This is a genomic window from Mesonia sp. HuA40 (genome assembly GCF_008017835.1).
GTDB lineage: Bacteria > Bacteroidota > Bacteroidia > Flavobacteriales > Flavobacteriaceae > Mesonia.
Genome location: NZ_VRLT01000029.1, coordinates 1 through 57,671, shown reverse-complemented (window position 1 = coordinate 57,671; position 57,671 = coordinate 1). Strand labels below are relative to the sequence as shown.

The following is a 57,671-nucleotide window of genomic DNA, read 5'->3' as shown; positions in this document are numbered from 1 at the left end:
GTTTTTTGGTAATGAAAGTATTGTCAGTTGTTGTAAAAAAATCATTATTTATTTTAAAATCGTTTTGAAACAGTTGATTTGTGCTTATTCTATCTTGCAAATAATACAAATTTGTTTTAACACTTAATTTTGGATTTAGTTTAAAAATAGCATTGTAGTTGCCAAAAAACTGATTGTTTATATTGGCCCTTCTATCTTCTAACAAATTTGAAAAACGAGTTTCGGGTACTATTTTTTCCGCAAAATAGTTTTGTTCTTTTTGCTGTTCAACATTAAAACTAAAACCAAAATAATCAAATGGTGTCTGGTTTACCCCAACATTATTATAAGATAAAGTTGCAAAAGATTTATAGGTTTTGGTTATACCTAAAATATTTGAACTCAAATTAAAAGCTTGGTCGCCATCATCAAACCACCCACTACCAAAGTCTAAATTACCCGAAACATCTACTTTACCTTTTTTGAGTTTTAAATTTAAAGAAACTTTACCACCTTGCTCTATTCCTTTTAAAAGTGGGTTTTCTGCATAATTATCTATGGCTTCTATTTGTTCCACCATATCTACATTTATGTTTTTTGTTCCTAAAGTGTAGTTAAAACCGAATAAATTATCACCGTCTAAAGTAACGGTCTCAATAGATTTTCCTTTATATTTTATCTCGCCAGTTTGCTCATTAAGTTCAACACCTGGTAATTTACTTATGACCTCTTCTATTTTTCTTTCGCTACCATCAACATATCGTGAAACATTAAAAGAAATGGTATCTTCCTTAACTTCAAAACGTCTTTTTTTTCCTACCACTACAACCTCTTCAAGTTCATATTCTTGCATTTTGATTAAAACAAAATCAAATGAATAGCTTTTTTCTTTCTTTGGTTTATCAATAGTTAAGGTTTGTTTATAATAGCCTTCGGCTTTTACCTCAATAAATAGCTTCTCGTAATCTTGTTTTAACTTTTTTTGAAAAATACCATTTCTTACAATAGCAAAATCTTTAACACTTTGTAAGTTAGAGTATTCCTTGAAAAGAATTGAAGCAGTTAAAGGTTTATTATCTTCTGAATATACTGTTCCTTTTATGGTTTGAGAATAGGACTTAAAACAGATTATGAAAATGAATAAACAAATAATACATTTTAATCTAATCATTAAATTCTAATACTTCAATTGTTGGTGGATAATTATTTTTACTTGGAAACGAAACATTTATTTCTGCGTCATTATTTTCAGATATTTTACTATTAACAAATTTACCAAATCTGTCAAATGCTTTCTGATATTCGGTTTTATATTCTTTCCAACTTATTAATTTTTCTTTGTTTATAGGGTTTTCAATAACATTCAAAGTTTTTGACCTCTCGATGTATACAGCTTCAAATGATACTTTATTATTTTCTTCGGATACTGAAAGAATTAGTCCAGGCAATCCACTAAACTTAAAAGGTCCATCATAAAAAGGTATTTCAGTTGTGTAATAGGCAATATAGTTTCTACCTCTATAGTTTGTAGTTGCTTTTTTGCAATTATAACCTAAAATCTCTTTAGTTTCTGTTTCTAGTTTCCAATCAATTTCTGGAATTTTTTCTCCTACTTTTTTATATTTTCTAATTACAGGATAAATTGACATTATGGTGTCATTTATAAAATCTTTTAATGTTATTATTTTTTCAGAACCATCCACACCAAAATTAGCCGTAACATCGTAGCTATCCGCATTGGCTTGATTCTTTAAATATTCACTTTCTGTCTCTTTTTGGTAAATTGACAAAACTGAATTATAATTTTTTAGAGAATGTATTTCATTTATCGGCAAACTTCTTTCAGTTAATTTTCTAAAAAATTTATATTCTACTTTCAAGAAATCTGTTGAGTCTTTTTCTTCTTGAGCTACTAATGGTAACTGAAAAAGTAGTATAATAAATAATAATGTAAGTCTCATAATTTTTAATATTAAACCCTAAAGCTTTGAACAAGCTTTAGGGTTAGTTAGTAAATTGCTTTAGAATCCTAATTGGTCAAGTATATCTGCTGCACTTCTTAATGCGGCACCGCATCCATCAGCGTGCCAAGTAGAAAAGCTACCCCAATATTCACCGTTCACATAAATTGTAACTTCCACCAAGCATCCTAACTCACCAAAATCAACAACTGATTTTTCGGAAGTAAAATTTTCAGTAAAAATCAAAGAATTATTAAATTCGGTACTTAATAATTCAGTAACGTTTTCTGAATTCACATCTAGATTGCTCTCAACATTGGTAGATGCAAAACTTAAAGAACCAATTAGCATAAAAGCTAAAGCAAAAAATACATTTTTCATTTTGTTTTTATTTAGTGTTAAAAATCTAAACGCTATAAGTTTAAGGTCATTATAGTTTAGTTCGTGGACTATCCACTTTAGACCTGTCGGCTTTCATTCATCACTTTCAGAGAGTCAATTTACGTTTTTTCTTTCAAATTCCGTAAGTCGGATGCTCTTTAAATTGCGCTGTTCGGTGTTCAAATGGCTACCAATTTCATTTAAATCTAGTTGAAAAATCCTTTTTGTTTTTCTGCCGAAGGTCTATCCCAAGAATCATCCTCTAGGTAAACATCATTATCTTTAAAATACCCGGTAACTTTTTTACCATCTGTAGTGGTCACGTCAAAAGTGAACTCATATTCAGTTGGTCCGTTTTTTAAAACTTCAATAGTTCCTGAGGCTAAAGAACCTATATATTCAGCATCATCTTCATTGGCCCAATTAGTATTGATTAATAACATTGAATCAGCAGAGAAAGTACCCGCCGTTTCGTTATCATTGTAGGTGTACGTGCCCAAAGGCAGCTGGTCTGCAACTTCGGTGTACAGCTCAAAATAAAGCCCAGATACTTTTTCTTGTTCAGGGAAGTATTCACCAGCAATTTTAATTAGATCTGAAGACACAAGTGTGAGGTCTAATTTATTAACTCCACCAAAGCTACCATAATTTGAAATAACGGCACTTTCTAATTCGTAAGAGGTGCCGTCAACAATCATACGGTCGCTAGTAGAAGCCCCGTCATCATCGTTACTACACGAAATTAAACCAAAGCTAACACAGAAAATTAACAGTAAAAAATTAATTTTTTTCATAATTCTATTAAGTTATTATTAATGGCGTAAATATATAACTTATTCGCATAAATATATACTTTTTAAAACATTCTTCATAGTTTTTTTATTTTATAAACAATGTAATTTAGAATACAATTCGCTTTATGTACCTTTGCAGCTAAATTTAAGTAGACTATGAGCACACCCAAAAGATATACCATTACCGCAGCTTTGCCCTATACCAACGGTCCTATTCATATAGGTCATTTGGCTGGCGTTTATGTTCCCGCAGATATTTATGCGCGTTACCTTAAAATGCAGGGTGAAGACGTGGTGTTTGTTTGTGGTAGCGATGAACACGGTGTGCCCATTACCATAAAAGCCAAAAAAGAAGGCGTAAGTCCGCAAGACGTGGTCGATAAATACGATGGCATCATAAGAAAATCTTTTCAAGATTTTGGAATTGCATTTGATAATTATTCCCGTACCTCGTCCAAAATACATCACGAAACCGCCGCTGCTTTTTTTGAAAAACTTTATAAAGAAGGAAAGTTTATCGAGGAAGTTACCCAACAGTTGTATGATGATGAAGCGCAACAATTTTTAGCCGATCGTTTTGTCATAGGAACCTGCCCTAAATGTGGAAACGAAGAAAGTTATGGCGACCAGTGTGAGAAATGCGGAACTTCACACAACGCAACCGATTTAATCAACCCTAAATCGGCCATTACCGGTAACGTTCCTGTGCTTAAAGAAACCAAACATTGGTTTTTACCATTAGATCAATACGAGCCTTGGCTAAAAGAATGGATTCTAGATAGTCATAAAAAAGACTGGAAACCCAATGTTTATGGGCAGTGTAAGTCTTGGATAGACGATGGTCTTCGACCAAGAGCGGTTACCCGAGATTTAGATTGGGGAATTCCTGTTCCCGTTGCCGGAGGAGAAGGAAAAGTGCTATATGTATGGTTTGATGCTCCTATTGGTTACATTTCGGCTACAAAAGAATGGGCGGCCAGAGAAAACAAAGACTGGGAGCCTTACTGGAAAGATCAAGATACCAAGCTGGTTCATTTTATAGGAAAAGACAATATTGTTTTTCACTGTATCATTTTTCCAAGCATGCTTAAAGCCGAAGGAAGTTATATACTTCCCGATAACGTTCCTGCCAATGAATTTTTAAACCTAGAAGGCAACAAGCTTTCTACCTCTAAAAATTGGGCAGTGTGGTTGCATGAATACCTAGAAGATTTTCCGGGTAAAGAAGATGTTTTGCGCTATGTGCTCACAGCTAATGCGCCAGAAACCAAGGATAACGATTTTACTTGGAAAGATTTTCAGCAGCGCAATAACAGTGAATTGGTAGCTATTTTAGGTAATTTCATCAACCGGGTAGTGGTGTTAACTCATAAGTACTATGATGCAGAGGTGCCTGAGCCTGGGCAGTTAAATGAAATCGATGAAAATATATTGGCCGAGTTACGCGCTTATCCTGCGGTTATTGCGAGCTCTATAGAAAAATATAGATTTAGAGAAGCTCAAGCCGAAATGATGAATGTGGCTCGTTTAGGAAATAAATATTTGGCCGATGAAGAACCTTGGAAAACCATTAAAACCGATGAGGCTAGAACAAAAACGGTAATGTATGTAGCATTGCAGGTCGCTGCAGCCCTTTCTAGTATTTGTCAGCCATTTTTACCATTTACCGCCAAAAAGCTATCGAACATTTTAAATTTAAAAAAGGATATTTCTTGGCCGCAAATCGCTTCCGCGGAAGCGTTACTAGCGCCCCAACATGTTATTGGTAAAGCTAGTCTTTTATTTGAGAAAATTGAAGATGACGCCATAGCTAAACAACTAGAGAAATTAGAGAATACCAAAAAAATGAATGAAGCCGAGCAAAAAAGTGTAGAGGAGCAAAAAGAAACGGCTACCTTTGAAGATTTCACAAAAATAGATCTACGAGTGGGAACCATTGTGAGCGCAGAGAAGATGCCAAAAACTAAAAAGCTGTTGGTATTAAAGGTAGACACTGGGCTTGATACCCGCACCATTGTTTCTGGTATTGCAGAACATTTCTCTCCAGAAGAGGTGGTAGGAAAACAAGTAACGGTTTTGGTAAATCTAGCGCCTAGAAAATTACGCGGTACGCTGAGCGAGGGAATGATTTTAATGACCGAAAATGCACAGGGCGAACTGGTTTTTGTAAATCCAGATGAAGCTCAAGTTAACAACGGTAGCACTATTGCGTAGCATAACTTAAAATTTTAAACAAGCCCCGTTTGTTGTAATCTTGGGGCTTGTTATAATTCGCTACAAAAACTGCTAAATATACAACGTAGTTGCAGGCAATTTTCTATTTTAGCAGTATGCGCCTATTTTCAAGTATAATAGCATTTTTATTTGGTTTTACCCTTTGGTCTCAATCTTACCAATTGGGCGAAAACTATTTTGATCAAGGTGAATTTGAAAAAGCCCAAGCGGTTTTTGAAAAGCTTGTGGCCCAAAACAGCAGAGACCTGCGCAGCGTTCAAAAATTAGTAGCTACTTATCAAGAACTAGAAAAGTATAAGCTAGCAGAAGACTTGTTGTTGCAGCAAAACAAACCAAAGGTAATTTACCCTAATTTATTGGTTAGTCTTGGGCACAATTATCAATTGCAAGATAAAAATGAAGCGGCGCAAGAAGCCTTTCAATCGGCAATTGAAAGCGTTTCAAAAAATCAGGGTTATGCCTATAGCGTTGGCAGAATGTTTCAACAATATGCTTTACTAGATTGGGCTATAAAAACCTATGAAGAGGCTCTTAAACAACGTGCAAACAGCTCGTTTACTATAGAGTTGGCAAGAATTTATGGAGAGAAGGGAAATTTAGATAAAATGTTTGGCAGCTACCTAGATTTGCTCGTAGATCAACCCAACTATTTGTTTGCCGTAAAACGCAATTTTTCAGATTTTATTAATGAAGATGCCAACAACCCCGCCAACAAAAAACTACAACAGGCTATACTAGCAAAAAACCAAGAAAAACCTATGCTGGTTTTTAACGAGCTGTTAAGCTGGCTTTATGTGCAACAAAATGATTTTCAAAAAGCCTTTGCGCAAGAAAAAGCGCTCTATTTGCGTAGTCAAAAAGATAATATTCAAGGCTTTTTAAACCTGGCGCAGCAAGCCAAAGATTCAGCCTACGCCACCTCGCAAGAAATATTAAATTATGTTATAGCGCAAGAAGATCAGATTTACCGCATCTTACAAGCAGAATATTTAAAACTAGAGCTTAATATGAATCGCGCAGAGCCTGAGGTCACAGCGCAGCTCTTTAACCAAGTGTTTGAAAAGTACCAAAGCCTTCCGTTACAAGACTGGTTTGATATTCATTTGCTTTACGCTGATTTCTTATTGAAAACAAAATCCTATGCAGAAGCTAAGGCGAAATTAGACAAATTGAACCAATTAAATTTAGACAAATTTGCAGCAGGGCAAGTGAAAATGCGTTTAGGTGATGTAGCTGTAAAAACCGATAAATACAACCAAGCCTTGATTTATTATTCACAAGTACAGCTTGACTTACCCAATAGTGCTTTGGCAGAAGAAGCTACCTTTAAAATTGCAAAAACCAGTTTTTATCAAGGTGATTTTGAATGGGCACTTAGGCAACTAAACGTTTTAAAAACAGCTACTTCAAAGTTTATTGCCAACGATGCATTGCAATTAAGTGTTTTGATTAACACCAATAGCAATGCAGTATTAGACACCACATTTACAGCTTTAAAGCGTTTCGCTAAAGCCGATTTATTAGCTTTTCAAGAAAAACCAAATGAAGCCTTAGCGCTTTTAGCAAAGATTTTGCAAGAACACGTGGGTGAAGAAATAGAAGATGATGCGTTATTTAAAAAAGCCAGCTTGCTAGAGAATTTGTCAAAATTTGAAAAGGCAATAGCAACATATAAAAGTATCCTAAACCTAACGGAGAAAAGTATTTATATAGACGAAAGTCTTTATGCGCTAGCAAGAATTTATGAGCTGGAGTTAAAAGATAAAAATAAGGCCAAAGCCTATTATGAAAAGCTGTTGTTTGAGCATGAAGATAGTATTTACTTTAACGAGGCCAGACAGAAATACAGAAAACTAAGAGGCGATTTGATTAAATAAATTTACAACCATGTTTATATTCAATATTACCGTTAATATACAAGAAGATATTCAAGAAGCCTGGGTAGACTGGGTTAAGCATACTTATATGCCGCGAATGCTGAGCTTAGACACGTTCTCTAAAGCGGTAATGACTAGAGTTTTAGTAGAAGAAGAGATGGGAGGTTATACCTACTCTATTCAATACACCGTACCAAACAAAACAAAACTAGAATCATTTCGTGCTAAAAACAAAAATCCGCTTGGCGAAACCCCAATGCTATTTAAAGATAAATTTGTGTACTTTACTACTGAGCTTCATATAATCGATGAACAATGAAAAAAAAGCAGCCAAATAGAAAAAAAGGGCAATCACGTGCGCAACACGCGGGGGTAAAAGCCAAAAAACATTTGGGACAACACTTTCTCAAAAGTGAAGAAACAGCCCTAAAGATTGCTCAAACGCTTGAAGCTGCAAATTATGACTTGGTTGTAGAGATTGGCCCAGGAACAGGGGTCTTAACCAAACATTTGTTAGCGCGCAATTTGAAGGTATTGGCATTAGAAATTGACCGGGAGTCTATTGCTTATTTAGAAGCAGGTTTTGGCTTAAATCACCCCAATTTACCTCTTCAAAATTTTAGCGTTAGTGAGCAAGACTTTTTAAAAGCCGATTTAGCCACCTTGAACCAGGGTAAGGAAATGGGCATAACAGGCAATTTTCCTTATAACATATCTACTCAAATCGTTTTTAAGGTATTAGAGCAACGCCAATTTGTACCCGAATTTTCAGGTATGTTTCAGAAAGAAGTTGCACAACGCATTTGTGCAAAACCCGGTAGCAAGGTGTATGGTATTTTATCGGTTTTAACACAAGTGTTTTATGAGACGCAATACCTGTTTACCGTGCCTCCAGGTGTATTTAATCCGCCACCCAAAGTAGATAGCGGCGTCATGCATATGCGTCGAAAAGAAAATCAAGAATTACCCGTTAGCGAAAGTTTATTGTTTAAAGTGGTAAAGCAAGCCTTCCAGCAGAGAAGAAAAACTTTGCGCAACAGCTTAAAAAACTTTCAGTTATCAGATACTTTACGAGAAGAAGCTATCTTTAATAAAAGACCAGAGCAGTTACATTATACAGAGTTTATAGAATTAACGCAAAAAATAGCTATCGATGCAGTTTCAAATCAGTAAAGAATTAATCGCAAAAATAGAAGAGTGGGTGCAGGCGCAAAACAGTGCCGAGTTGCGCTTGTATCTAGAAGAACTTCATCACGCAGATATCGCGGAGATATTAGAAGAGTTAGATCTAGATGACGCTACTTATGTAATTAAAATTCTTAATACCGATAAAACAGCCGAAGTTTTAATGGAACTCGATGAAGACGATCGAGAAAAAATTCTAAATAATCTTACGGCAGAAGAAATTGCTGGCGAGCTGGAAGAAATGGATACCGATGACGCTGCAGATATTGTAGCCGAACTAGACCAAAACCTAAAAGAAGAGGTTATTGGTCATATCCAAGACGAAGAACACGCCGATAATATTGTAGAGCTTTTACGCTATGATGAAGACTCTGCCGGAGGACTCATGGCCAAAGAGTTAGTAAAAGTAAACGAAAACTGGAGTGTTACGGGCTGTATGAGCGAAATGCGAGAACAGGCCGAGTATGTAACCCGAGTACACTCCATTTATGTGGTTGATAACAAAGATCGTTTAAAAGGTAGGCTTTCTTTAAAAGATCTTTTAACCGCACCTAGTGACGCTCAAATAAGTGATGTTTATATTGATAAAGTAGATTTTGTTACTGTGCATACCCCTGGTGATGAAGTGGCTAGAATTATGCAAAAATATGACTTAGAGGCTATACCTGTGGTAAATGAAATGGGTAAACTAGTGGGTCGTATCACCATTGATGATATAGTTGATTTTATAAAAGAAGAAGCTGAGCGAGATTACCAAATGGCGGCTGGTATCTCTGAAGATGTAGAGTCTAGCAGTAGTATCTGGCAGCTCACCCGCGCCCGACTGCCCTGGCTTATTTTAGCTTTGGCAGGCGGATTTATAAGTGTAGAAGTGTTAGGAACCTTTGATAGCGCCATGGAAAAACATGGAGAGTTGTTCTTTTTTGTACCTTTAATTGCCGCTATGGCAGGTAATGTAGGCGTACAATCATCTGCCATTGTTTTGCAAGGCTTGGCTAATAATAGTCTAAGAGGTTCGTTGTTGAAAAGGTTTTTAAAAGAAATTGGTTTAAGTTTATTAAACGGCGCAGTATTAGCCATTTTGCTAATTGGTGGAGGAATGCTACTACTTGGTTTAAATTTTGAGTTCGGACTCACAGTGGGTGTCTCTTTGGTTTCGGTTATTATTACAGCTTCTTTAATAGGAACCTTTGTGCCTATTATCTTAGAAAAACAAGGTATAGATCCAGCTATGGCAACCGGTCCTTTTATAACCACGAGCAATGACATCTGTGGTATTTTAATTTACTTTAGTATTGCTAAACTTATATTAGGCTTTTAAATCTTTCCTTTACGGATTTAATACTGCTCTAAAAAACTATTTAAGCGAATCGATATTATGAAACCTATTCCATTTTTTGATACTTTACTTGTAAAAAGTGATGTGATAGACAGTTTGAACCATGTAAATAATGTGGCCTATCTCCAATGGGTGCAAGATGTTGGTGAAAAACATTGGAAGGCTACGGCACCCAAGCATATTCAAGAACATTACGGTTGGGTAGTGCTTAATCATTATATAGAATATAAAAAACCTGCCTTCTTAGGAGAGGAGATTTACCTGAAAACTTGGATCGCCAATTATGAGGGTGTAAAAAGTGAAAGGCGCACAGAAATTTATGCTAAAAAAGATATGGTTTTATTGGCCCAAGCCAAAACCCTCTGGTGCCTTATAGATTTAAAGAAACAAAAACCACAACGCATAATAGACAGTATAACGCAACCTTTTTTTGATTAATTATGTATAAAGTTTTACACCTAGACCGCAACCATCCTCTGTTGATTGATGAATTAAAAGCCCATGGTTTTACAAATCATGAAGATTATGATTCGCCAAAGCAGAGTGTTCAAGAAAATATTGCACAATATGATGGAATTATTATTCGTAGCAGATTTAGTCTAGATAAAGCATTTTTAGAAAAAGCTAAAAATTTAAAATTTATTGGCAGATTAGGAGCAGGCCTAGAAAATATAGATGTAGCTTACGCTGAAAAGAAAGGAATTAAATTGTTTTCGGCACCTGAAGGAAATCGAAACGCGGTGGGAGAGCACGCGTTAGGTATGTTGTTGAGCTTATTTAATCATTTAAATAGAGTAGACGCTCAAGTGCGGCAAGGAATATGGCAACGAGAAGCTAATAGAGGAATCGAGTTAGAAGGGAAAACAGTGGGAATAATTGGTTACGGAAATATGGGAAAGGCTTTCGCTAAAAAGCTAAGCGGTTTTGATTGTGAGGTGATTTTTCACGATATCCAATCTGGTTTATCAGATGAATTTGCTGTTGAGGTTAGTTTAGAAGAATTGCAAAGTAAAGCTCAAGTGCTAAGTTTGCATACTCCGTTAACCGCCAGTACAAAAAATATGGTCGATGCTGCATTTATTCAGAAATTTCAAAATCCGTTTTGGTTGATAAACACCGCAAGGGGTAAATCTGTAGTTACAGAAGATTTAGTCGAGGCCTTAAAATCGGGAAAAATTCTAGGAGCAGGCTTAGATGTATTGGAATATGAAAAATCTTCTTTCGAAAATTTTTTCAATGAAGAGCAACAGCTGCCCGAAGCTTTTCAATACCTTATCCAAGCAGATCAGGTATTATTGAGTCCGCATATCGCAGGCTGGACATTAGAAAGTAAACTTAAACTAGCACAAGTTATAGCGAATAAAATAAAAGCCAATTTTTAACTAAAGAATTGCGATAAAAATTTTTAATAGATAATTATGGGCACAAAGGCAGAAACACCAGAGGCTTATATAAAAAAAGCCCCGGAAGAGAGGCAGGAAGCCTTAAAAAAACTTAGGCAGGTAATTAATGATAATTTACCAGAAAGCTTTGAAGAAGGTATGCAGTATGGTATGATAGGATATTACGTGCCCCACAGCATTTATCCAGATGGTTACCATTGTAACTCAAAAGAGCCGCTTCCTTTTCTAAGTTTCGCTTCACAAAAAAATTCCATAAACCTTTATCATTCTGGGATCTATGCAAAAGAATCTTTAAAAAATTGGTTTGTTGATGAGTATGGCAAGTATGTAAAAACTAAACTAGATATGGCTAAAAGTTGTATACGATTTAAAAATATAAACCGGATTCCATTTGAGTTAATCGCAGCGTTGGCACAAAAAATGACAGTGAACGAGTGGATAGCGCTATATGAACAAAATATAAAAAAATAAAAGCAGTCTAGTTTAAGACTGCTTTTACCATAATACTAAATTCAATGCTTTTTTTAAGCGTAATCAAATTGTTCTAAGGCTAACGGAGTCGCTAATTCTCCGTTTATAATTTCAAAGGTTTTATTTTTAAGCATATTAGGAGGCAAGCTGTCTACTAAAACTTGTGCGACGTCTTTTCTTGAAATTTCGCCGTATTGGTTTAATTTCTTTTCCGCCTTAATTTTATTGGTTTTCTCAGCATCGGTAAGTGCTCCTGGTCTTACAATGGTATATTCTAAAAAGCTAGCTTGTAGGTGCTCATCAGCTTTTTGCTTTGCATTAAGATAATGCTCTAGCTCTTTGTTTTGTTTTGGATCATCGGCACCCATAGAGCTTAACATCACAAATTTTCTTACTCCTGCAGCTTTAGCTCTATCGATAAGATTTATGGCACCATTTTGATCTACCGCCGTGGTCTTATCTTTTCCTGTTTTGCTTCCAGAACCGGCTGCAAAAATAACCCGATCTATTTCTTGCACGGCTGGTTCTAGATCGCCTTCTAAATCTCCTAAACGGGTTTCTACCTGCATACCGTCAAAAAAGGCTTGTTGTTCTTGTTTTCTTATTAGGGCAATGGGCGAATAATCCTCATGATTTTTTAATAAAGCAACTATCTCTCTACCTGTTTTTCCGTTAGCTCCTGCTACTAAAACTTTTTCTTGTTTCATTTTCTTCTTTTTTATTTAAATGTAGCAAGAAAAGCGTGTAATTGTATTAATATTTATTTAAATAACAAGGCTTTAACAAAGAAACTAAAGCTTGTTAAAAAACTTTGCTCGCCAAAAACTGTTGTACCTTATAAATATCTATTTTCTTATTGAATTGTTTACTAATAGAAGCCTGTTGCTCGCTAGAAATCCAAATTTTGAGTTCTGCATCCAAATCGAAGGTACCCGCGGTTTCAACCGAAAACCGAGAAATGCTTTTGTAGGGGATACTTATATATTCTCTTTTGCTACCGGTTAAACCTTGAATATCTATTAAAATTAAGCGCTTGTCTGTAAAAATAAAAGTATCACGTACAAGTTTGAAGCCCAGTTCAACCACTTCATTGTTAACTAATAATTGTTGGTATTTTGCTGTTAGGGTGTCGGTATCTATCTCACTGGCATTGCCAAGCAATTTATTAAATAGGCTCATTTTGATCTTTATTTATTTTTTGTTCAAGTTCTAGTTGCAATTCTTCCATCACTGGTTTTACGGTGCTCTCTGGTAAATCGGCAATACGAATGTACATCAGCCCATCTACCGAATTATTGAATAAAGGATCAACGTTAAAAGCGGCAACACGTGCATTCTGTTTGATGTATTTTTTTATGAGTACCGGCATACGTAAACTATCGGGTTCGAGTTCGTCAATTAGCTTGTCAAACTTGTTTAAATCAGCTTGACTGGCATCAAAAACAAAGTCTTTGTCGGCGTCTTTTAATTTCACTTTATACTCCTTCTTAGGTCGAATATATTGAGCCACATAGGGATCATAATAGTGTGATTTCATAAACTCAATCATCATCGATTTTGAGAAGTCCGAAAATTTATTGCTTATACTTACACCACCAATTAAGTATTTATGTTCTGGAAACCTTAATGTACAGTGCACTATTCCTTTCCAAAGTAAAAAGAGTGGCATAGGTTTTTGTTGGTACTCTTTAACAATAAAAGCTCGTCCCATCTCTATAGATTCGCTCATCATTTTATGTAGTTCTGGCTCAAAACGAAAAAGTTGCTGCAGATAAAAGCCATTTATTCCGTGTTTAGGGAAAATTTGAGCGCCAAAACCCATTCTATAAGCCCCGACAATTTTATGGGTTTCGTTGTCATACAAGAAAAGATGCTGGTAATAGTTGTCAAACTCATCTAAATCTGTAGATTTATTTGTGCCTTCCCCAATGGCTCTAAATGTGATTTCGCGTAAGCGTCCTATTTCTTTTACGATATTGGGAATGTCTTTTCTCTCGGCAAGAAATACTTCATAATTTTTACTAACTAACAAACGCTTTTCGTTTTCTTGGCAAAAGCTAATTTCTTTTTGCATTAAAACTTCTGAGGTTTCTTTAGCGATTGCTTTGGGAGCTCGTGCAGGAAATTTTATTTGTTTGGGAATGTTTTTTAATAAACTCTTTTTGTCATCAAACGCACTGGAAAGCATATAGGTTTTCTTGCGCAGAAAGATGGTGAAATCTTCTAAGTTAGGGTAGGCTTGTTGTTGTTCTATACTTATAGGGTTGCCAATACGAACTTTTATTTTTCGGTGTTTTTGACTCAGCATTTCACCTGGTAATTTTGCTGTTCTAAGGCTATCGTTTAACTTAGATAGGCGGTAAAAACTTGCACTGTTTTTGGCGTGAAAATAAACAGGAACTATAGGTACGCCAGATTTCTGTATTAATTTCATTGCCTCTGGTAGCCATTCTCTGTCTACTATAGAGTTTTCTTCTTTTTGGGTGCTTACCTCACCAGCGGGAAAAATACCTAGGCAATGACCGTCTTTTAAATGCTGTATGGCTTCTTTTAAACCGCTAAGACTTGATTTGATGTCTTTGCGCGTTTCAAAAGGGTTTACAGGCATAATGTAAGGTTTTAAAGGCTTTAATCGATGCAGTAAAAAATTAGCAATAACCTTATAATCGTCCCGCTTTTGTATAAAGGTGTGTAGCAAAATCATACCATCTATACCGCCTAGTGGATGATTGGAAATACTTATAAACGGACCTGTTTTTGGGATTCGTTTTAAATCCTTTTCAGGAATTTCAAAATCGATTTCTAAATGTTTTAGGCTAGAATCTAAAAATTCGAACCCGGCGAGATGCGAACGATCGTCGTAAATTTTATTTAGCTTATTAATTTTGGTAATTTTCATTACCCCAGCCCCTATAGCTGTACCTAAAATACCAAATTTTTTTAGATTAAGGCCATTGGCAACTTCTTTTGCGGTAACAAATCCCATATGCTATAAGTTTAAAGCAAATATAAATGAATAATCACTTGCTAAGTTATAAATTTTCGTGAACAACCAATTGTGCCGTTTCTCGTGTCACTTGTTTTAGAAGAACCACCTTATCTTTTTCGGTTGCTTTTATTACCTCTGGTGTAGCGTGGCGCAAGGTATATAATTTAACACCTTTATTAAAACTTACCCTGAATCGCTTTTGCAAATTTTCGATTAATAAATCAAACTTTTTAAATTTGTTATCTACCACTACAGAAAAGCTTATGGCTGAATTTTGAATAAGATCTACCTTGGTTTGAAAAGCATGAAACAAAGCAAAGACCTCACTCATATTTTGCTCTACAAAGAATGAAAAGTCTTTGGTGGCAATAGATAGTAATATGAGATCATCTTTTACAATATAACATGGTACTTGAGGTACAATTTTAGGACCATTACTGACCTTTGTTCCTGGTAAAGTTAAATCAAAAAATGAGCGCACTATTAAGGGAATCTCTTTCTTTTGAAGCGGCTGAATAGTTTTAGGGTGTATCACAGAGGCCCCGTAAAAAGCTAACTCTATGGCTTCATTGTAATTGATTTGGTTCAATTGTATAGTCTCTTTAAAAATACTAGGATCTGCATTGTAAACCCCACTTACATCTTTCCAAATACTTACCTCTTTAGCATTTAGGCAATAAGCAAAAATGGCAGCAGAATAATCACTTCCTTCTCGGCCCAAAGTGGTAGTACAATTATTGGTAGCCGATGCGATAAACCCTTGAGTTATAAATAACTCGTTGGGTTTGATGTGATGGTTGATATTTTTTTGTGTGATTTCCCAATTCACTTGAGCGTCGCGGTAAGTTGTATCGGTTTTAATAAGTTTTCGTGCGTCTATCCAAGTATTTTTTATTTTTTCTGAATTAAGGTAAGCGCTTATTATGGCTGTACTTATTAACTCACCAAAACCAATAACTTGATCATAAACAAAATCGTAACCTTGAGATGAATTTTGCTCGAGAAACCTGGTTAACTCTTTCCAATATTGGTTTAAAGTAACAAAAATTGGATGATTGGTATCGGTAAACAAACTCTGAGCAATCTGAGCATGAAAATTTTTAACCTCAGTTAAATCGATTTTATTGAACTCAAAATAGTTTTGAATTACCAATTCTAAAGCATTAGTAGTTTTACCCATTGCCGAAACCACAATCATTTTATCCTTTGTGCCGGTTTTTTTGAGTATTTCAACCATATTCTTGACGCCAGCCGCCTCTTTTACAGAGGCGCCGCCAAACTTAAATATGATCATTTTGCCAAGAAGTTTTTAATAGATTTTTCGTCAAACTGCACGGTATTCCATTCGGTCATTATGCTAGCTCCTGTACTTTTGTAAAATTCAAGCGCATTGGTGTTGTAATCGCCCACAACCCATTCTACTCGTTTTACACCTTGGTCTAGTGCAAAACGCATCACTTGTTTATACAAGAGCATACCAATACCTTTACCACGATAATTTTCATTTACTATAAGATCTTCTAGGTGTACGGTTTTTCCTTTCCAGGTAGAGTATCTATAGTACACTAAAGCCATACCAACCACTTGGTCATCCGCCTCAGCTAAAAAACAGGTAAACATTTTTTGGTCGCCAAAACCATCCTTCTTTAATTGCTCTTCGGTCAAAATTACTGCATTTGGTTTCTTTTCGTGAGCCGCTAATTCATTGATTAATCGCAGTACACTTCCCATATCTTCTTTGGTTGCTCTTCTTATCTTTGTTTCCATAGTTTTTATTTTGATTTACACAAAAATAGCGATTACAAAGTCTTTTTTCTATTTTTGCGACATAAAGTCGACAAAATGGTAAGAAAAAACCAAACCCTGGGGGAGTTCATAATTGAAAACCAGGCTGAGTTCAAGTACTCATCGGGAGAATTATCTCGATTAATAAATGCAATTCGTCTAGCTGCAAAAGTGGTTAATCACGAGGTGAATAAAGCGGGTCTGGTAGACATTACTGGGGCAGCGGGTGAAACCAATATTCAGGGTGAGCAACAGCAAAAACTAGATGTCTATGCCAACGAAAAATTTATACAAACCATTACCAATAGGGAGATAGTTTGTGGTATTGCATCTGAAGAAAACGATGATTTTATTACCATTCAAGGTCAGAATAAAGACAACAATAATAAATATGTGTTGTTAATGGATCCGCTTGACGGAAGTTCAAATATTGATGTGAACGTATCTGTAGGAACCATATTTTCTGTGTACCGTAGGGTAACCCCAATGGGGCAACCGGTAACCAAAGAAGATTTTTTACAACCAGGTAATCAACAAGTAGCTGCAGGATATATTGTTTATGGCACCTCTACAATGCTTGTGTACACCACGGGGCACGGGGTAAATGGCTTTACTTTAAATCCGGCTATAGGTACTTATTATTTGTCGCATCCTAATATGCGTTTTCCTAAAACAGGAAATATTTACTCGGTGAATGAGGGGAATTATGCACAGTTTCCTCAAGGGGTAAAAGATTATATAAAATACTGTCAAGCAGAAGAAGGAGATAGGCCTTATACTGCTCGTTACATAGGCTCTTTGGTCTCAGATTTTCATCGGAATATGATTAAGGGTGGTATTTATATTTACCCTAAAAGCAAAAAGGCAACAAAGGGTAAATTAAGATTGCTATATGAGTGTAACCCCATGGCTTTTATAGCCGAACAAGCAGGAGGTAAGGCAAGTAATGGCTTTACGCGAATCTTAGATATACAGCCAGAGAGTTTGCACGAAAGAGTACCTTTCTTTTGTGGAAGCGAAGAAATGGTGAATAAAGCAGAAGAATTTATGCAAAAAGCAGAATAAAGTAGGTTAACCTACTTTATTCTTTTTCTAATAGGTATAGGTAATCATCAAAAGATAACTTGCCCCCTAAAATAGCGATAGATCGCTTGATGATAGCTTTGGAGTCCTCTGAAGAAAAACCTAAGGCAATACCATAGCGTTTCATCATAAAAGCTTCTTGTTCATCCATTTCATGATCAGCAAAAACCAAGGTGAGTAAATCGTACAAACGTTCTAAACGTTTAATCTTGGTATTAGGTGCTGTAAATGGGATGTTTTCAGGGTTTTTTAAGATAAGTTTATATTCTTCTTCGTTTATATCAAGTTTTCTAGCCAAACGCTCTAAAACCGCTTTTTCTTCATCGTTTATTTCACCGTCTACAGCGGCTAAACGTACAATAGAAGCAAAATGGCTAATGTTTCTGCTATGTGAACCTGAATCGAATAAATCTGAAAATGACATAGTTTGTTACAATTTAGACTACAAATATAGTATAATATCGCCATAACTTTAATGCTCAATTCAAGCTTATTTTAGTTGGTTTAGGCATTTTCTCCTTGACGGAACAAATTATTTCAATAAAGTAAAAGCCATACAATCTTATAATCAAGCTACTTTATATTTTTAGCTTGTTCATTATCAGGTTAAACAAAAATCCTTAATTTCGCAATTTATTTTGAAAGACAGCGCCATGAGTAAAAATTTTACCGAATACAAGCAACTGGATTTACCAGTAGTAGCACAAGAGATACTGAGCTATTGGAAAGAAAATCAAATTTTTGAAAAGAGTGTAAGTACCAGAGAAGGTAATCGGCCTTTTGTTTTTTTTGAAGGTCCGCCCTCTGCCAATGGTTTACCAGGTATTCATCATGTTATGGCGCGAAGTATTAAAGATATATTTTGCCGATATAAAACACAAAAAGGTTTTCAGGTAAACCGTAAAGCCGGCTGGGATACCCACGGTTTGCCCGTAGAGTTAGGGGTAGAAAAAGAGTTGGGTATTACTAAGGAGGATATCGGTTCTAAAATTTCTGTAGAAGAATATAACCAAGCTTGTAAAAATGCCGTAATGCGCTATACCGATGTTTGGTCAAAACTTACCGAAGAAATGGGCTATTGGGTAAATATGGATGATCCTTATATTACTTATAAGCCTAAATACATGGAAACCGTTTGGTGGTTACTGTCTGAAATTTACAAAAAAGGACTTATATATAAAGGCTATACCATTCAACCTTACTCACCAAAAGCAGGAACAGGCTTAAGCTCACACGAGCTAAATCAGCCAGGTACTTATCAAGATGTTACCGACACTACCGTAACGGCACAGTTTAAAGCTGTAGCGAGCAGTCTTCCTGCAGATTTAGCCAACTTTGAAAACCTGCACTTTATAGCTTGGACCACTACTCCTTGGACACTCCCAAGTAACACCGCACTTACAGTAGGTCCAAAAATTGAGTATGTGGTGGTTAAAACCTATAATCAATACACCTTTGAGCCAGTTAGTTTAGTAGTTGCTAAGAATTTGGTGAATAAGCAATTTGATAAAAAATATGTTGGCGTTGAAGATGAGAAAGCTTTGGCTAATTTTCAACAAGGAGATAAAAAAATACCTTATTTGGTGACCAACACTTTTCTAGGTAAAGATTTAGTAGGTATTCGTTATGAGCAATTGCTGCCCTACGCAAAACCTTATGAAACTCCAGAAAATGCCTTTAGAATTATTGCAGGTGATTTTGTGACCACAGAAGACGGTACAGGTATTGTGCATACCGCGCCCACTTTTGGAGCAGATGATGCGCTGGTCGCTAAACAAGCTAATCCGCCTGTGCCTCCTATGTTGGTGCTAGATGAGCAAGAGAATTTAGTGCCTTTAGTAGATTTGCAAGGTAAATTTAGACCCGAGATGGGAGAATTGGCCGGGAAGTATGTAAAAAATGAATACTATGCCCCCGAAGAAGCCCCAGATAAGTCGGTTGATGTTGAAATAGCCATTAAGCTTAAAGAAGAAAATAAAGCATTTAAGGTAGAGAAGTATGTGCACAGTTACCCAAATTGCTGGCGTACAGACAAACCTATATTATATTACCCTCTAGATTCTTGGTTTATAAAAGTAACCGAGGTAAAAGATCGTATGCACCAATTAAATACTACCATAAATTGGAAGCCCGCCTCGACTGGAGAGGGTAGGTTTGGTAACTGGTTAGCCAATGCCAATGATTGGAATTTATCGCGATCGAGATATTGGGGTATCCCACTACCTATTTGGCGTACAGAAGATAAGAAAGAGGAGATTATTATTGGTTCTATAGAAGAGTTGAAAGCCGAAATGAAACGCTCGGTAGAAGCTGGTTTTATGGAAAAAGATGTCTTTGAAGATTTTGTGGTAGGCGATATGAGTGATGCTAATTACGATCAAGTCGATTTACATAAAAATGTGGTCGATAAAATTGTACTGGTTTCGGCTAGTGGTAAGCCAATGAAACGCGAAGCCGACCTGATAGATGTTTGGTTTGACTCTGGAGCCATGCCTTATGCCCAATGGCATTATCCGTTTGAAAATAAGCAAGCCACCGAAGCAACACTAAGAAAAGCCGATTTTATTGCCGAAGGGGTAGATCAAACCAGAGGTTGGTTTTATACCTTACACGCCATCGCTACCATGGTTTTTGATGATGTAGCCTATAAAAATGTAGTGTCAAACGGCTTGGTATTAGATAAACACGGACAAAAAATGTCTAAGCGATTAGGCAATGCTGCCGACCCCTTTGAAACTTTATCTACCTATGGTCCAGACGCCACGCGATGGTATATGATAAGCAATGCCAACCCATGGGATAATTTAAAATTTGACCTCGAAGGTATCGCAGAGGTGCGTCGTAAGTTTTTTGGAACTTTGTACAACACCTATTCTTTTTTCGCGCTTTATGCCAATATAGACGGGTTTACCTATAAAGAAGAAGAGGTTTCTCTAGCCAAAAGACCCGAAATTGATCGTTGGATATTGTCTGAGCTTAATAGCTTAATCAAAGATGTAGATGCTTATTATGCTAGTTATGAGCCTACCAAGGCTGCTCGCGCAATTTCAGACTTTGTACAAGAAAATTTAAGTAACTGGTACGTGCGTCTGTGCCGAAGAAGATTCTGGAAAGGTGAATACCAAGAAGATAAAATATCGGCTTACCAAACTTTATATACTTGTTTGTTAAAAGTGGCCCAAATAGCGGCACCGATAGCGCCATTTTATATGGACAGACTTTACAAAGATTTAACAGCGGTTTCACTAGCAGATATGCCAGAAAGTGTACATTTGAGCACATTTCCAGCGTCTGATGCGAGTATGATTAATCAGGCACTTGAAAATAGAATGAAAAAAGCACAAGTAATTTCTAGTTTGGTGTTATCATTAAGAAAGAAGGAAATGATAAAAGTAAGGCAACCACTTCAACGCGTGATGATTCCTGTATTAGACGAGAGCGTTAGAGAAGAAATATTGGCGGTAGAAGACCTGATCAAATCTGAGGTAAATGTAAAGGAGATTGAATTGATTGATGACACTTCGGGAATATTGGTTAAAAAAATTAAACCTAATTTTAAAACCCTTGGACCTAAATTTGGAAAAGAAATGAAGGCTGTTGTTGCTGCTATTAGTAGCCTTGAGGCGGATAAAATTGCCAAATTAGAAAAGGAAGGTGAAATTAATTTAGAAGTTAATGGGAAATTAACTATTTTGCAGCTGAATGACGTAGAAATCACCTCAGAAGATATAGAGGGCTGGTTGGTTGCTACGCAATCCGGTTTAACCGTAGCGCTAGATGCGCATATTAGTCCAGAACTTAAACAAGAAGGAATCGCCAGAGAGCTGGTGAACAGAATTCAAAACTTGAGAAAAGATTCTGGATTTGAGGTTACCGATAAAATTGAAGTAAAAATACAAAAAGACGGACTGGTCGAGCAGGCTGTCTTGGCCAATGAATCTTATATTAAAAACGAAACACTCACAGCAAAACTCGAACTTGTTGATGAGTTAAAAGATGGGTTAGAAGTGAACTTTGATGATGTAAACACCCGTCTTGCTATAAAAAAATAAAACTATGAATACAGAGATTAAAGAAAGGTATAGTGATGCCGATTTAGAAGAATTTAAAGCCATCATTTTAGAGAAAATTGAAAAGGCTTCAGCGCAGTTAGAACTGTATAAAAGTGCCTATATGAACGATAGTTCTAATGGTACAGATGATACTTCACCTACTTTTAAAGCTTTTGATGAAGGAAGCGAGGTAATGAGTAAAGAAGCCAACTCACAATTGGCTATCCGACAAGAGAAGTTTATTCGCGATCTAAAAAACGCTTTAATTCGTATAGAGAATAAAACCTATGGTATTTGCAGGGTAACAGGCAAATTGATTAAAAAAGAACGATTATTACTCGTACCCCACGCTACTTTAAGTATTGAAGCTAAAAATATGCAAAAATAAATAGCAGAAAATTCTGCAAAAGGTTTCGTTTGAATTCTTTTTAAACGAAACCTTTTTTGTATCATTTGTAGAAATACTTTTCATTTTAAATTCATTTGAGTTGATTTCTGAGTATAAGATTTATAATAATCTTGTATTTTTACGCCAACAAAACTGCACACCATGTCACTTAAAAAAGCGGGACTTCTTATTTTTATTATATTACTGATTGATCAGATTTCAAAAATTTATATTAAAACTCATTTTGTTTTGGGTGAAGAAATTTTTGTATTTAATTGGTTTAGAATTCTATTTGTTGAGAATAATGGAATGGCTTGGGGCGCTCAAATACCAGGCGAATATGGTAAATTGTTCTTGACTCTTTTTAGATTGGTGGCCATTTCGGGTATTGGCTATTGGTTGTATGACTCGGTAAAAAAACAAGCCTCAAAAATATTAATTATATGTATCGCTTTTATTTTCGCCGGAGCTTTGGGTAATATTATCGATTCTGTTTTTTATGGAATTATCTTTGACCATAGCATAAATCAATTGGCCAGCTTTATGCCTGAAAATGGTGGCTATGCCACGCTATTTCACGGAAAAGTGGTAGATATGCTTTATTTCCCGTTATGGAGCGGGGTGTTACCCGAATGGATTCCTTTCTGGGGCGGCGATTATTTTACGTTCTTTGAGCCGGTATTTAATATCGCAGACTCCGCTATTACTGTAGGGGTTATCTTATTGATTCTTTTTAATAAAAAAGCATTTCCTAAAGAAGACAACTAGGCATTTTAATACATTACCAATCTCAATTATACGGCTGCACGCTGTAATTTCAAAAAACGAAACTTGGTTTAGTCAATCTTCTCGATTAAGTATATGTATATTTTATAAACTGCCTATAGTAAAAGTGACTACTATTGAAAAGAATTGATTTGGTTAAGATAAAACAGGTTTCCCTAAATTTTGATGGATTGAATCATAATTAATCTAGCAAAAACCTATTTTGTAAGGTAAAACTTGGATGTTTCGTTTTTTTTTTTTTTAGCTTTACTTGCATTAACTAATTTTATGAAATTTTACCCGCTTTTAACTCTATTTTTATCGATTTTTCTAGTTTCATGTAATGGTGATGACGATGCTCAATCCGAACAGGATTTCTCCTTAGAAACAAATTCAATAATAGGTACTTGGCAATGGGAATCAACAGATTGGCGCTCTCTAACGATTTGTGAAAAACAATCTACTTTTCACTTTAAATCAGATGGTGCACTAGAAATTGTTTTATACAAAAATAATTCTTCAGCAAATGATTGTGAGGTGCTTTTCAATGCAAATGTCAATTGGGTTGAGTTGAGTGAGAATCAAATTTTTATCTCGGGTGAAGTTAAAGTTGACGGCAGTACTTCAGAAATGAAACAGCAAGTGAAATTTGAGGTAATTGACAAAAAAACACTAGTTTTAGAAACTTATGACGAAAGTCTTGAATCTAACTTAATTAACACCTATATAAAAATAGATGATGAAAACTAAATTATTTATCCTTGGGGTATTGTCCTTGCTGTTTACCCAAAATGCTTTATACGCTCAAACAAATAACAACGAAGGTCAAGTAGAAGACGGTTTTTTTAGTGTTCAAACGGGCTTTTTAGGGGTTTGGGGACAATACGAATTTGGCTTGAGTAACACTTTGGCGTTAAGAACTGAAGTTGGCCTCGATATGGCCGCTTTTGGTGGTAGTATTTACCAAGAAAACAACCGGGTAAATTATGCTTTAGCGCCGGTGATATCGGCGGAGCCAAGATGGTATTATAACCTTAAGAAAAGAGCGGTAAAAAAACGTAAAACATCTAAAAATAGCGGAAACTTTTTGGCTATTCAAACGGCTTATAACCCTGATTGGTTTGTAGTGTCTAATGTAGATAATCTCGAGGTTATCGATCAGATAAGAATCGTACCCAAATGGGGAATTAGACGCAGCATAGGTAAACATTTTAACTACGAGTTAGGCTTAGGTGTTGGTTATGTGCGCGCTTTTATAGATGAAGATAAATACTTATACAAGATAGATAAAGACGATGTGTTTTTAGACTTGCATATACGTATTGGATACAGTTTTTAAACTAAAGTTCACCAATTAAAAGCTAGCCTTTCGGTTGGCTTTTTTAATGATTAAAACGATAGGTTTTGCTAGGCGTAATGCAATAATCTAGGGGTACATCAAATCCATTGGAATCTATTTTTTCTTTTGCCTCAAAAAAAGAAAGTCCAATTTTAATTGTGTTGGCTTGGCATTCGTTTAAAAACCTATCGTAAAATCCTTTTCCATAACCAACTCTATTTCCGTTAAGGTCAAAAGCTAAGAGCGGCATAAACACCACCTCAATCTGTTGAGGGTGAATTGTAATTCCATCAACAGGTTCTGGTATACCATAGGCATTAACTTTTATTTTAGTCGTATCCGTAAGCAAGAAATGCTGTAAAGTAAAATTTTTAAAATCACTTTTAGCCAGTACTATATTTTTATCTTTACCCTGCAACAAGTGCAACATAAACTCTGTATTCACCTCATTTTGTTTAGCAATAGGTAAAAAAATATGGTAAAAAGAAAAATCCCATATAGGTAATTGGGCCGCCTTATTCGCTATGGCCAAGCTCATTTTTTCTAATAATTCCTTAGTTAGCGCCTGACGCTTTTTTTTGTATATTTTACGGATTTGATTCTTGTTTGTCATATATTAAGAAATAGATAAATGAAACAAAGCGTCTCCTTGGTAGACAATAGGCGATTCGTTTACGTTTATTATATAACCCGACGACCTAGCTTTTACCAAATATCTAAACGATCCGTATGGATCTGTAATCTGGGCAAGTACCTCACCTTGATCTACTTTTTTTCCACAAGCCACCTTTAAATGCAGTAAACCACTATGTGCGGCGCGTATCCATTTACTTTGGCTTACCAAAATGGGAGGTTTGCTGGCAGGTTTTAAATCAAATGAACCTTTTAACATACCTAAGTGACCTAATAAACGTAGGCAACCTTGCACCCCAATTTGGGTGATTTGTTTATTGTTATCTAGAGATTTTCCTCCTTCAAATAACAAGGTAGGAATATTGGCTTGGTAGCAAGATGCGCGATAAGATTTGCTAATGGTACTCGAGTAAACTATAAAAGGAGCATTAAAAATATGAGCCAATTCTAATAAAGGCTCATCATTCTCTCTAATACGTATTTGCGGAGCATTGAATCGACTAGCACCACCAGTATGAAAGTCTACGCAATAATCTACTACTGGTAAAATTTCTTGGGTGAATTGATAGGCAAATCGCGAGGCAAGCGGACCTTTTTTTGAGCCCGGGAAAACCCGGTTTAGGTCTCTTCCATCAGGAAACTCCCTTTGTAAATTTAAAAAACCAAAAACGTTAAAAACAGGAATACAAATTATGGTTCCTATTTTAGGTCTATTTATTTTTCTCGAAATAAGTTGGCGCACTACCTCTATTCCGTTTATTTCATCGCCGTGAACACCAGCGGTAAATAAGACAATGGGCCCTGGCTTTTTTGATCGTTCAATAATTACAGGTACTTCTACAGGGCTAGCGGTAAATAGTTTGGCCGAGTTAAAATTGAGACGTGCACTTTCACCGGGCTGAATTGTTTGCCCTAACAGGTGCAGTGCATTATTTTGATCTAGCTCACCCAAAATTTATGCATTTTTTTCAATAAATCTAATGATGCTTTTAGCGATATCTTTGTTGGTAGCTTTCTCTATACCTTCTAAACCTGGAGAAGAATTGACCTCTAAAATCAACGGCCCTCTAGAGCTTTGCAGCATGTCAACTCCAGCTACGCCAAGCCCCATAGCTTTTGCGGCTCTAACGGCAGCTACTTCTTCTTCATCAGAAAGTTCTATGATTTCTGCAGAACCGCCACGGTGTAAATTAGATCTAAATTCTCCTTCTTTTCCTTGTCTCTTCATCGCACCTACTACGTGCCCATCTACCACAAAAGCACGAATATCGGCACCTTTAGCTTCTTTGATAAATTCTTGAACAATTACACGAGCTTGCAAGCCGTTAAAAGCTTCAATTACAGACCTGGCTGCATTTTTAGTTTCGGCTAGAACAACTCCTAATCCTTGGGTGCCCTCTAATAATTTAATCACCAACGGGGTGCCGCCCACTTGATTGATAACCCCTTCAACGTCTCTAGAATAATTGGTAAAAACGGTCTTTGGTAAACCAATTTTTGCTTTAGACAGCAACTGCAAACTTCTCAATTTATCCCGACTACGCAGTAATGCTTCAGATCCCGTCGTGGTAAAAGCGTTCATCATTTCAAATTGTCTAACTACAGCAGTGCCATAAAAAGTAACCGAAGCACCGATTCTAGGAATTACCGCATCTACGTGTTCTAGGTATTTACCTTTATAATAAATATTGGGTTTGCGTTTTTCAATGACAATATCGCATTTTAAGGGGTCTATAATCTCTACCTCATGTTTTCTTTTTTTGGCTGCTTCAACCAAACGCTGAGTAGAGTATAAATTTGGGTTTCTAGAGAGAATTTTAATATTCATATCATTAGTGAGGTTTATTCAATTTTGATAGGTTTTCTTTGCTAACATCAACTATAAAGCGATGCGTTAAAAACTTACGACCAATTAAGATAGGGAAATTCATTTCTTCACGGTCGCTTAAGGTTAATTCTATTGGGTATTCTTGTTCAAATAAAAAAATACGCGTTTTTATTAAATAACGCAGTTGCACCTGCCCGTTACTGCTTTTTACCTTCTTTTGTTTAAATTGATCAAAAACAAAAGATTTGCCGTTATATTCGGGATGTTCAGGGTCTAAAAATACGCAATGCAATTTGTTCTCCTTTACCTGAATGTCTTTGCAGTGTATAGATGAGGTATAAGCGCCTGTATCAATTTTAATAGCAATGTCTTTAATTGCTAACAAAGGGAAATCGGCTACATCACATCTTCCTACGATAATTGGCGAAGAGGTGGTTTTCATGGGCAAAACAATATTAAAAAGGAAAAGGTACTTAAAATTTAAAGCTTATAAAAATTTGCAGATTGCTTTCCGCGGAAGCGTCTAGCGTATACTTTTATTTTTTGTCAAAAATACTCGAAAATTTGATATTTCAAATTCTTTTTAATTGAGTCCACCACTTTTATTTGTTGGTAAGAAAATACAGTATATTTGGGCTATGGAGCAGCCAGATTTAGCGATACAAGTAAAAACATTACCCAGCAGCCCTGGTGTTTATCAATATTACGACAAGGCCGGGAAGATTTTGTATGTTGGTAAAGCCAAAAACTTAAAAAAGAGAGTAAGTTCTTACTTTAATAAAAAGCACGATAGCCACCGCATTGCGGTGATGGTGAAGAAGATAAAAACCATAAAACACATTGTGGTAAACTCTGAAACCGACGCCTTGTTGCTAGAAAATAACCTTATAAAAAAATACCAGCCCCGATTTAATGTTATGTTAAAGGATGACAAAACTTATCCTTGGATTTGCATTAAAAACGAACGTTTTCCTCGGGTTTTTCCAACACGTAGATTAATAAAAGACGGTAGCGAATATTACGGGCCTTATACCAGTTTTAAAACAGTAAACACCTTGCTAGAGCTTATTAGAGGGCTTTATCAACTGCGAACCTGTAATTTTGATTTATCTAAGCAAAAAATAGAACAAGGCAAGTATAAGGTGTGTTTAGAGTATCATTTAGGAAATTGTAAAGGGCCTTGCGAAGACCTACAGTCTGAAACAGAATACCATAAAAATATAGAGCATATTCGGCAAATTGTAAAAGGAGATTTTAAAGATTCGCTACAGCAGTTTAAAAGTCAGATGCAGACCTATGCAGAGAATATGCAGTTTGAAGAGGCGCAGCGAATTAAGGAGAAAATTGAGGTGCTTGAAAAATATCAGGCTAAAAGTACAGTAGTTAATCCTAAAATTACCAATGTAGATGTTTTCTCGATTATTTCGGATGAAGGTTATGGTTATGTGAATTTTTTACAGATTTCGCACGGGAGCATCATTCGTTCACATACTATTGAGCTTAAGAAAAAACTCGATGAAACCGATAAAGAATTGCTTGAGCTGGCCATTACCGAAATCAGACAACGATTTAACTCCATGTCAAGAGAAATCTTTGTACCTTTTCCTGTAAAAACCGTAGAAGGAGTAAAAGTTACCGTACCTAAGTTGGGTGATAAAAAAGCTATTGTAGATCTTTCTTTACGTAATGCGAAATACTTTAGACAAGAGCGATTTAAGCAAATGAAAATGGTAGATCCCGATAGGCATACCAATCGTTTAATGGCACAAATGAAAAAAGACCTACGCCTCAATGAAGAACCCAGGCATATCGAATGCTTTGATAACTCGAATATTCAAGGAACAAATCCTGTAGCCGCTTGCGTGGTATTTAAAAACGGGAAGCCTAGTAAAAAAGATTACCGTAAATTTAATATTAAAACGGTAGAAGGTCCAGATGATTTTGCCTCGATGGAAGAGGTCGTATTCAGGCGATACAAACGGCTACTCCAAGAAGAGCAGCCCTTGCCTCAACTCATTATAATAGATGGGGGTAAAGGGCAATTGAATTCGGCTCTAAAAGCTTTAGACGATTTGAATTTACGCGGTAAGATTGCAATAATTGGCATAGCTAAGCGATTAGAAGAATTGTTTTACCCAGGTGATAAATATCCCTTATATTTAGATAAAAAATCAGAAACTTTAAAAATTATACAGCAATTACGAAATGAAGCTCACCGCTTTGGTATTACTTTTCACAGAGACAAGCGTAGTAAAGCTGCTTTAGGTACTGCCTTAGAAGAAATACCAGGTATAGGTGAAAAAACGGCGGTAAGTTTACTCAAACATTTCCGCTCGGTTTCTAAAGTAAAAAAAGCTAGTCTTGAGGAGCTTCAAGAGGTTGTTGGATTAGCAAAAGCCCAGCTGATATATCAATTTTATGAAAATCATGAATAAACCTTCACTTATATTCTTATTATTTTGTTTTTGGGTGGTGCAATTAGTGGCTCAAGAGCATAAATCTATACCAGAAAACCCAAGAGTTGGTGTAGTATTAAGTGGAGGCGGAGCAAAGGGACTGGCTCATATAGGTGTATTAAAAGCTATTGAAGAATCGGGGATGCGGGTAGATTATATTGCCGGTACAAGTATGGGTGCTATAGTAGGTTCTTTGTACGCAACAGGCTATACAGCCCACCAGCTTGATTCAATTTTTAATTCGGTTAATTTTGAACAACTTCTGCAAGATCAAGTTCCTAGAAATGCAAAGTCTTTTTACGAGAAGAATGATTCCGAGCGCTATGCTTTGATCCTACCGTTTAATCAATTTAAATTGAGTTTACCTTCTAGTCTCTCGAAAGGACAAAATTTTTATAATTTATTAGCCCAATTGATGCACCCAGTAAGAGATATAAAAGACTTTTCAAAACTACCTATACCCTTTTTCTGTATGGCGACAGATGTAGAGACCGGAAAAGAAGTAGTGTTAGATAAAGGTGGTTTGCCCGAAGCTGTAAGTGCTAGTGGTGCACTACCAACCTTATTTAGTCCAGTAGAAATTAATGGTCAATTACTAATAGATGGTGGGGTAACCAATAATTACCCAGTGCGCTTGTTGCGTGCAAAAAATCTAGATTATATAATAGGTATAGACGTACAAGATAGTTTGGTAAACAGAGATAAGTTGCAATCGGTACTAGAAATTTTTACTCAAATCAATAATTTTAGAACGATCCATGATATGAAAGAGAAACGTCTAGAGACAGATGTTTATATAAAACCAGATATAAGTGCTTACACTGTTTTGTCTTTTGATAAAGGGAAACAAATTATAAAAGAAGGAGAAAAAGTTGCGGCAGAATATAGATCAATCTTTCAAGAAATTGCAAAAAAACAGAAGCAGCTGAATTATAAACATAAAGACTTACAGCCAAGAGATTCCCTATTTATTCAAAATATTGCTATTATGGGAAGTAGTAAATATCCTAGAAACTACATCAGGGGGCGCTTAAAAATAAATGAAAATCAAAAAATAGCTTACACCCAACTCAATGACGGTTTACAAAATATTTCGGCAACAGGAAACTTTAAGCGAATCACTTATAGGTTATTGCCACAGCCAGATAATAAATTTGATTTAATACTTGAAGTGACCGAGAATAAGACCGATACTTTTTTGCGATTTGGGCTGCATTTTGACGAGCTCTACCGTAGTGCTGCATTGGTCAATTTTACACATAAAAGCTTGCTCTTTTCCAATGATATTTTGTCATTCGACGGTATTGCCGGAGATAATTTTAGGTATGATTTTCAATATTATCTTGACAAAGGAGTTTACTGGAGTTTAGGTTTAAATTCTCGAGTAAATCAATTTAATAAAAACGTTGCCTTTAAAACCATAAACGAAAATATAGATATACCCAATCTCGATGTAAATATGGTAGATGTGCATTATTTTGATTTTACAAATCAATTTTACGCCGAGACTTTTTTATCTAAACACTTTAAGTTTGGTGTAGGGGCAGAGCATAAATATACAAGAATTGAAACCGAAACTATTTTTGGTGAAGAAAATCAACAATCATTGCCTTTTGCCATTCTTGAGGAGAGTAACGTATACAGTGTACTGGGTTATTTGTATTACGATACTTTTGACGATGCTCATTTTCCTACCCGAGGTTTTAAATTTAAAGCAAATTTTAATTTGTATCTATTTGCGCAAAAAGAAACTTATGCGTTTTCTGAGTTTTCAATCGCTAGTGGTTATTTAGGTTATACCTTTTCCGTAAATCCTTGGTTGCGATTTAAGGTAGATTCTGAGGCTGGTTTTAGGATCGGGAAAAACAGTATGGGTGCCCTCGATTTTGTATTAGGAGGGTATGGCGCAAAACCTATAAATAATTTTGTACCCTTTTATGGTTATGATTTTGTGAGCCTATCGGCAGACAGTTATATCAAGGGTCAAATAAATGCCGATATAGAATTTTTACCAAAAAATCATTTTACCCTAGGCTATGCGATGGCCAATGTAGAAAATGATTTGTTTGAAACCGGCAATTGGTTAAGCTTACCAGACTATACGGGCTTTTCTTTTGGTTATGGTCTTGAAACAATTTTAGGTCCCATTGAAATAAGGTATACCCAGTCGCCCGAGCGTAATAAAAGCGAGTGGTTTTTTAGTTTGGGCTACGCGTTCTAAGCGGTTCTATTTTTATAGCTTCATACCTTAAATCTATAAAAAATAATAAAGCACTGCTCTGTTTGTAATTCGGTTTATATATTCCATAAAAATACCGATATTTGTAAAATTAGCTTTATTTTAACAAACTTAAAACTAAAATTTGCCCTATGCCTTTCTATCATAAATTAGGAAAAATTCCGCCCAAGCGACATACTATTTTCAAAAAACCCAATGGTAAATTGTATTACGAGCAGTTGTTTGGTACTATAGGTTTTGATGGTATGTCTTCAAATATGTACCACGAGCACAGACCCACTCAAGTTAAGGCGGTTAAAGACCCTTACAGCGTTAAGCCAAAAGTGGCCATTAAAAACAATATTAAATCTTATCGCTTTCGCGGATTTCAAACGCGACCAGAGCCAGATTTTTTAAAGAGTAGGAAAACCGTTTTAACCAACTCAGACTGTAGTATTGTTTTAGCGGCGCCTCAACAAAGTACCAAAGAGTATTTTTATAAAAATGCCGATGAGGATGAAATGATTTTTATACATCAAGGCTCGGGTAAGTTAAGAACCCAATTGGGTAACCTTGATTTTAAATATGGAGATTATTTACTTATACCACGAGGAACTATTTATAAAATAGATTTTGATGATGAGGTAAACCGTTTGTTTATTGTAGAGTCTAGCCGGCCTATGTACACGCCTAAGCGTTACCGCAATCATTTTGGGCAATTATTAGAGCATAGCCCATTTTGTGAACGAGACATTAGGCAGCCTTATGAATTAGAAACCTACGATGAAGAGGGAGACTTTCTTATAAAGGTAAAAAAGCAAGGAGAAATTTTTGATATGACCTATGCCACCCATCCGTTTGATGTGGTAGGTTATGACGGTTATAATTATCCTTATGCATTTTCAATTCACGATTTTGAACCTATTACAGGTCGTATACATCAGCCGCCACCAGTTCATCAAACCTTTGAAACAGATGCTTTTGTGGTGTGCTCTTTCTGCCCTAGATTATATGATTATCATCCAGAGGCTATCCCCGCGCCTTACAGCCATTCTAATATAGATAGCGATGAGGTGCTGTACTATGTAGACGGTGATTTTATGAGTAGAAACGATATTGAAGCGGGGCATATTTCACTTCATCCTGCAGGAATCCCACACGGGCCGCACCCCGGAGCGGTAGAGCGAAGTATAGGTCAGGTTAAAACCGAAGAATTAGCGGTAATGGTAGATACTTTTAAGCCGCTACAAGTAACAGAGGAAGCTATGAAAATTGCCGATGAAGATTATTTTAAATCTTGGTTGGCTTAAATAATAAAACAACAGACAAAATTAAATTGTAATGAGTAAAAAGATAGAATCTGTAAATTACGGATTAGAAAAGATTTTTGATGGCGCGCAGGATTTTTTGCCGCTTTTAGGAACAGATTATGTTGAATTGTATGTAGGAAATGCCAAACAAGCGGCCCATTTTTATAAATCGGCTTTTGGTTTCCAATCTTTAGCGTACAAAGGTTTAGAAACAGGTAGCAAAGACACCGTTTCTTATGTGTTGGTTCAAGATAAAATTAGACTAGTTTTAACTTCACCCTTAAATTCAAAAAGCAAAGTAAACGACCATATTGTTAAACACGGTGACGGGGTAAAAGTGATTGCTCTATGGGTAGAAGATGCACGTGCAGCGTATGAAGAAACCACAAAAAGGGGCGCAAAGTCTTTTCTCGAACCAACAGTAGAAAAAGATGAAAACGGTGAAGTGGTAAAGGCTGGTATTTATACCTATGGTGAAACCGTACATATGTTTGTAGAACGTAAAAATTTTAAGGGTACTTTCTTGCCCGGTTATAAAATTTGGGAATCAGACTTTAAACCAGAACCTGTTGGACTTAAGTTTATTGACCATATGGTAGGTAATGTGGGCTGGAATGAAATGAATACTTGGGTAAAGTGGTATGAAGACGTAATGGGATTTGTAAATTTCTTGTCTTTTGATGACAAACAGATACATACCGAATATTCTGCCTTAATGAGTAAAGTAATGAGTAATGGCAACGGGCGTATAAAATTCCCTATCAATGAACCCGCAGAAGGCATAAAAAAATCACAAATCGAGGAGTATTTAGACTTTTATGAAGGTGCGGGTGTACAACATATTGCAGTAAGTACAGATGATATAATAAAAACAGTTTCCGATTTGCGTGCGCGAGGAGTAGAGTTTTTATCTGTTCCGCCAGATGAATATTATAGAGCAGTACCAGGAAGATTAGAGGAATTTAGCCACGAGTTGCGCGAAGATTTAGAGCGTCTAAAAAGTCTAGGTATTATGGTTGATGCAGACGAAGAAGGCTATCTTTTACAAATTTTCACCAAACCAGTGCAAGACAGACCTACCTTGTTTTTTGAAATAATACAGCGAATGGGTGCAAAAGGCTTTGGCGCAGGAAACTTTAAAGCCTTATTTGAGTCTATTGAGCGTGAACAAGCTTTAAGGGGTACATTAGATAAAAGCTAAATTATAGCTCTTAACTTTAATTGTATTGTTAATAAATTGTTAACTATATTAAAATAAGGTTAAAGTGAATTTAAAGGCTTGCAGTAATGTAAAATAGTCGTACTTTTGCCGAGCCTTTTGAGGGTGGTTCCTTAGAAGGTAATTTTTGAAGAATTTTTTTCATAAATTTAAGTTTTAGTTGGTTAATAAGCGGAAAACCCCATCATGTATTTGGTGGGGTTTTTTGTTTTCCTAAATTTGGAACGGTACTTGTAAACTTAATTAAAAATTTGTTACATGATTAATCAACTTAAATTAATTATCTTTTTGGGTATATTGACAAGCTCTCTCAATACTCAAGCCCAGGAATTTAGCGCCTTTGAAAGTGATGAATATTTTAAATTTAGGATTCACTATGGTTGGTTCAATGCGAGCTATGCCACACTAAGTGTAAAAGATCAAATGTATGAAGGTAGAGAGGTTTACCATGTAAGAGGGCGCGGGAAATCAACCGGATTGCTTCACCTGTTTTTTGAGGTTGATGATGATTATCAGACTTTTATAGATAAAGAAAGCAAAAAACCAGTGCGGTTTATTCGTAAAATCAATGAAGGTGGTCATACCAAAAATAAGGAGCTATTTTTTGATCATGAACAAAAAACCGTGCTTGTGCACGATAAGAAGTATAATAAAAAAGAAAGTTTTGATATTAAACCCAATGTTCAAGATATGCTCTCAGTGTTTTATTACCTAAGAGAAAAAATAGACAGATCAACATTACAAAAAGGAGATGATTTCAAATTAAATTTATTTTTTGATAATGAAAATTATCTTTTTAAGACTGTATTTCTAGGTAGAGACCGGGTAAAAACAAAATTCGGATACGTTCAAGCGCTTAAATTTAGACCTTACGTTCAGGCTGGTCGAGTCTTTGAAGAAGAAGAAAGCTTAACTTTTTGGGTAAGTGATGATGAAAATAAAGCGCCTATAAAAATAAAAGCAAAATTGGCAGTTGGTTCTCTTGAAGCAGATTTAGAAGACTACAAGAACTTAAAGCACCCCATTCAATTTCAAAAACGATAAAAAAGCTTGTTAGTTTTTGTAAATCAGCTAACGTTTAAATATTTTTGAAAACTTATAAATTATTCAGTAAAAAAACAAAAATCTTGCCCAAATATCTCTTTTACGTCTTATTACTTAGTGCACCATTTTTAAGTGTTAAATGTGAATCCGACAAGAAATCTTCAGCTCTTGTTGAAAAAAAGGTTGCGAAGCTTAAAGTTATAAAAGAGTACGATTTGGTGCTAAATAATTATAATGTCAAACGGGATACTATTAAACCTGGTGATAGTTTCGGCGCTATTTTAGATAAATATGGGGTAGCTCCAGCACAAGTATTTGTCATTTCAGATAAAATTAAAGATGTTTTTAATGTGGCTCGAATTAATGCTGGTAAACCTTATACCGTTTTGCAAACAAAAGACACTACCGGCCAAATCGAGGCCTTAGTCTATGAGCACGACCGCATTAATTATACTACTATTTTCTTAAAAGATAGCATCTATGCTAAAAAAGGCAAAAAACCAGTTACTATAAAAAGAAGAAAAGCTAGCGGGGTAATCGCATCTTCTTTGTCGGCTGCCATGGATCGAGAAGGCTTGAGTCTCGCCCTAGCCGATCAACTATCGGGTATGTATCAATGGAAGGTAGATTTCTTTAAGCTTCAAAAAGGAGATCATTTTAAGGTCATTTATAAAGAAAAATATATAAATGATACCATTTATGCCGGTCTAGCCGGAATTGAAGCTGCTGTTCTTACTCATTACGACAATCCGTATTACGCTTTTAAATTTGGAAAGGATAGCATTTCAGGTTTTTCTAAATTCTATGATGACGAAGCCAACTCCTTACAAAGCTTTTTTTTAAAAGCACCTTTGCAATTTTCTAGAATTTCTTCACGATTTACAAAAAGAAGATTTCACCCAGTACAAAAAAGGTGGAAAGCTCATAAAGGAACCGATTATGCTGCTCCTCATGGTACCCCTATTTGGTCGACGGCAGATGGGGTAGTTATCAAGTCTAGCTATACCCGTGGTAATGGTAATTATGTAAAAGTAAGACACAATGAGAAGTATACAACTCAATACTTGCATATGTCTAAGCGAAACGTGAAAGTAGGCCAGCGCGTAAAACAAGGTGATGTGATAGGTTTTGTGGGTAGTACAGGCTTGGCAACGGGTCCTCACGTATGTTACAGATTTTGGGTTTACGGTAAACAAGTAGATCCTTACAAACAAAACTTACCCAGTTCAGAACCTTTAAAAGAAAGCTTGAAGCCAGAATATTTCTTGGCTATTGAACCTATCAAGAAAGAACTCAACAACATTAAAACTGCTAAGTTAGACGACCTAAATTTATAGAATTCACATTCGTTAACCTTAAATTAATATTATTGTTAAGAATTCCTAAAATAAAAAGACTTTTTTTGATTACTTTTGCAGCGACAAAATAAATAAAATTAGTCTTTAAAATGAAAAACTTAATTTTGGTTGGGATGTTCTTGGTAACATCTTTCTTGATGGCACAAGGTACAATTAAAGGTACCGTAACCGACTCAGAAATGAACACGCCACTACCTGGAGCCAACGTGATGGTATTTGGTACCAACGCGGGGGCAACAACAGATTTTGACGGTAACTTTTCGCTTAAAGCGGATAAATCTAATGGAAAACTTGTTGTTTCTTACGTAGGGTTTAAGAAAAAAGAAATTCCGTTTACCCTTACTAACGGTCAAACTTTAGAACTAGGAGAAATTAGCCTGGAGGCAGACAACAGCGCATTAGATGAAATTCTAATTACAACCTATTCTTTAGCGATAGATAGAAAAACACCCGTTGCGGTTTCTACCATAAAAGCACAAGATATCGAAACTAAATTAGGGAATCAAGAATTTCCAGAAATTTTAAAATCTACTCCTGGTGTGTATGCAACCAAAGGTGGTGGAGGTTTTGGAGATTCAGAACTTCGCTTACGCGGATTTAACTCAGAGAACATCGCTGTAATGATTAATGGGGTTCCTGTTAATGATATGGAAAACGGTAGAGTTTATTGGAGTAACTGGGCAGGTCTTGCAGATGTTACACGTTCTATGCAGGTGCAAAGAGGTTTAGGGGCTTCAAAAGTAGCTGTTCCTTCTATTGGTGGAACGGTAAACATTATTACAAAAACTACCGATGTTAAAAAAGGAGGTAGCTTTTTTGCTACAACAGGTAACGATGGTTACCAAAAATTTGGAGCAACAGTTTCTACAGGAAGATTAGATAGTGGTTTTGCAGCAACTATCTCAGCTTCAAAAACATCTGGAAACGGATTTGTAGATGGAACAAAATTTGAAGGGTATTCCTATTTTGTGAACTTAGCTCAAGAAATAGGAGAAGATCACCAACTTTCATTTACCGCTTTTGGTGCGCCACAAAGACATGGACAACGCCAAAACCGCGAGCTTATTGAAACCTTTCAACGCAGCGAACGCGGAATTCGTTTTAATAGAGACTGGGGGTATAAAAACGGTCAAGAATATAACGTAGAAGATAACTTCTACCACAAACCACAAATCTCTTTAAATCACTTTTGGAATATCAGTGATAAAACAGATTTATCTACCGCTGTTTATGCTTCTTTCGGTACAGGAGGAGGTAGCGGATACTCTGGAACAAACAAATTTGGTATAGATAACTCGCCTTATAGAAACGGAGACTTACAGCCTGTAAATTTAGATCTAATTGTACAAGAAAACGTTGATCGTGGCGCATTAGGTTCAGAGACCATAATTAGAGATTCAAATAACAACCATTCTTGGTACGGTGCGCTTTCTACTTTAAGTACAGAGCTTACAGATGATATCGACTTAATGGCTGGTGTAGATTTAAGATATTATAAAGGAGAGCACTTTCAGAGCGTTAAAGACCTGTTAGGAGGTCAGTTTTTTAATGATGACAGCAATGTAAACAATCCTGTGAATAATGCTAAAGTTGATGATAAGATAAGTTATTACAACGATGGTATTGTACTTTGGGAAGGTGTTTTTGCACAAGCAGAATACTCTAAAAATGATTTGTCTGCGTTTGTATCTTTAGCTGCATCTAATACTTCTTACAAGCGAATCGATTATTTCAACTATTTAGATTCAGATCCAGAGCAAGAAACAGATTTTCAAAACTTCTTTGGTTATAGCGCAAAAGGTGGTGCAAACTATAACATTGATAACCATCACAATGTATTCGCTAACGTAGGATATTTTGAAAGAGCTCCTTTCTTTAGAGCGGTTTTCTTAAACTTTCAAAATGACATCAACGAAGATGCAGAAAATCAAAAGATTTTTAGTGCCGAGTTAGGTTACGGTTATAGAGCTAACAACCTACGCGTGAATTTAAACTTATATAGAACCAATTGGAAAGATAGAACTTTAACTAGATCTTTTAATAACCCAGATGGTTCTTTTGGTAGTGCAAATATTTTAGGAATTAATGCAATTCACCAAGGAATCGAATTAGATGTAGATTACAGACCATTTGATAATTTAACCCTTAGAGCAATGGCTTCTATTGGTGACTGGAAATGGCAAGATGATGTAAAAGGAGTAGAGATTTTTGACGATGAGCAAAACCTAGTGAATACCATAGATATTTTCATCGAAGACCTGAAAGTGGGAGATGCGGCTCAAACCACATTTGGTTTAGGCGTTGACTACGATGTTTTACCTAGCACAACCTTACGTTTAGATTATAACTTCTACGATGATTATTTCGCAGATTTCGATCCGAATAACCGTACAAATGCCAACAGTAAGCAGGCATGGGAAGCACCATCTTACGGTTTGGTAGATTTAGGATTAGTTCATAACTTTAAATTAGGAAGTTTAGATGCAACGATAATTGGTAACGTAAACAACTTACTTGATACAGAATATATCGCAGATGCCCGTGATGGAAGAACTTCTAGTTACCAAGATGCTTTGGTATGGTACGGCTTTGGAAGAACCTATACCTTAGGGGCTAAAATTAAATTTTAAAACCACATAGACTTATGAAAAATATAAAATTTTTATACGCAGCGCTACTTGGTGTCCTTTTTATGGGCTGTGAGCCGATGGAGGATATCCATGATGAAATAGATGCGCAAGAAGAGGAAGTTAAAGGAGAGGCAAACTACACCTTAACCGAAGATGACTATACAGATCTTTTAGAGTTAGATTTTACTAGCTTTAATTCTGAAGACGAAGCAAAACAACTTATTCCTACCGTTTTAGAAAATCAATACCCATATTGGGGTACTGGATCTACCGTAATGGTTAATTATAATTTATATGTAGGTAGAAAAGACGGATTAAGCGACTACACTGGAGCTATGAATTATGAGCTTACTAAAGCAGATTATGCTTTAACAGGTAGCGACGCCAATGGATTTTACCCCAATGCTAATATTGAACAGGGTATAGATCAAGTGTTAAGTGCTCAAATGCCAAATGCTCAAGAAGGTGATGTGTTATTAGTAGAGTACGATCAATATATCGAGGACCCTGTTGTTGGTTTTGCCGATTTTATTAATTACAATTTTGCTAATAGTTTAGAAGGATGGGCGATTGAAGATAAACTAGGAGCAGAAGGTTGGGAGTCTAGAACAGATTATATACAAGGAAACGGATTTAATTCTGGTCCCCAAGCTAATATTGACTGGTTGGTTTCTCCAAGCATTGATTTAACCAATGAAACCGATTTGCGTTTCCAAATTGATCAAGCTATCAACTATGCAACAGATATGTCTTTACTTAAGATTTTAGTAGCTACAGATTATACAAATGATGTAGATACCGCGACTTGGACAGAGATTAACTTGGCAACTACCCCAACCGGTTCAAGTAATGACTTTATCTTAAGTGAAAATTATGACTTTTCTGCTTATGAAGGTGAGACCATCAACATTGCATTAAAGTATGAGTCTACTTCATCAGATGCAGCTCGTTGGAGAGTTAAAACGGTTGCTCTTAAAACCATTGGAATTACAGGCGAAAGCAACACTTACAAGCATTTTTATATGTTTGATGGTAGCGAGTGGGTAAAAGATGATGCTGCCTATAATTTACAAGCAGCAGATTATGATGAAATGGGAAGTCCAGGACGTTACAATAACTTTAGTAACTCAGACAAACCAGAAAATTACCTTCCAGCTTTCTTGAATAAAATGTTCCCATACGTTCAAGAAGGAGATGCTATATTCTTGGTATATAACTATTATAATGGCGATGAAACCCAAACGCGCGGTGATTATTATTATTATGAAATGGGTATGTGGAACCGACACGAAAGTATTCAAGAGGTAAGCTTGCAGTTTGGTTTTGAAGATGGTACTTGGGTACCCGATAATACCATTAATTACACCCTTACCGAGGCTGATTACTTAACCATAGAAAGCGAGTTAGCCGAGAAGTATCCAGATCCGGCTAGTAGTGCGGGAAGATATAAAAACTTTGACTTAAGAGAGGGTAATAAAAACTTCTGGACCAATGATATGATTTTAGAGGCGATAAATGTTGTTTTAAATGACATTAATCCCGACGCAGAAGAAGGTCAAAAATACGCAGTTTCTTATGCATACTACAACGGTAGCTCTGGTGTAGATACTATGTATGTAATCAAAGAAAATGGCGCTTGGGTTTTACAAGAGTAAACCTAAATTGATTTAGCCTATTTTTTTTAAATCGGTTCTTTTAGCAATAAAAGAACCGATTCTTTTTTGCCTAAAATTATTCCGTATATTTACAACAAAAACAATGTACACAGGTTTATTTCATTTTCACTCTTTTTGGGCTTATTTGGTATTACTCGTAGTCGGTTTGGCAACGATAAACGCACTAGCTGGCTATTTTACAAAACGCAGCTATTCGCCAAATGATTTTAGAATTTCTTTATTTGCGCTTATTGCATCACACATTCAATTACTCTTAGGTATCGTTTTGTTTTTTAAATCACCCAAAATACTTTGGTTTCAAGATAACTTAGAGGTGGGAACAATAATGAAAGATCCTTTATTGCGTCTTTATAATGTAGAGCATCCTACGCTTATGATTATTGCCGTTGTATTAATTACGATGGGTTACTCAAAACATAAAAAGAAGTTGTCATCTACACCAAAATTAAAAACTCTAGCGATATTTTATACTTTAGCTTTGATAGCTATTTTACTGATGATTCCGTGGAATCAATGGTTTTAAAATAAAAAAATCCGGTTAAACCGGATTTTTTTTTACTTAAATTTCTAATTAAAGAGAAGTATCTATTTCCTTAATTAGGTACACAAATACAGGAAAATGATCACTGTAACCACCAGAGAAACCTCCGTTTGAAAAACTTCTAAAGGGGTATCCTTTATATTTACCGCGCGGAGTAGCAAGAAAAGGAGGATTAAATACTCCTGCTTTGTAATATTTATAAGTGCTATAATCTTTATCTAAAAATCCGTGACTTAGTAACATTTGGTCAAATAAATCCCAGCTATCTCGATAAGCAATTGTTCCTATTCCAGATTTTTGCATACTCTCAAATGGATTGTAGAACTCTTTTAGCTTAGTAGTTTCTTTTTCCGCTTTAGCGCCAAAATTCTCTTTAATACTTTTATTGTAAGGCCCGTCGTTAAAATCACCCATAGTAATAATTTTTGCATATGGGTCTATGGCAAGTAAAGAATCGGCTATTTTTCTATTTAAATCGGCTGCAGCCTCTCTTAAATAACTGCTTCGTGCTTCACCGCCACTACGGGAAGGCCAATGATTAACAATAAAGTGCATTTTGTCTCCATTCAAAAAACCACTCACAACAAGCTGGTCTCTGGTATACACTTTTTTATCGGGATTGTCGCTTCTAAAAATTTTTAATTCGTGTGAAACGCTATTAGAAACTTGAAAAAGGTCTTTCTGATAAATCAATCCTACATCAATCCCACGACGATCTGGTGACTCATAATGTACAATTTGATAATTGTAAGGTAATAAATCGGGCTCATTAAGTAAGTCTATTAGCACCTTTTTGTTTTCGATCTCACAAACTCCAACTACGGCGGGAGCGTTCTGCGCTACATCGCTACCAATTTGCTTGATAACAGAAGCCATATTTTTTAATTTTTTTTCATAAACAGATTGGCGAAGCCCTTCATCCATCTCCATAATAGGAGAATATTCATCATTCTTACTAGGGTCGTCTTCTGCATCAAATAAGTTTTCTAGATTATAAAATGCAATTGTATTTACTTGATAGCTTTTTTTGGTATTACTGCTGTTTGTGGTTGTTCCTGTGGGTCCGCAACCAATTAGAAAGAGACCTAAAACCAATAAAAGAAACTGCTTATTCATAATTTTTCGTATTTTAACAAATATTTAAATTTTACGTGTTACGTAGGTTATGCAAGTATTTAATGTAAATTTGCATTTGCTAAATTAGGCACAAATAGTTTAATAATTAAGAAAACTACATTAAGAAAATGAAAAAAGGATTATTTCTTTTTGCTCTAATGATTATTTCTTCTAGTCTATGGGCGCAAACCATAGTTAAGGGAAAAGTTGTTGACGCAATTACTAATGAAGAATTACCCGATGTAGAAGTAAGTGTTGAAGAAACCACACTTAGTCTAAAAACAAATGCTAAGGGAGAATTTATTTTTGATCGTTATGAATTGCCCTTGGGAGAGCAGGTTGTCTCTTTTGTAAAAGAGGGCTACATCAGTAAACGTTTTCCCGTAATCATTAATGAAAACGCTACCTTAGATCTTGAAACCATAAGTTTAAAGGTAGATGTAAATGAGGAAAATTTGCAAATAGGTGTAATTTCACTTAGCGCAAGTGAGTTAGATGAAGACGAAAGTTCAGCTTCAAACTTATCGGGACTTTTACAAGCTTCTCGAGATACTTACCTTAATGCTGCTGCCTTTGATTTTAGTGCTACCTTTTTTAGACCTAGAGGTTTTGATAATGAAAATGGTAAAGTGCTTATTAATGGTATAGAAATGAACAAACAATTTGACGGTAGACCGCAATGGTCTAGCTGGGGCGGATTGAATGATGTACAACGAAACCAAATTTTCACCATGGGTCTAGAAGCTAATGAGTATACTTTTGGTGGTGTTGCGGGTACAACCAATATGATTATGCGTGCTTCTCAATACAGAAAAGGTGGGCGTGTTTCTTATGCTGCTTCAAACCGTTCTTACCAAGGAAGGGTGATGGCAAGCTACAGCTCTGGACTTTTAAATAATGGTTGGTCTTATACCTTTTTGGCTTCTCGCCGATTTGGTGAAGAAGGTTTTAAAGACGGTACGCTTTATGACGCTAATTCATTTTTTGCTGCAGTTGAAAAACAAATCAATCCCAATCATAGTTTAAATTTAACTGCATTTTTTACACCTAATAGACGAGGAAAAGCAACGGCTATTACACAAGAGGTGAAAGACTTAAAGGGTGTCGAATACAATCCTTTATGGGGATATCAAGATGGAGAAATTAGAAATTCTAGAGTTAAAGAAATAGAAGAGCCAGTGGTCATGTTAAATCACTACTGGAACATTTCAGATAAATCCAAACTAAATACCAACGTGGCTTTTCAAACCGGTAAAATTGCCAACTCAAGAATTGATAACGGAGGTACGCGTATTGTCGAAAGTAGCGATGGGCAAATAAGCTATGTGGGCGGAAGCAATAACCCTACACCAGAATATTACCAAAATTTACCCAGTTACCATTTGCGTTTTCCTAACCCAGAAGCAAAAGATTATCAAGCTGCATACTTAGCTAGAGAGGCCTTTGTAAATGACGGGCAACTTAACTGGAACCGTTTGTATGAAGCCAACGCGATTGCACGAGCAAAGGGCGGAAATTCTATTTATATTATCCAAAACGACAGGCAAGATGATACCCAGTTTACGGCAAATACCATTTTTACTTCAGATGTTAACCAAAATATCACCTTAAACGCATCTTTAAACTACAGAGGCTTGCTAAGTGAGAACTATGCCGAAGTTAAAGATTTACTGGGAGGTACTGGTTATTTAGATGTCGACTTCTTTGCCGAAGAGCCTCAAAATATTGAAACTTCAGGAATCAATGACTTAGCTCAAAGTGATGTCAACAATCCTAACAGAATTGCGAGAGAAGGAGATCGCTATAAATACAATTATGATATTAGAGCTAATGTTGCTACTGCTTTTGCACAAGCCCAATTCAAGTATAAAAGGGTAGATGGCTATATTGCCGGAAACGTTTCAAATACAACATACCAACGTGATGGTAAATATAAAAATGGTTACTTTTTAGATAATAGTTTTGGTAAAAGTGAAAAATTAGATTTTACTAATTTTGGGGCAAAAGCCGGAGCTACTTATAAAGTTTCAGGTCGTCATTTGGTTAGCGCTAATACAGGATATTACACCACAGCTCCTAATATAAGAAACTCTTTTAGCAATGCTAGACAAAATAATAATGTTGTAACCGGGTTAGAATCAGAGAAAATCACTTCAGCAGACCTGAGTTATATTTATAGAACGCCAAAAGTGAAAGCAAGATTAACAGGTTTTTACACAGGTTTTCAAGACGGTACAGATATCGGTTTCTACTTTACGCAAGATCTTTCTGGTTTTGGTATAGATGAAGGAGACGCTTTTGTGCAAGAAGTGGTTACTGGTATTGATAGAAGAAATATGGGGGCAGAGTTTGGTATAGAAGCTCAAGTTACCCCTACCATTAAGCTTAAGGCTGCGGGATCTTACGGCCAATATGTCTATACTAATAATCCAGATCTATATTTAACCAGTGATGACTTTAATCCTGCAATGCCAAATGTAAACGAAAAAGGAGAAGTACGTTTTGGTGATGGTAAGACAAATTTAAAAGACTATCACGTGGCGGGAGGACCAGAAAAAGCTTTCCAAGTAGGTTTTGAATATAGAGATCCAGATTTCTGGTGGATTGGTGTAACGGCAAACTACTTTGACGATGCTTACATCGATATTTCTTCATTGAACAGATCGGCTAACTTCGATTTAGATTATGACGGTTTACCTAGAAATGACTATGATCCTGCCAAAGCAAAACAATTGCTAGCTCAAGAAAACTTTGGCGATTATACACTTGTAAACATCGTTGGCGGTAAATCTTGGAAAATAAATCAGTATTTTGTTGGATTCTTTGCAACCATAAACAACGTTTTTGATACAGAATATAAAACTGGTGGTTTTGAACAATCCAGGAATTCTAACTTCACTAATTTAGCCGAAGATAAGGCTCGGGAAAACGGACCAATTTTTGGTAACCGCTACTTCTTTGGCTACGGAACAACTTATTATTTAAATTTATACTTAAGATTTTAATTAGAAAATACAACACGATTATGAAAACCATACCATTCACAAAATTCTTATTCCTTTCGCTACTTTTAGCAGGATTTGCCACTTCGTGTGTGCAAGATGATGATTACGATGTGCCTAATACAGATGTTAAAGATATTGAGATTCCTGGTACAATCGTTTCTATTGAGTCTGTTCTAGGTGAGTTTGCTCAAAACGATAGCGAGCAATTTACTTATTCAGAAACCAACCAATATTTAGAAGGTTACGTGATTTCTTCAGACGAAGCGGGTAACTTTTTTAGAGAGATTATTCTACAAAACAAACCAGAAAACCCAACAGCAGGTATTAAAGTTGCTTTATTTGTAAACTCTTTATATACGCGTTACCAAGTAGGACAAAAGATTTATGTTGGCCTTGACGGATTTACGATTGGGGTTTCAAACGGAGTGGTAACCCTAGGGGTGCCAGACGGTAATTTTATTGATAAAGCACCTGCTCAGTTTGAAAATCAAATCATAAGAAGTACAGAAATTGCCGAAATAGTTCCGTTACCTATCAGTATAAATCAGTTTTCTGATGCTTATGAGAACTTATTCATCCAATTGGATAATGTGCAGTTTACCAAAGCACAAATAGATGCAAATTTAAGTTTTGCTTCTGAATCTGAAGATAGTTTTGATGGCGAGCGTATTCTAGAGAGTTGTACAGCTGATGCTACAACCACTTTAAGTACAAGTACTTTTGCCGATTTTAAAGGCTTAAAATTACCTAAGGGCAGTGGTACCTTAAACGGAGTGTTATCTAGGGATTATCGCGATGAAAAATATATTATCGCTATAAATTCACCGGCCGATTATAATATGAATGCAGAACGTTGCGATCCGCTTACTTATGATTGTGGTATTGCAGCTACTCAAGGAAGTCAAAATATTTTAAATGAAGATTTTGAAGCTCAGGCAAACGGTCCTGCAAATATAAGTGGATGGGTAAACTATGCAGAAGCAGGTTCGCGTTCTTGGGAGGTTTTTACTGATAGCGAAAATGTACCTTCAATGGGTAAAGCTGTTAGAATGCAAGCATTTAACTCAGGTGACCAAAGCAATATTGCATGGTTAATTACACCACAAATAGACTTCGATACACAAGACAACGAAACGCTTATGTTTGATACTTCAAATAGTTTTTCAGACGATAGTAACCTAAGAGTGGTGTTGTCTACCAACTGGGATGGCGACGTGAATACTATTAATGACGCCGATTGGGGCGAATTGTCTGCAGCCACCGTTGTTGATGATGGTGAATTTTACAAAAATGTAGTGAGTTCTGGAGTTGTTGATCTTTCTTGTATAGAAGGGAAAGCCTATATTGCCTTCAAATATATTGGAAGCACTCAACAAGCTCAAGATGGGACATACGAGCTAAACAACATTACGGTAGATTTTGAATAATTAAAATTGCTACAAGAAGGTAAAAAAAAGCGGCCATTTGGCCGCTTTTTTTATTGCTCTTCTCCGGTATACGCATCATATTCAGGATACAGGAAATTGTTATACGGGAAGCGAGTGATATGAATTTCACGAACAGCTTCATAAACTTTTTTTCTAAACTCCTCTATATTTTCTTTATTTATAGCAGAAATAAAGAGCACATCATCACCCACTTTATTCATCCAAGTACGCTTCCATTCTGCAAGAGAATAATGAGCCTTAGTTTTTTCGGTTATTAAATCATCTTCATCAATGGTCTCGGGTTCATAGGCATCAATCTTATTAAAGACCATAATAGTAGGTTTATCTTTGCCTTCTATCTCACTTAAAATTTGGTTTACCGATTCAATATGATCCTCAAAATTAGGATGCGAAATATCGACAATGTGCAATAACAAATCTGCTTCACGCACCTCGTCTAGCGTAGATTTAAAAGACTCTACCAGTTGGGTGGGTAGCTTTCTAATAAAACCAACCGTATCGGTTAATAAAAAAGGAAGATTGCGTATAACCACTTTACGTACCGTGGTATCTAAAGTCGCAAACAATTTGTTCTCTGCGAAAACATCGCTCTTGCTTATGACATTCATTAAGGTTGATTTACCAACATTAGTATACCCAACTAAAGCTACACGAACCAGCTGTCCACGATTGCCTCGTTGAACAGACATTTGTTTGTCTATTGTTTTAAGCTTGTCTTTTAATTGCGATATTTTATCACGTACTATACGTCTATCGGTCTCTATTTCGGTCTCTCCTGGTCCTCGCATTCCAATTCCCCCGCGTTGTCTTTCTAAGTGTGTCCATAATCCCGCTAGACGAGGCAATAAATATTCATATTGTGCCAATTCAACTTGTGTACGAGCATAACTGGTTTTTGCACGCTGTGCAAAAATATCAAGAATAAGATAGGTACGATCTACTACCTTACATTTTAAAATTTTCTCAATGTTTTTCTGTTGAGCGGGGCTCAGTTCATCATCAAAAATAGCTGTTCCTATATCATTGGCATCTACAAATTGTTTCACCTCTTCCATCTTACCTGTTCCAATAAACGTTTTTGGATTAGGAACATCTAATTTTTGGGTAAAACGTTTTAATACTTCCCCGCCAGCCGTGTAAGTCAAAAATTCTAATTCATCAAGATACTCACGGGATTTTTCTTCATCTTGATGCTGAGTAATAATCCCAATAAGTACAGATTTTTCATATTCAATATTTTCTTTTTCTAACATAAATCTTTTTTCTTAATTCAAAAATACAAAAAGCCAGTTTCTAATCTTCAAATTTCTTAATAATAGACACCAATATAGTTCTATAATGTACAATAATGCATCGGACTATAGCTTTTGTTTTTATTTAGAAAATATCATGCCAAAAAAAAAGCTGCCAATATTGGCAGCCTTGAATCATTTAATTGTTGGATTGGCTGTAAACGATGTTTCTATCTTTCCATTCGCTCACCTCGGCTACCCTATTGTCTGTGTAATTTATTTGCGTTAAACCTTGGTCTTGATAGTAAAACCAAAGTCCAACTTTCTTACCTTTTTCATAATGGGCGATAGCCATTTTAGATCCATCTGGTGCATACATAACCCATTGCCCATGTAGCTTCCCATCTTTATAAGTTCCTTCTTGTTTCACTGCGCCATCTTCATAATAAAATGTACCTCTTATTAAGGTGTCCTCTTGTTCGAAATCGGGAGATGTATTTTGCGCAAATAGCGTTATTCCTGCTAAGAGAAACGTACCTAAAATTAAATTTTTCATCTGTATATCTTTTATAACTTATTATCTAAGATAATTAAAATTTACAATAAATAAACTATTTGGTAACATAAACTTAACATTAAGTATGTAAAAAGCTGAACATCAAGGCATTATATTTTTATTTAATTTTGATTTACGCCTATTTTTATTTTCTAAATTGGTAGCATGAGTTTAAGTTACTTCTTATTTTTGTCAAAAATTTCGGCAAAAAATGTACAGAACACATACAAACGGGTCTTTACGGATTCAAGATAAGGGTCAACAGGTTACACTATCTGGTTGGGTACAAAAAGTAAGAGATAAAGGATTTATGATATGGGTTGATTTGCGAGATCGCTACGGAATTACCCAGCTAATCTTCGACGAAGAACGCACTCCAGAGTCTGTAATGGATTTGGCTAAAACCTTAGGGCGAGAATTTGTAATTCAAATTAAAGGTCAAGTAATTGAGCGAGAATCTAAAAACCCAAACCTGCCAACCGGAGAAATAGAGATTCTCGTGCAGGAGTTAGAGGTGTTAAATGCCGCAAAAACACCACCTTTTACCATTGAAGATGAAACCGATGGCGGGGAAGACTTACGCATGAAATTTCGATACCTAGACATTAGGCGAAATCCTGTTAAAAATAAGCTAGTTTTTCGTCACCAAGTAAGTATGGCAGTTAGGAACTTTCTGGCGAACCAAGGTTTTATCGAGGTAGAAACACCTTATTTAATTAAGTCTACACCAGAAGGCGCAAGAGATTTTGTAGTGCCCAGTCGTATGAATGAAGGTGAATTTTACGCACTACCACAAAGTCCGCAAACTTTTAAGCAACTGCTAATGGTGGGTGGTTTAGACAAGTATTTTCAAATCGTAAAATGTTTTAGAGACGAAGACTTGCGCGCAGATCGGCAGCCAGAATTTACACAAATTGATTGTGAAATGGCTTTTGTAGAGCAGGAAGAGGTTCTTACTATATTTGAATCGCTTACTAAGCACCTGTTAAAAGAAATTAATGGGGTAGACGTTGAGAAATTTCCTAGAATCACCTATGATGAGGCTATGCGTTTATACGGGAATGATAAACCAGATATTCGGTTTGGAATGCAGTTTGGCGAATTGAATGAGGTTGCAAAACATAAAGCGTTTAAAGTATTTAATGATGCCGAATTAGTAGTGGGTATTGCTGTACCAGGTGCCGCCGATTATAGCCGTAAAGAAATTGACAAATTGATTAAATGGGTGCAAAGGCCACAAGTAGGAGCACAAGGAATGGTTTACGTAAAATACAATAAAGATGGTAGTTTTAAGTCTTCTGTAGATAAGTTTTACGATGCATCGGATTTAGAAGCTTGGGCCCATAAAACACAGGCCAAACCAGGCGATCTAATTTGTATATTGTCTGGCGAAACTGCCAAAGTACGTGCGCAACTTAGTGCCTTACGTATGGAAATGGCCGAGCGTTTGGGTCTAAGAAAACCCGATGAATTTGCTCCGTTGTGGGTAATCGATTTTCCATTGCTCGAATGGGATGAAGAGACTAATCGCTATCACGCTATGCATCATCCTTTTACAGCTCCAAAACCCGGACAGTTACCTTTATTAGCAACAGACCCTGGTGCGGTAAAAGCCAACGCCTATGATTTAGTACTTAACGGTAATGAAATAGGTGGGGGTTCAATACGTATTTTTGATAAAGAAACACAATCTCAAATGTTTGACTACCTAGGTTTTAGTCCCGAAGAAGCCCAGGCACAATTTGGATTCTTAATGGATGCTTTTCAATATGGAGCCCCACCGCACGGTGGTTTAGCTTTTGGCTTAGATAGATTGGTGGCAATTCTAGGTGGGCAAGAAAGTATAAGAGACTTTATCGCTTTTCCTAAAAACAATGCTGGTCGAGATGTAATGATAGATGCCCCGGCGCCCTTAGATGAAGAACAACTAAAAGAGTTAAACCTAAAAACAACCCTTTAAAAAAAATCCTGCGAAAGCAGGTTTTTTTTGCTATTTTAGTTAAGGCTGTGAAAACGTTTAAACCATGCCTAGTAATAAGAAATTCTTTAAGCGCTTTTTAAAATGGCGGTATAAAAATATTTCAGATAAGAATTTTATCAACTTCTTGGCTATGCTGGTTGGTTTGGCGGCTGGCCTCTCTGCTATAATACTTAAAAATTTAACTCATTTTATATCTGCTATATTCGAAGATGGAGTAGTGGCTAGTTACCATAGTTATTGGTATTTTATTTTTCCGTTATTAGGTCTTTTACTTACCTTCTTAGTAAAAAAAATAGTAATCAAGCATAAAATAACGCATGGTATCCCCATGGCTTTGTTTGCTATTAGTAAAAAAGAAGGCAAAGTAAATCGTTCTAATTTGTTTACCTCTTTAATTACAGCACCGTTAACAGTAGGGTTTGGTGGTTCTGTGGGTTTAGAAGGGCCATCTGTTGCAACGGGAGCTGCCTTTGGTTCTGGTATAAGTGACCTTTTTCATATGAAAGCACAAACCAGAAAACTTTTGCTGGTCTGTGCAGCAGCCGGTTCCCTTTCGGCTATTTTTAAAGCCCCTATTGCGGCTATTCTATTTGCTCTTGAAGTTTTTAGTCTAGAATTAACCTTTACTTCTATGTTGCCTTTACTTATTGCATCGGTTTCGGCGGTTCTTACAAGATTATTACTAATAGGAGAGCAGTATATTGTAAACCTGAATGAGATTCAGCATTTTGAAATAGGTAACTTACCCTTTTATATTTTTCTTGGCCTTTTTGCCGGATTGGTTTCCATATATTTTACAATGGTTTATTTTAAAACCGAAAATCAATTCCGTAAAGTACAAAAACCAATATTTCGTGTTATTTTGGCCGGTATGATTTTGGGTGTTTTAACCTATTTGGTTCCTCCTTTATATGGTGAAGGTTTTGAATTTATGAATAAAATCATTGGTCAAGATTATGAAACGGCCTTAGACAGCTTTCTTTTTCGAGACCAACAATCTACTTGGGTGGTATTAAGTTTAATGGTAGGCCTTATATTCTTAAAACCACTAGCAACCGCGGTAACCTTAAGTGGTGGAGGGGTGGGAGGAGTCTTTGCCCCCGTCTTGTTTTTAGGAACGGTTTTGGGTAGCTTTTATGTTAATTTCTGTAAGCAATTAGGTTATATCTTACCTAATAATAATTTTGCCATGTTAGGTATGGCCGGACTTATGGCTGGAGTTTTACAAGCACCTTTGACAGCGATGTTTTTAATAGCCGAAGTCACTGGAGGTTATCAATTATTTATACCCTTGATGCTTGTAGTAGGTACTGCTTTTATGATTTCAAAATCTTATCAAGAAAGTAATATCTATACAAAAGAACTAAAAGAAAAGAACGCACTACTTACTTTAGATAAGGATCAATCGGTTTTAACTTTATTAAATCTAGATTCGATAATAGAAACTAATTTCATTATCTTAAAACCCGGAATGACCTTAAAAGATATGCTATTTAAAGCAGTGGTAAAGTCAAAAAGAAACTTGTATCCAGTGGTCGATGAGGATGAAAAATTGATAGGTGTAATTACACTAGATGATATTAGAGACATTATGTTTGATCAAGACAAATATGAATCTGTCGTAGTTGAATTTTTAATGCACGACCCACCAGATTTTATAGACTATGAGCAAGATAGTATGCAACAAATTATGTTGAAATTTCAAAACAGTGCTGCGTGGAATCTTCCTGTTCTTAAACAGGGAAAATATGTAGGTTTTGTTTCTAAATCTAAACTCTTAACGGCTTACCGCCGAAAATTAATCACTTATTAATAATCTAATGAAAACAGCAATTAAACTCTTATTTATTTTAATGGTTTTGGGCTTAGCAGCAGGCTTAATTATGCAGCAAAATGAAATATATGAAAAATTGGCAAATGTTCTAATAGGTTCTTCGCTAGTTTTAGGAATATTTATTGTAATGCCACTTTTTTTGTACCAAAGATCAAAAAGTAGGAGCCTAAAAGATTATATGCTAACCCCAGAAAATATTAAAAAAATGAAAGAAAAAAGGGTTGATGATTTAAAATTTTATAAAAAAAAAGAAAATAATTTGGATTAAAAAAATTTGGTTTCTCAATTTATATTGTACTTTTGTGCATTATTAATTATTTTATTTTTACAATGGAAGGTACAGTTAAATTTTTCAACGAATCAAAAGGTTATGGTTTTATTACAAACGAAGATACAGGTAGAGATATCTTTGTGCACGTAACTGGTTTAGAAGGTGACTCTTTGAACGAAGGGGACCGTGTAGAGTACGTTGAAAGTGAAGGAAGAAAAGGAATGACTGCGACAGAAGTTCGCGTGATTGAATAATATTTATTATTTTAAGTTTTCTTAAAGCACCATTTTTATGGTGCTTTTTTTATGCGTTGTTTTTGCTTTAAAAATTAGTATATTTAAGCTATGCAAAAACAATGTGTAGAGTGTGGTGAGGCCATGCGCGGCCGCGCAGATAAAAAATTTTGTGGTGATTACTGCAGAAACGCCTATAATAATCGACTTAATAAAGACGCTAATAACCTTATGCGTAATGTGAACAATAGATTACGCAAGAACTACCGTATACTGCAGCGCTTAAATCCCGAAAAGAAATCTAAAACCACTAAGCAGAAACTAGAAAACTTAGGTTTTGATTTTACTTATTTTACCAGTATTTATACCACAAAGAAAGGAACGGTTTATTATTTTGTCTATGATCAAGGTTATTTACCCCTTGAAAACGATTATTTTGCTTTGGTAAAAAACAACTCTTGATATGAAAAAAAAAATCAGCAGCCTGTTGGTGTACTTACTCTTTGTTGGAGTTTGTTTTTTTAGTTTTTATAGCCTTACACCAAGAAATGATAGTCAGCTAGAGCATTTCGATTTAGAAAAGGCTAAACAACACGTAAAGATAATTGCTAAAGAGCCGCATAGTATAGGAACTTCTTACCACGGTCAAGTAAAAAAATACATAGTAGAGCAATTACAATCTTTAGGTCTAAGTGTTCATACACAAAAAGATTATGTCTTAAATGAAGTAGGTCAATTTACTGCTCCAGAAAATATAATTACTCGAATAGAGGGTAGTGAACCAGATAGAAAGGCCCTTCTAGTTATGACACACTATGATAGTGCAGTGCACTCTTCATTTGGCGCTAGCGATGCCGCATCTGGAGTAGCAACAATTTTAGAGGTTTTGAGGAATTTTTTGGCTCAAGAAAATAAGCCTAAAAATGATATCATTATTTTATTTACCGATGCAGAAGAGGTAGGCTTAAACGGAGCTGCCCTGTTTGTTGATGATCATCCTTGGGCAGATGAGATTGGGCTAGTGCTCAATTTTGAAGCCAGAGGAAGCGGGGGTCCCTCAAATACTATAATAGAAAGTAATAGTGGTAACAAAACTTTAATAAGTGAGTTCTCAAAGGCTAGAACAAAATACCCATTAGCCAACTCACTAATGTATAGTGTTTATAAAAAACTACCCAACGATACTGATGCAACTGTTTTTAGAGAACAAAAAGAAATACCTAGTTTTTTCTTTGCTTTTATTGATGATCATTTTGATTATCACACGGCAAATGACACTGCAAAGAATTTAGATGATACTTCTTTGTTGCATCAAGCTAGTTATTTGGAGCAACTTTTACCGCACTTTGCAGAGATTGACTTGGCAACATTACCAAGTGAGGAAGATATGGTTTACTTTGATCTTCCTGTTATTGAAATGGTTTACTTTCCATTTGCTTATATTTTTCCCTTATTAATTTTGGGTTGGATAGTATTAATCGCCTTATGCCTTTACGGATTTAGACAAAAATTAATTTCTTTTGCAGAGGTAACAAAATCATTCAAGAGCTTACTACTTTTCTTGATGTTTGGTCTAGGTTTTTCTTGGCTCATATGGTTTGTTTCTAAACTAATTTACCCCAGTGTTCAAGAAAATTTAAACGGTTTTACTTATAATGGACATTGGTATATTTTGGCTATTAGTGCCCTGAGTTTTGCTTTAGCTCATTTTTTATTTTATCCTAAAAAAAGCTCAAATTTTAATCAGCGTACCAGCACACTTTTACCAGGAATTGTGTTGATTTTATTAATTTGTACTTTAATAGCTTTTATATTACCCGGAGCGTTTTATTTTATTTTTGCATTTTACTTTGCTTTGGCAGCCTTTGGTTTGCGTCTTTTTCAAATTAAAAACCTATTTATCTTAGCTCTGCTTGGCCTTCCTTCACTTTTAATTTTTGCGCCTTTAGTTCAATTTTTTCCAGTCGGATTAGGGTTAAAAATACTGCCTGCAAGTACCTTACTAATATATTTTATCTTTGTAGGGTGGCAAGCTTCGTGGTTAGAATTAGAGTATAAAAAACCGGTAGGTTTTGCTTTTATTTTTATCGGATTGTTGGCTATAATTGTTATTCACTTAAAAAGTGACTTTAATGAACTACGACCTAAACCCAATAGTTTGCTTTATGTTTTTAATGTAAATGAAAATCAGGCTAACTGGTACAGTTATGACGAGCATCTTGATAGTTTTACTCAGCAAATTTTTGATGCTCAAGATCGCATACAAAAAGCCAGTTTGTTTGATAGTAAATACCAAATGCCATTTACTTTTGAAAAACAAGCGCCCATTCTCCCGTTTAAACCCGCCCAAATTAGCATAAAAAGTAAATACTCAAATTCAATCAGTACAAGATATAAACTAACTATTACACCCCAGCGTGACCTTAATCGAATTGAGATTACTAAACCTAAAGATCTTGAGGTTTTAAGTCTTAAAATAAATGAAAAAACGATTAAAAATTCCGCCTTAGCGTACTATAAAAATAAACGAGAGTCTTTATTAACCTACTATGTGGTAGATAACGACACGTTGCGAATAGAAATTGAATTGCCCAAAGACAATGCGGCTCAATTAACGCTGTTTGAAGCAAGTAACAACCTATTAAGTCAGCAAAAATTTACGATTGAACCACGAAGTACAGACCAAATGCCAAAGCCTTTTATTTTGAATGATGCCATCATAACCCAACAAATTATAGAATTAAAATAAACTTATGTCAAAGGATTTTAAGAAACGAATAGCGCAATGGGAGAAAAAGCGACAGTCGCCCAGATACTATGTTTTTCTTTACGGATTTTTGATCTTTGCCTTTCCAGTATCCACTTTTATTGAATTGGTAAATGCCAATTTTCAAATGAGTGAACTCAATGCATTGCGTTGGTTCTTTTTCTTACTAACTCATAGCCTTTTTGGTTGTTTGGTAGCTTTTTTTGATTTTAAACGCAAAGACAAAGAGTATTTAGAGTTTAAAAATAAACAAAAATGAAAGAAAAACCGGTAATAGGAATATTAGGTTGTGGCTGGTTAGGCCTTCCCTTGGCCAAAGAACTTTTGCGATTGGGTTATCGAGTAAAAGGTACAACTACTCGAAAAAGTAAAATAAATAAGCTGCGAGATATTGGTATTTCAGCTCACGTTGTGAAACTTACTGAAGATTCAATTATAGGCGAGGTAGATGAGTTTTTACAGGACATTAATTGTCTAATTATAGATGTGCCTCCAGGCTTGCGAAAAAACCCAAAAGAAAATTTTGTAAAAAAAATGAATCACCTTTTTACGGAAGTAGAAAAGAGTGAGGTAAAGCACGTAATTTATGTAAGTTCGACTTCGATTTTTGAAGAGGAAGAAAATTTTCCAACTTACAAAGAAAATGATATTCCTAACGCAACCTCTTCTACCGCTCAACAGTTGATAGAAGTGGAAAATCTTTGGCAAAGCAGCGAGAATTTTATCACGGCAGTTGTTCGTTTTGGAGGTTTGGTAGGAGAAGATAGGCACCCTGTAAAATATTTGGCAGGAAGAGAAAATATGAAGAATCCTGATGCTCCGGTAAATCTTATAGAGCAAAATGATGCAATAAGATTGTTAATTCGATTGGTTGAAAAGTCAACTTCTGGAATTTTTCATGGTGTTTATCCAATTCATCCTTCTAGAGATAAATATTATTCCGCAGCAGCGAAAAAAAGATCTTTAGAAGTGCCTCTTTTTGACTATTCTTCTATATCCAAAGGAAAAAAGATCAGCTCTAAAAAAACGAGTGAAACTTTAAGTTTTGAGTTGAAGTTTAAGCCGTAATTTATACTGTTGCTTATATACTATTTCTGCTATTGCTTTTTTAATTCTTTTCTGAATTTTGTTTTTATTTAACGGACTTCCATTAAGAGTATATCTTTCTACATACTCAATAATTTTATCCTTATTATTAATTACAGAGCAAAATAATACGCCACGATATGAATCACCATAACTACCGGTAATGGATATTAGTAGGGTGTATTTACTTTCAGAAATTAAAATTTCATTGGGTGCTGCAACAATCCATTCTGGGTTTTTGTGTTTCTTAGATAGGATAATTTCTAATGCTTTATTTACGGTTGAATAATCTTTTGACATCAAATTCAACTCATAATATTCGCTTTTAGGTAATTCTAATTTTAGTGTTTCAATTACAAAATTTTTCACCAATTCCCGATCATCATATTTTGGGTGACTTGTTTTATTTACTCTTATGTATATTTCAATAGAAGGAGTAACTACATTTAAACTATCTCTATAAAATTTTAATTAAAATACTTGTTATTTAATACAGTACCTATGAGTAGTTGCGTGGGTTAGCACATAACTTTACAAGTATGCACCAAACTGAAAATCCGAGAGGGTTTTCAGAAGTAGGCGAGAACAAGCAATTACTTATAGCTATTGTTGTGCTTTCGTTTTTATAATTTGTTTTTTTTCAATCCATAGTTTTTTATTACATAAAGAAACCCAAATCCTAAGAGCACTCCTAGTATTCCATATACGGCATCAGTTTTGTCAGGCGTATTTAAAAATGGTATTAGAAGTTCTATTATTATAGTTAAGAATAAAATAAATGCCCCAATTAAAATTAAGTGTTTAAATGTCATACCGAACATTACACCAACGTACCCAAGAGTTATGTAAAAAATAATACAAAGTGAAAAATTCGAGATATGATTGTAAAAATCAGGCATTACCTTTAGTAGTGAGCCTATTCTAATATTCTCAAAGTTTCTTCCGAAGAAACGTCAAAAAAAAATAGATTTCTTTTTTCATACACATCCTTTAACATTCTGCTGCTGCAGAAAAAAAGATGTTTTTATGTTAATTTATTAAAATAACATTAACAAAACAACAACCTTATTGTGTAATAAAATAATTATTTGTACCTTAAACACCTAATCAACTTTTTATTAACATGCAACAAAACAACAAAACAACAAAACAACAAAACAACAAAACAACAAAACAACAAAACAACAAAACAACAAAACAACA

Annotated in this window: 51 protein-coding genes (1 of these 51 running past the window's edge); 33 read left to right on the top strand and 18 right to left on the bottom strand. The window is 35.5% G+C overall.

Going from position 1 to position 57,671, the window contains the following annotated elements; translation table 11 throughout:
• The 4 genes from FT993_RS06515 to FT993_RS06500 all read right to left on the bottom strand — a co-directional run.
• On the bottom strand, positions 1-1,150 hold the beginning of the coding sequence (locus tag FT993_RS06515; protein ID WP_147861739.1) for a hypothetical protein. It extends 1,499 nt beyond the left edge of the window; the window shows 1,150 of its 2,649 coding nt (coding positions 1-1,150); it begins with the start codon at positions 1,148-1,150; its stop codon lies off the left edge, out of view.
• A complete protein-coding gene (locus FT993_RS06510) occupies positions 1,143-1,940 on the bottom strand; it encodes a GLPGLI family protein (protein ID WP_147861738.1) in 798 nt (265 codons plus the stop codon). Before FT993_RS06510 ends, FT993_RS06515 begins: the two co-directional genes overlap by 8 nt.
• A 60-nt stretch (positions 1,941-2,000) precedes the next feature.
• Positions 2,001-2,321: a hypothetical protein gene (locus tag FT993_RS06505; RefSeq protein ID WP_147861737.1), complete on the bottom strand. Its 321-nt coding sequence runs from the start codon at positions 2,319-2,321 to the stop codon at positions 2,001-2,003.
• Positions 2,322-2,527: 206 nt separating this feature from the next.
• Positions 2,528-3,115 carry a hypothetical protein gene (locus tag FT993_RS06500; protein WP_147861736.1) on the bottom strand — a complete coding sequence of 196 codons (588 nt, stop codon included), beginning with the start codon at positions 3,113-3,115 and terminating at the stop codon, positions 2,528-2,530.
• Positions 3,116-3,271: 156 nt separating this feature from the next.
• Between FT993_RS06500 and metG the strand changes: the two genes are divergently transcribed.
• From metG to FT993_RS06460, 8 genes are all read left to right on the top strand, one after another.
• Positions 3,272-5,329, top strand: a complete 2,058-nt coding sequence (gene metG, locus FT993_RS06495) for a methionine--tRNA ligase (RefSeq protein ID WP_147861735.1) — start codon at positions 3,272-3,274, stop codon at positions 5,327-5,329.
• Positions 5,330-5,418: 89 nt separating this feature from the next.
• Positions 5,419-7,227 carry a tetratricopeptide repeat protein gene (locus tag FT993_RS06490; RefSeq protein ID WP_147861734.1) on the top strand — a complete coding sequence of 603 codons (1,809 nt, stop codon included), beginning with the start codon at positions 5,419-5,421 and terminating at the stop codon, positions 7,225-7,227.
• A 10-nt stretch (positions 7,228-7,237) separates the two neighbouring features.
• Positions 7,238-7,546: a DUF4286 family protein gene (locus tag FT993_RS06485; RefSeq protein WP_147861733.1), complete on the top strand. Its 309-nt coding sequence runs from the start codon at positions 7,238-7,240 to the stop codon at positions 7,544-7,546.
• Positions 7,543-8,400, top strand: coding sequence for a 16S rRNA (adenine(1518)-N(6)/adenine(1519)-N(6))-dimethyltransferase RsmA (gene rsmA, locus FT993_RS06480; RefSeq protein WP_147861732.1), 858 nt, complete (start codon positions 7,543-7,545; stop codon positions 8,398-8,400). The genes FT993_RS06485 and rsmA overlap by 4 nt, the downstream gene beginning before the upstream one ends.
• Entirely contained in the window at positions 8,381-9,733 is a 1,353-nt protein-coding gene (mgtE, locus tag FT993_RS06475; protein ID WP_147861731.1) for a magnesium transporter, read from the top strand. Before rsmA ends, mgtE begins: the two co-directional genes overlap by 20 nt.
• A 57-nt stretch (positions 9,734-9,790) precedes the next feature.
• Entirely contained in the window at positions 9,791-10,189 is a 399-nt protein-coding gene (locus FT993_RS06470; protein ID WP_147861730.1) for a thioesterase family protein, read from the top strand.
• 2 nt (positions 10,190-10,191) lie between these two features.
• A complete protein-coding gene (locus FT993_RS06465) occupies positions 10,192-11,133 on the top strand; it encodes a 2-hydroxyacid dehydrogenase (protein WP_147861729.1) in 942 nt (313 codons plus the stop codon).
• Positions 11,134-11,169: 36 nt separating this feature from the next.
• On the top strand, positions 11,170-11,625 hold the full coding sequence (locus tag FT993_RS06460) for a DUF1801 domain-containing protein (RefSeq protein ID WP_147861728.1): 456 nt from the start codon (positions 11,170-11,172) through the stop codon (positions 11,623-11,625).
• A 53-nt stretch (positions 11,626-11,678) separates the two neighbouring features.
• Here FT993_RS06460 and FT993_RS06455 read toward each other — a convergent pair whose 3' ends face one another.
• From FT993_RS06455 to FT993_RS06435, 5 genes are all read right to left on the bottom strand, one after another.
• Complete coding sequence (locus tag FT993_RS06455) at positions 11,679-12,332, bottom strand: SDR family oxidoreductase (RefSeq protein WP_147861727.1); 654 nt, start codon at positions 12,330-12,332, stop codon at positions 11,679-11,681.
• A 94-nt stretch (positions 12,333-12,426) separates the two neighbouring features.
• Entirely contained in the window at positions 12,427-12,804 is a 378-nt protein-coding gene (locus tag FT993_RS06450) for a PH domain-containing protein (protein WP_147861726.1), read from the bottom strand.
• Positions 12,791-14,611, bottom strand: coding sequence for a lysophospholipid acyltransferase family protein (locus FT993_RS06445; RefSeq protein ID WP_147861725.1), 1,821 nt, complete (start codon positions 14,609-14,611; stop codon positions 12,791-12,793). The genes FT993_RS06450 and FT993_RS06445 overlap by 14 nt, the downstream gene beginning before the upstream one ends.
• A gap of 46 nt (positions 14,612-14,657) precedes the next feature.
• Positions 14,658-15,908: an aspartate kinase gene (locus FT993_RS06440; protein WP_147861724.1), complete on the bottom strand. Its 1,251-nt coding sequence runs from the start codon at positions 15,906-15,908 to the stop codon at positions 14,658-14,660.
• On the bottom strand, positions 15,905-16,381 hold the full coding sequence (locus tag FT993_RS06435) for a GNAT family N-acetyltransferase (RefSeq protein ID WP_147861723.1): 477 nt from the start codon (positions 16,379-16,381) through the stop codon (positions 15,905-15,907). The genes FT993_RS06440 and FT993_RS06435 overlap by 4 nt, the downstream gene beginning before the upstream one ends.
• Positions 16,382-16,456: 75 nt before the next feature.
• Here FT993_RS06435 and fbp point away from each other — a divergent pair, with 75 nt between their 5' ends.
• A complete protein-coding gene (fbp, locus tag FT993_RS06430) occupies positions 16,457-17,464 on the top strand; it encodes a class 1 fructose-bisphosphatase (protein ID WP_147861722.1) in 1,008 nt (335 codons plus the stop codon).
• Positions 17,465-17,480: 16 nt separating this feature from the next.
• Here fbp and FT993_RS06425 read toward each other — a convergent pair whose 3' ends face one another.
• Positions 17,481-17,906, bottom strand: a complete 426-nt coding sequence (locus FT993_RS06425) for a TerB family tellurite resistance protein (protein WP_147861721.1) — start codon at positions 17,904-17,906, stop codon at positions 17,481-17,483.
• Between the two features lie 229 nt (positions 17,907-18,135).
• Here FT993_RS06425 and ileS point away from each other — a divergent pair, with 229 nt between their 5' ends.
• The 5 genes from ileS (at position 18,136) to FT993_RS06400 (ending at position 24,026) form a co-directional block, all read left to right on the top strand.
• Positions 18,136-21,534: an isoleucine--tRNA ligase gene (gene ileS, locus FT993_RS06420; protein WP_147861720.1), complete on the top strand. Its 3,399-nt coding sequence runs from the start codon at positions 18,136-18,138 to the stop codon at positions 21,532-21,534.
• Positions 21,535-21,538: 4 nt separating this feature from the next.
• The gene (locus tag FT993_RS06415; protein WP_147861719.1) at positions 21,539-21,922 is read left to right on the top strand and encodes a TraR/DksA C4-type zinc finger protein; all 384 of its coding nucleotides are present in this window, start codon (positions 21,539-21,541) and stop codon (positions 21,920-21,922) included.
• A gap of 162 nt (positions 21,923-22,084) precedes the next feature.
• Positions 22,085-22,690 (top strand): lipoprotein signal peptidase, encoded by a 606-nt coding sequence (locus tag FT993_RS06410; protein WP_147861718.1) that lies wholly within the window; start codon positions 22,085-22,087, stop codon positions 22,688-22,690.
• Positions 22,691-22,975: 285 nt separating this feature from the next.
• Positions 22,976-23,437, top strand: coding sequence for a hypothetical protein (locus FT993_RS06405; RefSeq protein WP_147861717.1), 462 nt, complete (start codon positions 22,976-22,978; stop codon positions 23,435-23,437).
• Positions 23,424-24,026: a hypothetical protein gene (locus FT993_RS06400; RefSeq protein WP_147861716.1), complete on the top strand. Its 603-nt coding sequence runs from the start codon at positions 23,424-23,426 to the stop codon at positions 24,024-24,026. Before FT993_RS06405 ends, FT993_RS06400 begins: the two co-directional genes overlap by 14 nt.
• A gap of 43 nt (positions 24,027-24,069) precedes the next feature.
• Here the strand turns inward: FT993_RS06400 and FT993_RS06395 are convergent, their stop codons facing one another.
• The 4 genes from FT993_RS06395 to FT993_RS06380 are packed head-to-tail and all read right to left on the bottom strand — an operon-like array spanning position 24,070 to position 26,929.
• Complete coding sequence (locus FT993_RS06395) at positions 24,070-24,639, bottom strand: 5-formyltetrahydrofolate cyclo-ligase (protein ID WP_147861715.1); 570 nt, start codon at positions 24,637-24,639, stop codon at positions 24,070-24,072.
• A 3-nt stretch (positions 24,640-24,642) separates the two neighbouring features.
• Complete coding sequence (locus tag FT993_RS06390; protein WP_147861714.1) at positions 24,643-25,611, bottom strand: succinylglutamate desuccinylase/aspartoacylase family protein; 969 nt, start codon at positions 25,609-25,611, stop codon at positions 24,643-24,645.
• 3 nt (positions 25,612-25,614) lie between these two features.
• The gene (gene rimK / locus FT993_RS06385; RefSeq protein ID WP_147861713.1) at positions 25,615-26,487 is read right to left on the bottom strand and encodes a 30S ribosomal protein S6--L-glutamate ligase; all 873 of its coding nucleotides are present in this window, start codon (positions 26,485-26,487) and stop codon (positions 25,615-25,617) included.
• 4 nt (positions 26,488-26,491) lie between these two features.
• Positions 26,492-26,929: a RimK/LysX family protein gene (locus FT993_RS06380; RefSeq protein WP_147861712.1), complete on the bottom strand. Its 438-nt coding sequence runs from the start codon at positions 26,927-26,929 to the stop codon at positions 26,492-26,494.
• A gap of 196 nt (positions 26,930-27,125) precedes the next feature.
• Between FT993_RS06380 and uvrC the strand changes: the two genes are divergently transcribed.
• The 9 genes from uvrC (at position 27,126) to FT993_RS06335 (ending at position 40,921) form a co-directional block, all read left to right on the top strand.
• Complete coding sequence (gene uvrC / locus FT993_RS06375) at positions 27,126-28,922, top strand: excinuclease ABC subunit UvrC (RefSeq protein ID WP_147862008.1); 1,797 nt, start codon at positions 27,126-27,128, stop codon at positions 28,920-28,922.
• Positions 28,915-31,164, top strand: coding sequence for a patatin-like phospholipase family protein (locus tag FT993_RS06370; RefSeq protein ID WP_255504437.1), 2,250 nt, complete (start codon positions 28,915-28,917; stop codon positions 31,162-31,164). Before uvrC ends, FT993_RS06370 begins: the two co-directional genes overlap by 8 nt.
• 149 nt (positions 31,165-31,313) lie before the next feature.
• Positions 31,314-32,471 carry a homogentisate 1,2-dioxygenase gene (locus FT993_RS06365; protein ID WP_147861710.1) on the top strand — a complete coding sequence of 386 codons (1,158 nt, stop codon included), beginning with the start codon at positions 31,314-31,316 and terminating at the stop codon, positions 32,469-32,471.
• Between the two features lie 31 nt (positions 32,472-32,502).
• On the top strand, positions 32,503-33,672 hold the full coding sequence (gene hppD / locus FT993_RS06360) for a 4-hydroxyphenylpyruvate dioxygenase (RefSeq protein ID WP_147861709.1): 1,170 nt from the start codon (positions 32,503-32,505) through the stop codon (positions 33,670-33,672).
• Positions 33,673-33,948: 276 nt separating this feature from the next.
• The gene (locus FT993_RS06355) at positions 33,949-34,734 is read left to right on the top strand and encodes a DUF3108 domain-containing protein (RefSeq protein ID WP_147861708.1); all 786 of its coding nucleotides are present in this window, start codon (positions 33,949-33,951) and stop codon (positions 34,732-34,734) included.
• Between the two features lie 83 nt (positions 34,735-34,817).
• On the top strand, positions 34,818-36,071 hold the full coding sequence (locus FT993_RS06350; RefSeq protein ID WP_187240772.1) for a peptidoglycan DD-metalloendopeptidase family protein: 1,254 nt from the start codon (positions 34,818-34,820) through the stop codon (positions 36,069-36,071).
• Between the two features lie 110 nt (positions 36,072-36,181).
• A complete protein-coding gene (locus tag FT993_RS06345) occupies positions 36,182-38,722 on the top strand; it encodes a TonB-dependent receptor domain-containing protein (RefSeq protein WP_147861707.1) in 2,541 nt (846 codons plus the stop codon).
• A 14-nt stretch (positions 38,723-38,736) separates the two neighbouring features.
• Entirely contained in the window at positions 38,737-40,377 is a 1,641-nt protein-coding gene (locus FT993_RS06340; RefSeq protein WP_147861706.1) for a choice-of-anchor J domain-containing protein, read from the top strand.
• Between the two features lie 103 nt (positions 40,378-40,480).
• The gene (locus FT993_RS06335) at positions 40,481-40,921 is read left to right on the top strand and encodes a hypothetical protein (RefSeq protein WP_147861705.1); all 441 of its coding nucleotides are present in this window, start codon (positions 40,481-40,483) and stop codon (positions 40,919-40,921) included.
• Between the two features lie 48 nt (positions 40,922-40,969).
• On the opposite strand, the gene FT993_RS06330 is transcribed toward FT993_RS06335, so the two are convergent.
• Positions 40,970-42,055 carry an endonuclease/exonuclease/phosphatase family protein gene (locus FT993_RS06330; protein WP_147861704.1) on the bottom strand — a complete coding sequence of 362 codons (1,086 nt, stop codon included), beginning with the start codon at positions 42,053-42,055 and terminating at the stop codon, positions 40,970-40,972.
• A 128-nt stretch (positions 42,056-42,183) separates the two neighbouring features.
• On the opposite strand from FT993_RS06330, the gene FT993_RS06325 reads away from it, so the two are divergent.
• Together FT993_RS06325 and FT993_RS06320 are read left to right on the top strand one after the other, a co-directional pair.
• Positions 42,184-45,060, top strand: a complete 2,877-nt coding sequence (locus FT993_RS06325; protein ID WP_147861703.1) for a carboxypeptidase-like regulatory domain-containing protein — start codon at positions 42,184-42,186, stop codon at positions 45,058-45,060.
• Positions 45,061-45,080: 20 nt separating this feature from the next.
• Positions 45,081-46,487, top strand: coding sequence for a DUF5689 domain-containing protein (locus tag FT993_RS06320; RefSeq protein WP_147861702.1), 1,407 nt, complete (start codon positions 45,081-45,083; stop codon positions 46,485-46,487).
• Between the two features lie 50 nt (positions 46,488-46,537).
• On the opposite strand, the gene hflX is transcribed toward FT993_RS06320, so the two are convergent.
• Positions 46,538-47,761: a GTPase HflX gene (gene hflX / locus FT993_RS06315; RefSeq protein ID WP_147861701.1), complete on the bottom strand. Its 1,224-nt coding sequence runs from the start codon at positions 47,759-47,761 to the stop codon at positions 46,538-46,540.
• A gap of 178 nt (positions 47,762-47,939) precedes the next feature.
• A complete protein-coding gene (locus tag FT993_RS06310; RefSeq protein WP_147861700.1) occupies positions 47,940-48,296 on the bottom strand; it encodes a toxin-antitoxin system YwqK family antitoxin in 357 nt (118 codons plus the stop codon).
• 211 nt (positions 48,297-48,507) lie between these two features.
• Between FT993_RS06310 and aspS the strand changes: the two genes are divergently transcribed.
• From aspS to FT993_RS06270, 8 genes are all read left to right on the top strand, one after another.
• Positions 48,508-50,256: an aspartate--tRNA ligase gene (aspS, locus tag FT993_RS06305; RefSeq protein ID WP_147861699.1), complete on the top strand. Its 1,749-nt coding sequence runs from the start codon at positions 48,508-48,510 to the stop codon at positions 50,254-50,256.
• Positions 50,257-50,320: 64 nt separating this feature from the next.
• Positions 50,321-52,090: a chloride channel protein gene (locus FT993_RS06300; protein ID WP_147861698.1), complete on the top strand. Its 1,770-nt coding sequence runs from the start codon at positions 50,321-50,323 to the stop codon at positions 52,088-52,090.
• Between the two features lie 7 nt (positions 52,091-52,097).
• The gene (locus FT993_RS06295) at positions 52,098-52,379 is read left to right on the top strand and encodes a hypothetical protein (protein WP_147861697.1); all 282 of its coding nucleotides are present in this window, start codon (positions 52,098-52,100) and stop codon (positions 52,377-52,379) included.
• 62 nt (positions 52,380-52,441) lie between these two features.
• The gene (locus FT993_RS06290; protein WP_147862006.1) at positions 52,442-52,636 is read left to right on the top strand and encodes a cold-shock protein; all 195 of its coding nucleotides are present in this window, start codon (positions 52,442-52,444) and stop codon (positions 52,634-52,636) included.
• A 90-nt stretch (positions 52,637-52,726) separates the two neighbouring features.
• Positions 52,727-53,077 (top strand): hypothetical protein, encoded by a 351-nt coding sequence (locus tag FT993_RS06285; RefSeq protein WP_147861696.1) that lies wholly within the window; start codon positions 52,727-52,729, stop codon positions 53,075-53,077.
• Position 53,078: 1 nt separating this feature from the next.
• On the top strand, positions 53,079-55,364 hold the full coding sequence (locus tag FT993_RS06280; protein ID WP_147861695.1) for a M20/M25/M40 family metallo-hydrolase: 2,286 nt from the start codon (positions 53,079-53,081) through the stop codon (positions 55,362-55,364).
• Positions 55,365-55,368: 4 nt separating this feature from the next.
• Positions 55,369-55,641: a hypothetical protein gene (locus FT993_RS06275; RefSeq protein ID WP_147861694.1), complete on the top strand. Its 273-nt coding sequence runs from the start codon at positions 55,369-55,371 to the stop codon at positions 55,639-55,641.
• A complete protein-coding gene (locus tag FT993_RS06270) occupies positions 55,638-56,450 on the top strand; it encodes an NAD(P)H-binding protein (protein WP_147861693.1) in 813 nt (270 codons plus the stop codon). The genes FT993_RS06275 and FT993_RS06270 overlap by 4 nt, the downstream gene beginning before the upstream one ends.
• Here FT993_RS06270 and FT993_RS06265 read toward each other — a convergent pair.
• Positions 56,421-56,837 (bottom strand): hypothetical protein, encoded by a 417-nt coding sequence (locus FT993_RS06265; protein WP_187240771.1) that lies wholly within the window; start codon positions 56,835-56,837, stop codon positions 56,421-56,423. The two genes, FT993_RS06270 and FT993_RS06265, sit on opposite strands and share 30 nt — an antisense overlap.
• Positions 56,838-57,671: the final 834 nt, after the last annotated feature.

Coding starts and splice junctions, on each gene's coding strand:
- FT993_RS06510 (WP_147861738.1), bottom strand. CDS start 1,940: ATGAGACTTACATTATTATTTATTATACTACTTTTTCAGTTACCATTA.
- FT993_RS06505 (WP_147861737.1), bottom strand. CDS start 2,321: ATGAAAAATGTATTTTTTGCTTTAGCTTTTATGCTAATTGGTTCTTTA.
- FT993_RS06500 (WP_147861736.1), bottom strand. CDS start 3,115: ATGAAAAAAATTAATTTTTTACTGTTAATTTTCTGTGTTAGCTTTGGT.
- metG (WP_147861735.1), top strand. CDS start 3,272: ATGAGCACACCCAAAAGATATACCATTACCGCAGCTTTGCCCTATACC.
- FT993_RS06485 (WP_147861733.1), top strand. CDS start 7,238: ATGTTTATATTCAATATTACCGTTAATATACAAGAAGATATTCAAGAA.
- rsmA (WP_147861732.1), top strand. CDS start 7,543: ATGAAAAAAAAGCAGCCAAATAGAAAAAAAGGGCAATCACGTGCGCAA.
- mgtE (WP_147861731.1), top strand. CDS start 8,381: ATGCAGTTTCAAATCAGTAAAGAATTAATCGCAAAAATAGAAGAGTGG.
- FT993_RS06470 (WP_147861730.1), top strand. CDS start 9,791: ATGAAACCTATTCCATTTTTTGATACTTTACTTGTAAAAAGTGATGTG.
- FT993_RS06465 (WP_147861729.1), top strand. CDS start 10,192: ATGTATAAAGTTTTACACCTAGACCGCAACCATCCTCTGTTGATTGAT.
- FT993_RS06460 (WP_147861728.1), top strand. CDS start 11,170: ATGGGCACAAAGGCAGAAACACCAGAGGCTTATATAAAAAAAGCCCCG.
- FT993_RS06455 (WP_147861727.1), bottom strand. CDS start 12,332: ATGAAACAAGAAAAAGTTTTAGTAGCAGGAGCTAACGGAAAAACAGGT.
- FT993_RS06450 (WP_147861726.1), bottom strand. CDS start 12,804: ATGAGCCTATTTAATAAATTGCTTGGCAATGCCAGTGAGATAGATACC.
- FT993_RS06445 (WP_147861725.1), bottom strand. CDS start 14,611: ATGGGATTTGTTACCGCAAAAGAAGTTGCCAATGGCCTTAATCTAAAA.
- FT993_RS06440 (WP_147861724.1), bottom strand. CDS start 15,908: ATGATCATATTTAAGTTTGGCGGCGCCTCTGTAAAAGAGGCGGCTGGC.
- FT993_RS06435 (WP_147861723.1), bottom strand. CDS start 16,381: ATGGAAACAAAGATAAGAAGAGCAACCAAAGAAGATATGGGAAGTGTA.
- fbp (WP_147861722.1), top strand. CDS start 16,457: ATGGTAAGAAAAAACCAAACCCTGGGGGAGTTCATAATTGAAAACCAG.
- FT993_RS06425 (WP_147861721.1), bottom strand. CDS start 17,906: ATGTCATTTTCAGATTTATTCGATTCAGGTTCACATAGCAGAAACATT.
- ileS (WP_147861720.1), top strand. CDS start 18,136: ATGAGTAAAAATTTTACCGAATACAAGCAACTGGATTTACCAGTAGTA.
- FT993_RS06415 (WP_147861719.1), top strand. CDS start 21,539: ATGAATACAGAGATTAAAGAAAGGTATAGTGATGCCGATTTAGAAGAA.
- FT993_RS06410 (WP_147861718.1), top strand. CDS start 22,085: ATGTCACTTAAAAAAGCGGGACTTCTTATTTTTATTATATTACTGATT.
- FT993_RS06405 (WP_147861717.1), top strand. CDS start 22,976: ATGAAATTTTACCCGCTTTTAACTCTATTTTTATCGATTTTTCTAGTT.
- FT993_RS06400 (WP_147861716.1), top strand. CDS start 23,424: ATGATGAAAACTAAATTATTTATCCTTGGGGTATTGTCCTTGCTGTTT.
- FT993_RS06395 (WP_147861715.1), bottom strand. CDS start 24,639: ATGACAAACAAGAATCAAATCCGTAAAATATACAAAAAAAAGCGTCAG.
- rimK (WP_147861713.1), bottom strand. CDS start 26,487: ATGAATATTAAAATTCTCTCTAGAAACCCAAATTTATACTCTACTCAG.
- FT993_RS06380 (WP_147861712.1), bottom strand. CDS start 26,929: ATGAAAACCACCTCTTCGCCAATTATCGTAGGAAGATGTGATGTAGCC.
- uvrC (WP_147862008.1), top strand. CDS start 27,126: ATGGAGCAGCCAGATTTAGCGATACAAGTAAAAACATTACCCAGCAGC.
- FT993_RS06370 (WP_255504437.1), top strand. CDS start 28,915: ATGAATAAACCTTCACTTATATTCTTATTATTTTGTTTTTGGGTGGTG.
- FT993_RS06365 (WP_147861710.1), top strand. CDS start 31,314: ATGCCTTTCTATCATAAATTAGGAAAAATTCCGCCCAAGCGACATACT.
- hppD (WP_147861709.1), top strand. CDS start 32,503: ATGAGTAAAAAGATAGAATCTGTAAATTACGGATTAGAAAAGATTTTT.
- FT993_RS06355 (WP_147861708.1), top strand. CDS start 33,949: ATGATTAATCAACTTAAATTAATTATCTTTTTGGGTATATTGACAAGC.
- FT993_RS06345 (WP_147861707.1), top strand. CDS start 36,182: ATGAAAAACTTAATTTTGGTTGGGATGTTCTTGGTAACATCTTTCTTG.
- FT993_RS06340 (WP_147861706.1), top strand. CDS start 38,737: ATGAAAAATATAAAATTTTTATACGCAGCGCTACTTGGTGTCCTTTTT.
- FT993_RS06335 (WP_147861705.1), top strand. CDS start 40,481: ATGTACACAGGTTTATTTCATTTTCACTCTTTTTGGGCTTATTTGGTA.
- FT993_RS06330 (WP_147861704.1), bottom strand. CDS start 42,055: ATGAATAAGCAGTTTCTTTTATTGGTTTTAGGTCTCTTTCTAATTGGT.
- FT993_RS06325 (WP_147861703.1), top strand. CDS start 42,184: ATGAAAAAAGGATTATTTCTTTTTGCTCTAATGATTATTTCTTCTAGT.
- FT993_RS06320 (WP_147861702.1), top strand. CDS start 45,081: ATGAAAACCATACCATTCACAAAATTCTTATTCCTTTCGCTACTTTTA.
- hflX (WP_147861701.1), bottom strand. CDS start 47,761: ATGTTAGAAAAAGAAAATATTGAATATGAAAAATCTGTACTTATTGGG.
- FT993_RS06310 (WP_147861700.1), bottom strand. CDS start 48,296: ATGAAAAATTTAATTTTAGGTACGTTTCTCTTAGCAGGAATAACGCTA.
- aspS (WP_147861699.1), top strand. CDS start 48,508: ATGTACAGAACACATACAAACGGGTCTTTACGGATTCAAGATAAGGGT.
- FT993_RS06300 (WP_147861698.1), top strand. CDS start 50,321: ATGCCTAGTAATAAGAAATTCTTTAAGCGCTTTTTAAAATGGCGGTAT.
- FT993_RS06295 (WP_147861697.1), top strand. CDS start 52,098: ATGAAAACAGCAATTAAACTCTTATTTATTTTAATGGTTTTGGGCTTA.
- FT993_RS06290 (WP_147862006.1), top strand. CDS start 52,442: ATGGAAGGTACAGTTAAATTTTTCAACGAATCAAAAGGTTATGGTTTT.
- FT993_RS06285 (WP_147861696.1), top strand. CDS start 52,727: ATGCAAAAACAATGTGTAGAGTGTGGTGAGGCCATGCGCGGCCGCGCA.
- FT993_RS06280 (WP_147861695.1), top strand. CDS start 53,079: ATGAAAAAAAAAATCAGCAGCCTGTTGGTGTACTTACTCTTTGTTGGA.
- FT993_RS06275 (WP_147861694.1), top strand. CDS start 55,369: ATGTCAAAGGATTTTAAGAAACGAATAGCGCAATGGGAGAAAAAGCGA.
- FT993_RS06270 (WP_147861693.1), top strand. CDS start 55,638: ATGAAAGAAAAACCGGTAATAGGAATATTAGGTTGTGGCTGGTTAGGC.